The following is a 55,171-nucleotide window of genomic DNA, read 5'->3' on the forward strand; positions in this document are numbered from 1 at the left end:
TCCCCGCGTGGAATATCCCACGCGCCGTTGACCGCTTCGCGCTGGGCGCGCGCGATGGCGGCGCCCTGCTCCACCGGCACGGCCCGCTCGATGCCCACATGCGCCATCGCCGGTGCCACCAGGGCGATCACCACCCAGAGCGATGCCAGGGTCGCCGCATTGACTCCGGAATTCCAGCCGCGCCACGCAACGATCAGGCAAAGCCCGGCCCAGAACAGCAGGTAGGTGGCCGCCAGACCCAGTACCGCGAGCATCTGCGTGGCCGGTACGCCCTGCTGCATCGCCGCGATCACGAAAGGCAGCCCGGTGCAGAGCCACAGTGCCGTGATACGTACTACGGCGCGGCGTGCATAAAGCCACTGCACTCCCAACGGCAGGCTGCGCAGCATGCGCTCGCGGCCACTTTCGGTCTCGGACGATCGGATGTCGTGCAGCAATGCGATGACGAACAGCGGCAGCAGGAAGGTCAGCAGGAAGGCGAAGTCAAAGCGGCCTGCCAGCGCCAGTTCGGGGTTGAAGGTATCGCCATCATGGATCTGCGCCTCCAGGCCGAGGGCGCGTACGCGCAGGATGTAGGGCGCCACATCGCGCATGCCAACGGCCGCGAATGCCAGTGACGATGGCGGATTCCATGTGGGATGGAAGCTGTAGTACGCCGCGCGCCCTGCATCGGTGGAATCCCCGTGGGCGGCCTTCACGGCGGCCAGGTCCTCGGCGTGCAGGGAGCCGACCCGGGCAATGGCCTGGCGCTGGCTGTCCATGCGCTGCACGCCCGATACCAGGCTGGCAAGCGCAAGCAGGCTGAGCAATACCAACGCCGCAATTGCCATGCGAGGACGCACCATCATCCGGATTTCATACATCCAGAGCGTCATCGCGCACCTCCAAGCCGACGCACAGACAGACTGATCAGCGCCGCCCCCACCGCCACCCACCCAAGCAGGCCCAGCAGCGGCCATGACAGGGACTGCAGGACATGCCAGGGAGGCAGGGGCACGTAACCAAACGCCGGGATCGCCTGCCACTGGGAGCGGTCAACGCGCTTGCGCTGGTCCGCGCCCGGGTCGCTGGCGGTGTCGTCGGCATAGGACACCGCGTCGGCCTGCATCTGGTTGAGCTGCTGGACCAGACGATAGCGGTGCTGCTCGGCCTGGTCCATGAAGCGCAGATGCGCGCGCAGGTCGGTGGCTGCAGCGGCCATCGACATCTGGCGGATGGAGATGACCGGGCTGATCAGGGCGAACCTGCTGACCAAGGCATTCTGCTCGTGTTGGATATGCGCGCTGTGCTCGGCATACCGGTTGAACAGAACCGAGGTCAGTCGCTCGCCTTCCACTGCCAGCAGGCCCTTGTAGTTGACCGGCAGATCGTCGATCCGGCTCACGCCGTACTGGTCCAGCACCCGCTGCCGGAAGCTGGCGAAGTAAGGATCAGCCGGGTCATGGCTGTCGCCCATGGCGCGCAGGTCACGCGCGATGCCGACCTCGGTCTGCAGCCGGTCCGGTAGATCCAATGCGGTGTAGGCCACGTCCGGTGCGATGCGCGGCACCATCAGCGCCACCATGGCCCAGCCCCCGATCAGGCCCAGCAACGCGTCGCGCCGCCGCGGCAGCAGGGCCGAAATGGCCGTGATCAACAAGCACCACACCGTGAGATAAAGTGCGTAACCTCCCGCCACGGCCAGAGCCACCAGCGCCGAATCCGGCGTACCTGCGGCCAACCACGCCAGGCCGATCGCAGCGGGCAGCAGGAAAATCGTGGCAACCAGCAACAAGGCGCATAGCTTGCCGCCGACGATGGCACGCCGGCTCGCGCCCTGCAGCATCAGCTGCCGCAGCGTTCCGCGTTCGTGCTCCTGCGCCAGCAGGCCGTGGCCGAGGAAGATGAGCACCAGCGGTGACAGTATCTGCAGCACGAAGGCCGGGGTGAGCTGGCCGAAACGGGTAAGCAGCGAGCTCTGCATGACATCGCCGAAGTTGGCCGTGTTCTGCCGGTGGCCTTCCAGGAACATGCTGCTGCCGGTGAAGGGATCAACGCCCGGATCAAAGGCGGCCAGCGCCGAGGGCAGCCGATAGACGAAATGACCGTAATGCACCACGCGATGGGGATGTCGGTCCGGCTGCGCGTCGAAGGCGGCCTGCGCCTGCGCCTGCTGCGCGGCGCGGTGTTCGGCCGCGGCCTGCATGTGGTGCAGCGAAACTACCGTGGCAGTGACGGTCAACACCGCCATCAGCACGATGCCGGCCAGCGCCGTGCCCTGCCTGGACATGGCGCGCAGTTCGTTGCGCATCACTGCGCCAAGCGCACTCATGCGTCGTGTCCCCTGCCGGCGAAGTGGGCATGCAGCGTGCGCAGGTCGAAGTCCGGGCGTTCGGCCTCATGGACGATGCGGCCATGGTCCAGCACGCTGATGCGGTCAGCGATTTCCACTGCGCCCAGCAGATCGTGGGTCACCATCAGGATCGCAGTGCCGCGGGCCCGTACGGGTTGCAACAGGGCATGGAAATCCGCGCTGGCACCTGGATCCAGCCCGGACGTCGGCTCGTCCAACAGCAGCAGCGGCACCTCCCGCATCAGTGCCAAGGCGATGGCCACTTTCTGCCGCATGCCCTTGGAGAATCCGGCCAGGCGTTGCTGCCAGGCAGCCTCCTGCAGGCCGGTGGCGCGCAGGGCATCGGTGATGGCAGCCGCAGGCTTCCGCCCGCCGCTGAGCGAAAGCAGGTAGTCGATGTTTTCCAGCGCCGTGAGGTGGTCATACAGCGCCACGTTTTCAGGCAGGTAGGCAAGGTGGGCACGTGCACGCTCCGGATCGGACCACGGTGTCACGCCGGCCACCCTGACCTCACCCCGGGTGGGCTGCACGAAACCCAGCAGCGCGGACAGCGTGGTGGATTTTCCCGCGCCGTTGCCGCCGAGCAGTGCATGGATATGCCCGCGCTCCACGATCAGGTTGAAGTCGGAGAGCACCGGCTTGCCGGAGAACGAAATGCAGAGGTTGCGGATCTCAACAACGGGCGTACTAGCAGGCACGGAAACTACCCTTCAAAGCAGGCCGTCGAGGCTACCACGCAATGTTATGACATAACAATACGACGTGCAGTCGTTCTTCACGGCGCTTTGCGCGGGCCTAACGCGGGAGCTCCTAGCGTCCGGATTCACACTGTGACGAGAGGTGATGGCTGCCATGACGACTGCGGGTATCGCTGCGCGATGGGAGTGCTGATGGAGCGTAACAGCGCAATGGAAGGTAAAACGGCCCGCTGGCCGAACCGCATCTGGGTGGTCCGCCATGGGCAAAGCGCCGGCAACGTGGCGCGTGACCACGCCGAAGCCCACGGAATCAGCCTGATCGAGCTGGAGCACCGCGACGCGGACGTGCCGCTGTCGACACTGGGCGAGCGCCAATCGCGGGCCCTTGCAGAATGGACGCGTGCACAGCCAGAGGCCGCCCGTCCCCAGATCGTGCTGGTGTCCCCTTACGTGCGGGCACGGCAGACCGCGGAGGCGGTAATGTCCAGGCTCGGGCATGCCAGCAGCGCGCTGATCGTGGACGAGCGTCTGCGCGAGAAAGAATTCGGGGTGCTGGACCGTTACACCAGCTCGGGAATCCTGGCCACCTTCCCCGAGCTGGCCGAGCAGCGGAAGCTGGTCGGCAAGTTCTATTTCAGACCGCCCGGTGGTGAGAGCTGGTGTGACGTCATCCTGCGCCTGCGCGGCGTGGTGGCGGACCTGCAGAACAGCCATGCAGGGGCCAACGTCATGGTCGTTGGCCATCAGGTCATCGTCAATTGCATGCGGTATCTGCTTGAGGGGCTGGACGAGCGCACCATCCTGGACATCGACCGCCAAGCCGATGTTCCCAATTGTGGTGTCACCGAATATCAGAGCTCGATCGAGGCGGGAAACCTGGAGTTGGTGCGGACGAACTTCGTCCCGCCTGAGCTGCCCGCCGACGCCCGCACCGGATCGCCGGACAAGCCGGCGGGGGCGCGCTGACATGAACACCGGTGACCTCCGCTGCCTGGACGCTGACGCGCTTCGCACGATGCCGTTGCCAGCCCCCGGGGGCGACAAGGATGCGCGTGGGCGGGTGTGCGTGGTGGGCGGGTCGGTGCAGGTGCCTGGGGCCGCGCTGCTCTCTGCCGAGGCCGCCCTCCGCGCTGGTGCGGGCAAGCTGCAGGTCCTCACGGTCCGCAGCGCCGCCATGGCGCTCGGACTTGCCGTTCCGGAGGCTCTGGTTGTTGGCGTGCGTGAGGATTCAAAGGGCGAGCTCGCAGGCGGGCCTGTGCTGCAGAGCGCCCTTGAGGCGTGTGATGCGCTGCTGATCGGGCCGGGAATGCGGTCCACACCCTGTCTCGAGCGGCTGAAAGCCAAGGCATCGCAGACGGCAGCGACGGTCATCCTGGATGCCGGCGCGCTGCATGGGGCGCTGCGTGCCCCGGAGGGCCGCCCCTTCATCCTCACCCCGCATGCCGGTGAAATGGCAAGCATGTGTGGCAGATCGAAGGAAGACGTACAGCATGCGCACCTTGAACATGCGCGTGAGATGGCCCGAGCCACCAACAGTGTGATGGTTGCGAAGGCCCCGCGAACGTACATCGTCGGGCCTGACGGGGCGGCGTGGCAGCACGAGGGGGGTGGTCCGGGCCTGGGCACATCCGGCTCCGGCGATGCCCTCGCCGGCCTGATTGCAGGATTCGCGGCGCGCGGAGCCACCGCGCTGGAAGCCGCGCTGTGGGGTGTATGGGTCCACGGTGAGGCGGGCCGACTACTGGCTCAATCCGTTGGGCCGTTGGGTTATCTCGCCCGGCAGATAAGTGCGCAAGTGCCGTCCATCCTGCAGCGCTTCCCCTGGCGCTGAGCTGCGCGCTGGGCGCGAGGGCGCCCGTCATCAGGACTGCGGCTGCCTCGGTATCCTACTGCGGACGCCCGGCGGACTCGGTGCGCGGCGCGGTGGCCCCGCCCGCCAGCTGTTCGGCCAGCCCACGGTAGATCGGCACATGGCAGACCAGCGCCGACACGCCGCGCGCCAGCAGCACCGTCGCCAGGATCGGCAGCAGCATGCCACTGGTGTCGGTGAGCTCAAGGGAGATGACCGCCGAGGTAAGCGGCGCCTGGGTAACCCCGGTCAGATAAGCGCACATGCCCAGCACCACGAAGGCGCTGGGATCAACCGATGGCATCAGCACCGACAGGTTGTGCCCGAGTCCTGCACCCACTGCCAGCGCCGGGGAAAACAGCCCGCCCGGAATGCCGGCCACATAAGACGCCAGATTGGCGAGCAGCTTCATCAGGCCGAACTCGTGGCCGACGCCCGCGTGGCCCTGCACCAGCCCGCGCGCCTGCTCGTAACCGGTGCCGAAGGCACCGTTGCCGAAGCTTGCGGCAAGCCCGACCACCACCAGCCCACAGGCCGCGGCGAGCAGTACCGGGTGCTCGCGGCGCAGCCGGCCCAGCCAGCGTGGCCTGCCGGAGACGCTGAGCAGCACCATCTTCGCGAAGAGCCCGCCAAGCAGCCCGGCGACGGCACCGCACAGCAGGATGGCCATCCACGCCTGCCCCAATGGCAGGGCTGTCGACACGCGCCCGAAGTAAACATAGTTGCCGAGCAGGCCAAGTGAGATTACCCCGCCCACGATCACCGCCGTCAGCAAGGTGCCCGAAAAGCGATGTTCGAAACGCCCGCTCAACTCCTCTATGGCGAACACGATGCCGGCCAATGGGGTATTGAAAGCGGCTGCGATGCCAGCCGCGCCGCCGGCGAGCAGGAAGTGGGAGAGTTCGCGCGGATCGCGGAACCCGAACCAGCGCCCAAAGCTGTACATCAGGCTCGCGCCCACATGCACGGTCGGTCCCTCGCGCCCCACCGAGGCGCCGCCCAACAAGGACAAACTGGTCAGCAGCAGTTTCCCGGCCGATACCCGCAACGACAGGTTTTCGCTGCGGAACGTGGCGTCATCCGGTTTTTCCAGCGCAGCGATGACCTGCGGAATGCCACTGCCGCGGGTGGGACGCAGCACGCCACCGGTCAGCCAGGCCAGCAGCGCGAAGATACCGGGAGTAAGCAGCAGCGCCCACCACAGAGAGTGCGCAATGATGCGCTGGAACAGCGCGAAGGCGGCATCGCTGGCCTTGGCGAACACGATGGCGACCAGGGCCACCGCGACTGCACCGCCCCACAGGGCAATGCGCCGTTTCCAGCCTTGGCTGGACAGGGCGGACCGCAGTGGGCCGCGCAGGGGATCGGGAGAGGACATGGGGGTATTGTCCTCCTGGCTCGGGCCAGGCGGAAGGCCGGTGGGCCTCGATACACGCAGCGCAGGAATGCAGGCCAGATCGGGCAAAGCCTAAGCAAGCGCTTTGCACAGTGCGGCATGACGGCCAGCGGCCGTCACTACCCACAACCCTGCCAGCTGGGCTATTTGATCTTCAGTTCCGGCAACAACGGATCGACATCCACCAGTTCGAGGGAGGTCACCATGTGCAGGGTTCCCTCCTTGTACTTGATGAAATGCCGGCTCTTGATGTGTTGCTCATAGGCTTTGCGGCTCGCGTAGATTTCCAGGATCGTCAAGCGGGTCGGATCCTCTTTCTCGAACACCGCGTACAACGCGCGTACGCCGGGTTCGCGCTCCATCGAGTCACGCACCTCTTCAGCCAGTGCGGCGCGATACGCAGGCAGGTGCGCGGGATCCACGCTGATCTTCGACAGCCGGGTCATCTGCCCGTTCTCTGCCTGCGCGCTGAAGCACAGCGCACTCAGGCCAACCAGCAGGGCGATCATCTTCGTGGTCATACGTGCCGCCTTTGCGCGTCCATCCTGCCACCTCATTTCGTTCCCCGGGCTTCAAGGATACGTTGAAGCGCTGCATCTGCGCGCTGCGCGGCCTCCGGTCCAACCTGCTGCTCAAGCACGGTGACCAGCGTGCCCAACGCATCGGCATCCAGCCCGATGTTCATGCTGATGCCCATGTGCGACTGCAGCTGCGACTCGACGCCGGTCAATGCCGACAGCATGCTTACCGTCGCCACTTCACGGGTTTTCCAGTCCAGGTTGTCGCGCTCGAAAATGTCACCAAACAGATGCGTGCGCAGGTATGCATTGGCCTGCGGGGCGAAATCGAACAGGGGTCCGGCAACCGGGCCACCGGCGAGCGTGGTCTGGTTGGCGGTGCCGGCCGCCAGCAGTGCCTCGCCCGTGGGAACCGGTTTGATGGGCTCACGGCCCGGATCATCGGTGATGCCCCGCTGCCGGCGCGCCTCCACCCGCTTCATCAACTCGCCCAAGGCATTGAGGCTGCGCGGAAAGCCGGCATACGCGTAGACCTGCACCAGGATTTCGCGCGCTTCGGCCACGCTGAGCCCGGCATCCAGGCCCGCCTCCAGCGCCGGGCCAAGCCGCTCGATGTCGCCAGCGGCGGCAAACGCGCTGATCGGGATGATCGCCTGCTGCTGGGGGCTCAGATCAACAACGTCTGATCGGGTGGATCCAGGGGTCATGCTGTTCTCCTCGTCTGCATACAGGTACCCGGTTGGCAGGCAGGCAAACATCACTACGGCCATGGCCCATCGTTTCATCCCGCCTCCCCTGCCGCCATGGCGGGCGTGTGAGTCGGTCGCGGCTCGGCAGAGGTCATCCAGGCCAGCAACGCACCGGACAGCAACAGCGCCGCACTGGCCGCGAACATGCTGGTGAAGCCGAAGCTGTCCAGCAGTAGGCCGCCCACGGTGGAGCCCACGGCGATGGCACACTGCACGACGGCCACCATCAGGCCACCGCCGGCTTCAGCTTCGTCGGTGAAGGTCTGCGCGATCCAACTCCACCAGCCCACTGGCGCGGCGGTGGCGAACAGGCCCCACAGCGACAACAGCGCCGCGGTCGGCCAGAGCTGGGGACCCAGGGGAACCAACGCCACGGCGATCGCCGCCATCAACACGGGAATCGTCACCAGGGTCGAATACAGGCCGCGCCTTAGCACCGCGCCGATGACGATGGTCCCGATGAGGCCGCTCACGCCGATCGCCAGCAGCACCAGCGGCACTGCCGAAGACGCCGCACCGGTGACGCGTTCAAGGAAGGGGCGCACGTAGGTGAACAACGCAAACTGGCCCATGAAGAATGCACCACACGCCGCCATGCCCAGCAGCACCACGCGCCGCCTGAGCAGCGACAGCACGTTGCCCTGTGCGCTGGCGCGCAGCGCCGGCATGCTGGGCAGGCTGATCCACTGCCACGCCAGTGCGATGGCCGCTACCGGCAGCAGGCAAAGGAAGGCGCCACGCCAGCCGATCACCCCGCCCAGGTAGCTGCCCAGCGGGGCGGCAATCACCGTGGCCAGCGCATTGCCGCCGTTGAAGGTCGCCAACGCACGGGGCACCTGCGCCGCCGGTACCAGGCGCATCGCGGTGGCCGCCGACATCGACCAGAATCCGCCGATCACCACCCCGATCATGGCCCGGCCGACCATGTAAAGCGTGTAGCTCGGCGCCAGCGCCACCACCAGTCCGGAGATTCCCATCAGGACGGTGAGGATCAGCAGCACGGTCTTGCGGTTGATGGCGCCGGCCAATCGTGAAATCGACAGACTGGTCAACACCGCGAACGCGCCGGAGATGGCGATGCCATACCCGGCCAATCCTTCGCTGACGCGCAGGTCGGCGGCCATCGGCGTAAGCAGGCTGACCGGCATGAACTCCGAAGCGATCAGCGCGAAGACGCACAGGGTCATGGCGAACACGCCGCCCCAATGGGCCTGTGTGGTGCCTGCGTGCGCGTCGGTATCTGTAATCTTGGGGGCACTCATTCCAGCGCTGCCAGATGCTGCTGGAAGAACCTGCCCAGCTTGTCGAAAGGAATCAGATCGGTGCGGTCATACAGGTCCACGTGGCCCGCGCCGGGGACCACGAACAGCTCCTTCGGCTGGCCGGCCAGGCGATACGCCGCTTCGCTGAACTCGCGCGAATGCGCCTCGCTGCCGGTGATGAACAGCAGGGGCCTGGGCGAGATCGTTTCGATATCGTTGAACGGGTAGAAGTTCATGAAGCGGACCTCGCTGGTCAGCATCCGGTTCTGGGTCTGTTGCAGCGTGTAGCCTGCCGGAACCGCGGCCCCGCGCGGGGTACGGTAGAACGCCCAGAACTCGCGGGTGACCGGGTCTGCATCGGCGGGCAGCGTGACCGGCAGGTAGTCGAGGAAGATGCCCTTGCCATGTTCAAACTCGGCGTAGCGCTGTTGGGCGGCCTGTTCCAGCATCGCCCGGCGCTGCTCGCGGCTAAGGGATTTGTTGAGACCCTGGCGGGTCACCGCGCCCATGTCGTACATGCTGACGGTGGCTACGGCTTTCAGGCGCGGGTCCAGTTTGGCCGCTGCAATGGAGAAGCTGCCGCTGCCGCAGATACCGAGCACGCCGATGCGGTCGCGCTCGATGAAGTCGCGCGTGCCCAGGTAATCCACCGAGGCGCTGAAGGCTTCGACATAGAGTTCCGGGGCGACCAGGTTGCGCGGCTCGCCATCGCTTTCACCCCAGAACGGCAGGTCGATGGCCAAGGTGACAAAGCCCTGCTCGGCCAGCTTCTGCGCGTACAACTGCGCGCTTTGTTCCTTCACCGCGCCCATCGGGTGGCCGAAGATGATGGCCGGCGCGCGGCTGCCACGGTCCAGGCCCTGCGGGCGGTACAGCGTGCCCACGACGTTCATCTGGTATTGGTTGCGGAAGCTGACGCGCTCGCCGGAAACGGTGGGACTTCCATAGAAATTGTCGGCGCCTGCGGGTGCAGCCGCTGCGGGCGCATCGGCCGCCAGCGCGGTGTGCGGAACCAGGTAACTGGCGACCAGTGCCAGCAGCAGCGTGGTGGTTTTCATGCGGGGAAGGCCTTGGCAGGAAGATGCAGGACGCCACGATAGGCCCGGTGTCCACTTGTGATAATCCAGCCAAAGGTTGATGCATTGCTGAGCTGGGCTCACAATTGCCCCATGAGCAGCGTAAAGACCAACGACCTGCAGGCGTTCCTGGTCGTCGCGCAGGAACAGAGCTTCACCAAGGCCGCCGTGCGCCTTGGGGTAACCCCGTCCGCGCTGAGCCATTCCATGCGGCTGCTGGAAGAGCGGCTGGGCATTCGGCTGCTGGCACGGACCACCCGGAATGTTTCACCGACCCAGGCCGGCGAGCGGCTGATGCACTCCATCGCCCCGCACTTCGAGGCCATCGGTGCCAGCATCGACGCGTTGGGTGACCTGCGCGACCGGCCTGCCGGTACGTTGCGGATCTCGTGCACCGATGACTCCATGGAAACCATCATCCGCCCGCGGCTGGCCGGCTTCGTGGAGCAGTATCCGGACATCACGCTGGAGCTGTACGTGGACTACGGCTTCACCAACGTAGTGGAACAGCGTTTCGACGCCGGCATCCGTTTGGGCGAGGCGCTGAGCAAGGACATGATCGCGGTGCGGGTCGGGCCTGACTGGCGACTGGTGGTGGTGGCCTCGCCTGCTTATTTCCAGGCCCATCCAAAGCCGAAGAAGCCCGCCGACATCACCCGGCACCGCTGCGTGAACATCCGTCACCGCCCGAACGGCATGATCTACGCGTGGGAGTTCGAGGAGAAAGGCAAGGAGTTCAGCGTGCGCGGTGATGGGCCCTTGGTCTTCAACAGCATGACCCACGTGATCAATGCGGCCCTCGATGGCCTGGGCCTGGCCTATGTGCCGGAGCCCCTGGTGGTCGACCACATCGCTGAAGGACGACTCATCGCGGTGCTGGACAAATGGTGCGTGCCGTTCCCCGGCTATCACCTCTATTACCCCAATCGACGGCAGCCCTCGCCGGCATTCTCGGCACTGGTCGCCTGGCTGAGGCAGGATGTCCCCCCGACCCCGCGCATCTGACGTACCGGAACGGCGATCACGGCCGACATCGGAACCCCCGAACGGAAAGCCGGTAGCGCCGAGCCATGCTCGGCGAGCGCGAAGCGCGGCCTGCATCAGGCATCGCACCCCCGAACGGAAAGCCGCCGAGCATGGCTCGGCGCTACCAGATCGTGGAGCGCGGCCGGTGTCAGCCCACCGGTGCCAGCGTGTCCTGTGCCGGCGAACGCGAGGCCACCAGGTACCGGCAGTACTTGCCGATGAAGATGCCGGTGAACCCACCGGTCAGCAGCAGGTGGGCCGTGCGGAAACCGCCGTCGGCGGCCAACGCCGGCGACATGGCCAGAGCCGATTCAAACCCGTACTTCACCACGAAGGTGAGCAGCAGCAGCGGTAGCAGGCTGTAGTCGGCACCGCGCCACAGCTTCCCGGTGGACGACTCCACCCGCAGTTTCAAGCGGCGCAGCAGGATCCAGCCGACGCCCGCGCCGGCGGCAATACCCACCACCCACAGCGCCCACGCTTCCCACGATGCGGGATACCGCGCGTTGATCGACCACACCCCCCACACCGTGAACAGCGCCGGCACGATCGCCAGTTTCGACAGCGAGGTTTCCCCCGGCTTCATCGCGTTGATGCCGCGGGTGACCAGGAAAGCCAGAAGCACCCAGACCCAGATCGGGGTATGCGAAACGAGGAGCTGCAGCATCTGCACGGGACGTCCTTGAAGTGATGGAATGCCGGCGCAGACTGCACCACGCGACGGTGTGGCAATCATGGCTGGAAACCTGCCCATATCAAGTGACACCTGTCACCCGCCGGCAGAGGTGCGCATCGGTAGCGCCGAACCATGTTCGGCGAGCGCGGCGCGCAGCCTGCATCCGGCGATGAAGGTTGCTGGATGGATCAGATCCAGCCCTGGTCCAGCAGCTCGCGTTTGATATACGCATAGAACACCGGCGCTGCAACGAGCCCAGCCAGCCCGAACGCGGCTTCCATCAGCAGCATCGCCAACAGCAGTTCCCACGCGCGGGCGCGGATTTCACCGCCCACGATGCGCGCGTTGAGGAAGTACTCCAGTTTGTGGATGACGATAAGGTACAGCAGTGCCCCCATCGCAACGTAGAACGACACGGACAGCGCCACGATGGTGATGATCGTGTTGGAGATGACATTGCCCACCACCGGCAGCAGACCGGCCACGAAGGTGATCAGCACCAGGGTCTTGGCCAACGGAAGCTGGACCCCGAACAAGGGCAGCACCACCAGCAGGTAGATGCCGGTGAACAGGGTGTTCAGCAGGGAGATCTTGACCTGAGCGAACACCACCTGGCGGAACGAGGTGGCCAGCCGGCTGGTCCGGCCGACCAGTTCCTGGGCAAGCGGGCCCATGCGCGGCAGCGGCATTTCGTCGTAAAGCGCGACCATCGCGCCCAGCACCATGCCGATCAATACCCGAACGCCGACCTGCACCACGGAGGTGCCCGCCACGCCCAGTTGGCGCTGGTGTTCGGCCGCCCATTCGTTGAGCGCGGAGCGCAGCGCGTCCATGTCTTCCGGGATGTAGGCACGCAGCAGCGCTGGCACCTGGTGGCGCGAACTGTTGAGGATGTCCATCAGGTGCGCAAGCAGCGCGTCCGGTCCCCCTGTCTGGTTGCGGAAGACGGCGGCCAGGCCGACGCCGGCCAGGCTCAATGCGCCGATGATCAGCACCGCAAGCAGGATCACCGAGAACGCCCTGGCGCGACCGGGAGGCAGCTTGCCTTCCACCAGTCCGGCCAGCAGATGGGTCAGGTGAAAGACCAGCAGACCCGACAACAGTGTCACCACCAGCCCCAGCCGCAGGGCCAGCCACATGCCAAGCAGCATCAGCGACCACGCGGCCACGCGGAATGCCGGGGGGCGCGACGCGGGCGCCGTGCGTTCGTGCATGACAACAGACATTGCGTGTCGATCCTGGAGCGAAACCTGGGGCCATCATACGGGCCAGCCGGCTGCGCCATAACGTGGCGGCTTTGCCCCTTGAGCATTCGTGGTGCATTTCTAGACTTGATCGAACAAGACGGTGTCCGGCATCCGTCACGTATGGGTCAAGCCGATTCCAAGGAGGATGTATGGGCAATGCAGTGCGGATTTCCGAACCGTTCCCTGGCGCACCACCGCACCGGCCTGGCGATGTCAGCATCCTGGCCGGCAATTCCCGGGTTTCACTCAACGGTGAGGGCGTGATCGAGGTCCAGGCCCAGTTGCGCGCCTTCGAGGCCGCGCTTGGCCTGGCGCGCCGCCATCGCGAGAGTGGACTGCCGATGCCGCGTCTGTCGGTGGCGTTCGATCATCGCGGCATCTTTCGTACGCAGTTCCTTGATGACGGACTCAGCAATTCGCAGAAGCGGCGCCCCTGTTTGAGCCACCTGCACCCGGCCATCCGCGAGGTCTTCCAGCCTGCTGCCGCGCTTCATCAGATAGCGCTCGGCGCCATCCACGCCATCCATGAGGATTCCGCCCGCCAGCATCTCTCGCATACCCTGGCCCTGGGCGGCGTACCCGAACGACTGGTCCGCAGCATGGTGGCCGGCGTCGCATCGCCGCCGAGCGGCGAAGAACCGCAGGTGCCCACGCAGCGGTTGACCTGCGCCGCCATCACCACGGAGTACTTTTCCCGGGCGGCCGGCGATGCAGCATCCGGCACGACGTTGCTGGAGGTCTTCTTCGAAGAGAGCGCATGGTCGGAAAGGCTCGCTTACGGGCGCGGGCTGCAGCTCAGCCACCTGCTGGGCAGCACCTCCACGATCAGGCTGAACCTGGTCAGTGACTGCGGCGCGGTAAGCCAGGGCGCGTGCATCGCGCCGAAGTTCGCAGTTGCTGCCGCACAAGCGTCTGCCACCCCGGTGCCGGGGATGCCCGATGCATGACGTGCAGCGTCCGATCTACCTGGACAACAACGCCACCACGGCACTGGATCCCGACGTGCTGCAGGCGATGATGCCGTACCTGACCCGCTGCCATGGCAACGCCGCCAGCCGAAGCCATGCCTTCGGCTGGGACGCGAGCCGTGCCGTGGACACCGCCAGGGCGGCAATCGCCACGGCGATCAATGCGGCCCGGCCTGCGGATATCATTTTCACGTCCGGAGCGACCGAATCGGTCAACCTGGCCCTGGCCGGTCTGCGTGCGCTGCACGGCGCGTCCGGGGGCCATGTCATCACCTCGATGATCGAACACAAGGCGGTGCTGGACAGCTGTGCCCGTCTCGGCGACAACGGCGTGTCGGTGACCTGCCTGCCGCCCGGCACTGATGGCATCGTTTCGCCGCAGCACATTGAACGTGCGATCCGTGACGACACGCGGCTGGTGTCGATCATGGCCGCCAACAACGAGACCGGCACGCTGCAGTCGTTGGAAGCAATCGGCGCCCTTTGCCGGGAACGCGCCATCCCCTTCCACACCGATGCCACCCAGGCGTTCGGCAAGGTCGCACTCGATGTCAGGCGCATGAACATCAGCATGGCCTCCTTCTCGGCGCACAAGATCCACGGGCCCAAGGGCATCGGCGCGCTGTATGTGGATTCCGCGAACCCGGGCCTGGCGCTCTCACCGCTGATCGTGGGCGGCGGGCACGAGCGCGGCCTGCGTTCGGGGACGCTCAACGTGCCCGGCATCGTCGGATTCGGCCGCGCGGCGGAACTGGCTCTGCAGACCCTGGAGTCTGAATCGTGGAGGGTGCGCGGGCTCAAGGATGCGCTTCGCCGCTATCTTGTTGCCAATGTGCCCGGGATGGAGATCAACGGCCACCTGACGGCGTGTCTGCCCGGCACACTCAACGTTTCCTTCGCCGGCGTGGATGCCTCCTCGCTGCTGCTCGAACTACCCGATATCGCGCTGTCTTCGGGCTCTGCGTGCACATCGGCGCAGCAGTCGCCATCGCACGTCCTGCTTGCCTTGGGTGCCAGCGAGGCGCGCATCCAGTCCAGCGTGCGTATCGGGATAGGTCGCTTCAACACGGAAGAGGAAGTGAGGCACGTCGGCGCACGCCTTGCCGAGGCGGTGGCAATGCTCAGGTCTATGGTGCCAGCGGCTACGCAGCCGGGGAGCTGACACATGCGCCCCCGTTCCCCGTCGCTGATCCTTTTCGGCACGCTGTTCAGCGCTGCCGGTTACGGTGCGACCTTCCTTATCGCCTCGTGGTTTCGCGCCCAGGGCGGCAGTGAGCTCGATGCAGGTACCACGCTCAGCATGGCGCTGCTGGGGACATTGCTGGGCGTGCCGTTGGTGGGCTGGTGCGCGGGTTGGGTCGATGCCGCGCGCCTGGCCGCAGTGGGCGCGCTGGCCATGGCAGCGGGCTACCTGCTGCTGGGGAGCCTGGGCGGGATCGCCCCGGCTTCCCTGCCCCGCCTGGCGGCGATGTTGATCGGCCTGGGCTGGGGGATGTTCTATCTCGGCGCGCCGCTGGCGATGTCCGAACGGCTGGACGATAGCGAGCGTGGCCCGGGCTTCACCCGCTTCAGCGCCTTCCAGATGACCGGCATCTGCGGTAGCCCGATCGTGCTTGCCGCTTTGTTGGAACAAGGCGGCCTACCGTTTGCCTCGGCGTTTCTTTGGGTCGGTATCGTCGGCCTCCTGGCAGCGTGCCTGCTGGCGTCATTCGGCATCCGCGAAGCGCGACCGCCGCAGCGCAAAGCGCTGCGTCCATGGGTGCGGAAAGTCACCGGGCTGGCCGGCTCCGTGGCGATCCGGCCCATCCTGATGGCCGGGCTGGGCGGGGCGGTGTTCTCCGGCATGATGGCCTTCCAGGGCTCGCTGACCGATGGCAGCGCGGCCAGTGCCAGCACGTTCTTTGCGCTGCACGCAGGCACCGCGGTGGCACTGCGGCTGCTGCTGGTGCGCCACCTTTCGCGCTGGCCGCGCAGGCCGGTGATCATCTGCCTGCTGGGCTGCCTTGTCGCCGGACTGGTGTGCCTGCATGGCAGCGCCGTGCATTCTGCATTCCATGCTGCCGCCGCCATCCTGACCGGCGCCGGTTACGGGCTGCTGTACCCGGTCATCCAGACCTGGGCGGTCAATGCATCGGCACTGGAAGACCGCCACGCGGCGCTGACCTGGTTCGTGGTCGCCTACTTCATCGGGATATTCGGGTTTCCTGCGCTGGGCGGATGGCTGCTGGTGGTCGCGGGCAAGTCCACTTTCATCTGGGCACTGGCCGCGCTGGCGATGCTGGAACTGGCCGTAGCGACGGTGGACCGGGCCGGCCGACTGGACTGACAGCGGCAACGCACGCTTCAGAAGAACGATAATTGCACCAAGTCGCGACAGTGAACGCCTGCAATGAGGGCTTCATGCAGAGCGCGGACGCGATCCACCCACACGATATCGGCCCGGATTTCTCGCGCGCTTAGAATGTTCCGACCCGCACCACCCGCTCCACTTCATCCAGCCACAAAAGCCGTACCTGCGCATCCCCGCAATCCAGTCGGAGCAGCCCGTTGGTGCCTTCATTGCCGTCTTCATCGAGGAACTGCTGGATGTTCGGTGGCTCCGGCACGGTGCCGGTGACGACCTCGCCCGATACGAGATGCAGCTCGGCCACCATTTCCGCATCGAACTGTGACTGCAGCTGTTTGAAGCGCTCGATCTCGCGCGCATCGGTATGAACTCGGGGGGCACGTTGGGCCATCTGGCAATCTCCTTTGTTGGATGCATTCAGTCGAGAGGGGTTACTGAGAAGGCAGGCTGCGCGTGATCTGTTCACGGCGGGAATCTGCCCTCTCACCGCCGCGGGCCCACATTCCTGCGCCGTCGCACGGCCAGCACCTGTCCAGTGATCGCGGTAATCAGGATCAGCGAATTGGTCACCACGAAGACCGTGGATCCGACCAGTGCGCTATAGGCAATGAACAGCACCGAGGCGGTAATCTGCCCCACGAACAGCCAGGTGGAGACTGCTTCCACGGAATCTGCCTGGTGCTGCTTGTGGATCTGCCGCGCCAGCGTGGCGATCAGCACGATCGTCGCCGCCCACCCCAGCAGGTCCACCGGTTCGAAGGTCATCGCTGTAGCGCCGTGGTCGGCAGCAACGCAGCGCCAGCGTCCAGCACTTCCCGCTCCAGTGCGCGCAGGAAACCACTGAAACCCTGCGGCGCACGCGCCGTGCGTCGTGCGCTGGTGGCGACAGCGGGCTGCGCCAGCCAGGCAATCCTGGCCTCTACCCGCTCAAGGGCGTGCACCATGGCAACGTCTTCGCCGGTGACTACCGCACTGAACCCTCCTGCGGCCAGATACGCCGAGGCGCTGATGCCCATATTGGCGCCATGGACATGCCGGTGCCCATCGACCACTGCCTTGGCGGTGAAGGCATCGCGTACCGCCTGCGGATAGTCCAGCCAGTCGACGACCTCGACCACGCCGCAGAAGGCGTCTGCACCGCAGTTGACCTGCCGGTACAGCCAGTCCGCCGGCACCACGGTATCGGCGTCGGTGCTGGCAATCCAGCGCGCCCCCAGTGACAATGCGTGCGCTGCGGCGGCCGCACGCGCGGCGCCTACGCAGCGCACTTTGACGGCCAGCGTGGTGACGCCCTGCATCAGGCAGACGGACTCGGTCGCATCGCGGCAGTCATCCAGTGCGACGACGACGAGCACCGCTTCCCCATGTAGACCGGGATGGGCGGCAGCCAACGACACCGCCGCCAGGCAACGCCCGATTACTGCCGCTTCGTCATGGGCCGGCACGATGACCGCAATCATCGCAATCCTTCCCACCGGGCGACGCTGGTCGGCTGTGGGCTCCAGCCCTGCAACAGCACGTCCTCGTCTTGGTAGGTGAAGGCTTCCACCAGCCCTTGGCCAAGCACGTGGTGCACGTCGCGTGTCATGCTGTTTGCTTCATCAAAGGGATGACGCCAGTGGCAGGCCAGCAGCAGGCCCTGGCCGGCAAGACTTCCCCGCAATTTCGTTCCCATCTGCAGCAGATCCGCCGCGTCCAGATAGTAGCCGACCTCGCTGACCACGATCAGGTCGAAGCGTCCGTCCGGCCATTCGGCGGGATGCTGCGCATGTTGCAGCGTTACGTGGGTACAGCCGCGAGTGGAGTCAGCGGCCTCGGCCAATGCGTGCTCGTTGATGTCCGTGGCCAGCAGCTTCTCGCAGCGCGCAGCCAGTTCGGCGGTCAACACGCCATTGGAACAGCCCAGCTCCCACGCGCTGGCATAACGCTGCTTCGGCAGGCAGGCGAGCGTCAGCGCCCGCTTGCGAGCCTCGTACCAGCGGCTGCGGTACTGGAAGGGATCCGGCTGCTGGTACAGCATGTCGAAATACGCGGCGGTACTCATCCGATCAGCACCTCGAACGGGCGGTGGAAACGCGCAGTCACATGTGCCGGCAGGATGGGCGGGCAGTCCAGGCCATCCACATCACCGGTCTGGGTGGCGAAGGCCTGCATGGCCTCGCGCTTGCGCGTCAGAAAGGGCGCGTCCATCGGGATCCGCATGGCCGTGGGCCACGGACTCAGGGGCGCCGCGGGATCAAGCCAATGCCATGCCCAGACCGGGTACTGCAGCATGCGTGCGCCTCGCGCACTGGCCGCGGTGCGTGCCGCTCGGCCGGTGGCTTCATGGTCAGGATGGGCGTCCTTGATCCACGGGGCGATCACCAGATCATTGGGCATCAGCTGAGCCGACAGGTGTGCGGCCAAGTCTGCTTCGTGGGTGGTGACACCCCCATCGGGCAGCGCGAGCGGGGTGACGTGGGTTGCGTCCAGTCCCAGCACACGCATGGCCTGCGCCAACTCGTGGCGGCGCGCATCACGTAACCGCTCCGGCGGCCACTGCGGCTGTTCGGAGTAGCAGGCTTCGCCGTCAGTTACTGATACGACGTGCACGGCAACATCCTGCGCCAGCGCCGCCTGCATCAGTCCGCCGCAGGCCAGCACTTCGTCATCCGGGTGGGGCGAGACGACCAGCAGGCGACGCGTGCCGTCGAGCAACGTATGGGCCTGCGTGCTGGGCAGCGCAGAAAGCCAGCTGCTGCCGGCCCAATCGGCTTCCAGGTTGCCCTGCCCTTCGATCCGCTGCGGCGTCAGAGTGTCCACGGTCCCTCCTGTGCCTGCACCGCGCGTCCCAGTTCGGCCCAGTCGCGATCGGCATGGCTCTGGCGGATGAATACCGTCAAGTCACTCCAACGCCGCGCGTGATCACCGTCCAGGCACATCGGCGCCGGCCCGAGCGCGCGTGCAACGGCATCCAGGACCTGCGTGCAGGTGCGCTCCATCACGCTGCGTACGCGAAGCACGTCGGTCTGGTGCGGCTTGGACGGCATGGCGTCGATCCATGCCGCCAGTTCGCGGATCAGCGCGGCTGCCGACTGCAGCTGCATGTCGACCTGCCCCAGCAAGGAGGCGGTCTGCGCATCCCCCGCGACCCGCGGCGAGCGCTGCAGCGGTGCGGCCAAGGCGACTGCGGCGCCGTACCAGCATGCCGCGATTCCGGCGCCGCCGTGCCAGAAGCCGGGACGTGCCAGATAGGCACCGGGCTTTCCGATCGGTTCGGCCGGCACCTGGGTGAACTGGACGCTGCCACTGGGGATGCCGCTCATGCCAGTGGCATGCCAGGTCTGCGGCCGCAACCGGATGCCAGGCGCATCGGCGTGGATGCGCAGTAACTGGGATCCCTGCGGACCCTGCGCGGTGACCAGTGCGATGTCGACCAGGCCGGCGCCGGAGCACCACGGCTTGTCACCGCTCACGGTACCGGTGGCAGGGTCGAACAGCAGCGTAGCCTGCGGCCCCTCTGCCGCCCATACCGCCGCCAACGACTGCCTGCCCAGCGGCGACGCATGCAGGTCGGACAGGATGACCTGAGCGTCGTAGTGAGCTTCCAGCACTTTGGCCAAGCACAGATCTCGCCCGGCGATGGCAGCCAAGGCGCGCCAGCGTTCCAGCGTGTGGCCGCGCCCGGGTGCCGGCAGGCTGGGCTGGCTTCCCAACACCTCGCGCGCGGCGGCCTCCAGCGCAGGGGCGGCGTGGTCGGTGAGTCGGTCCATGTCAGGTCGCCACGATGAAGGTGTCCGGGATGCCCCGGCGGACGGAGCTGCTGCCGGCATGGGTCGCTGAACGCATCGGGATATCCTTGGAGAAGCGGGTGACCTACTGATACCTGCCCGCCCGTGCGCCGGTGGTGACCGCCATGTGGCGGGCATGTGCAGCCCGCGGCGACGCCGCGCTCACCTGGAGGCGCGCATGTTTCCGGGCATGACCACCCGCTGCACGGAGAACGTATGACAAAGCTGCCGCTCAATCCTGGCGCCGACGTGGCCGACCAGGACAAGCCGGACACCCCCGACAAGCACCGCAATGATGATGCGCGGTGGAAGGACAAGGACATGCCGGAGTCTGAGCACACGGCCACGCCTGGCGACTACGAAAAGCCCCCGAAGCCCTGAGGACACTTTATGGCCTTGATCCATTCGATATTGATGGGCGCCGTTGCCGGCATGCGCGCCATGACGCCGCTTGCAGCGGTGACCAACGCGGCGCGCACCGGCACCCTGCCTGCTGACAACGGGGCGCCTGGCCTGCTGTCCAATCCGCTGGCTTCGGCCGGCATGTTGGCGCTGGCGGGTGGCGAGCTGCTGGGCGACAAGATGAAAACCGCACCGGATCGCATTGTTCCGGCTGGCATGGTTGCACGCGTGGCGACCGGCATGATCGCCGGCGCTGCGCTTGCCCCACATCGCCAACGTGGCATCGGCGCGCTGCTGGGCGCAGGTACCGCGGTCGGCATGGCCTACCTGACCTTCAACCTGCGGATCCGCGCGATCGCACGTTACGGTCAGACCCCGACCGGTGCGGTAGAGGATGCGATCGCTGTCGGCAGTGCAGCGCTGATCACACGGTGCGCAGAGCGTAGCAGCGGCTGAGGCGTACACACGGCGCAGACACGGCGGGGCCGTGTTATTTACCGGCCCCTCGCCAGACTGCAGGCTCACTCCCCGACGGATTGCCTGCCAATGCCTGCACCCAACTATCCCAAGCCCCCGTTCAAAGCCCAGCAGCAGTCCTTTCCCGGCAAGACCGACAAAATGGAGCCACGGCCAGACCACGGCGAGGAAAGCTATGTCGGGCACGGGCTGCTGAAAGGCAAGAAGGCGCTGATCACCGGCGGCGACAGTGGGATCGGCGCCGCAGTTGCCATCGCCTACGCCCGCGAAGGGGCGGACGTGGCCATCGCCTTCCTGCACGGCGAGGAGAAAGACGCCGATACCATTGCCGCACTGATCGAAAAGGCGGGCCAGAAGGCGGTACTCTGCCCCTGCGACATCAGTGACGACGCACAGGCCGAAGAGCTGATCCAGCATGCCACGCGCGAGCTGGGCGGGCTGGATATCCTGGTCAACAACGCCGCCTACCAGCGCTACTACGAGTCCTTCGATGACATCACGCTGGACGACTGGCGCAAGACCTTCGACACCAATGTGCATGCGGTCTTCAACCTGACCCGGCTGGCCGTGCCGCATCTGAAGGACGGAGGCTCGGTCATCAATACCGCCTCGGTCAACTCGAAGAAGCCGACGCCGAACATCCTGCCCTACTCGGCCACCAAGGGCGCACTCGCCAACCTCACGATCGGGCTGGCGGGCCTGCTGGCGGAGAAAGGGATCCGGGTCAATGCGGTACTGCCGGGCCCGATCTGGACGCCGTTCATCCCGGCCGGCATGGCCGCCGAGGAAGTGCAGCAGTTCGGCAGCCAGACCCCGTTCGGCCGTCCGGGGCAGCCAGCGGAGCTGGCTTCTGCGTACGTGATGCTGGCGGCCGACAGTGCCAGCTACACCTCCGGTGCACTGCTTACGATATCCGGCGGTGCGGTCACCCTGTGATGACGCTCCCGGAGCACGGCGCGATGCGATGCGGACCGCGCCGATGGTGATGCCCGGCACGGTTTCGCATCCAAGCACCAAACGGGATGCGGACGGCTTCGTACCGATCCATGCCTATGCGGCCATCGGCGATGGGCGCTCCAGCGCGCTCATCGCGCCCGATGGCAGCATCGATTGGTGGTGCGCACCCTGCCTGGACGCGCCACCGTTGTTTGACCGCCTGCTCGATGCGCCTGCAGGCGGCCGCTTCGTACTGCAGGCACGTGACGTGCACCGCGTGCAGCGGCGTTACCGGCCCGATAGCAATGTGCTGGAGACGGTGGTGCAGACCGCCTCCGGCCGGGCGCGGATCACCGAATCGCTGAACAGTGGGCCAGCCGGACGCCTGCCGTGGTCCGAACTGGCCCGGCGCATCGAAGGGGTGGGCGGTGCGGTGACGTTCGACCTGCGCTACCAGCCAGGTACCTTGGCCGATACGCGCACTCCCTGGATGAGCGATACACCCAATGGCTGCGTGCACCACGTGGGCCCGGTGATGACGATGCTGCGGTACACCGAAGGGGTGCAGATCAGCGAGTGCGACGACCGGGCCGTGTCCGGGCATCTGACGGTCGAGGCGGGTGACAAGGCGCTCATCGCCCTGCTCGCATCACAGGACGAGGTGCTGCCGGTGCCGCCGCTGCAGGACATCGACACACGGATCGATCGCTCCGACCGCGAATGGCAGCAATGGGTCGCTGACCTGCAGTTCGAAAGCAGTCATCGCATTGATGTCATCCGCTCGGCCCTGGCATTGAAGTTCCTGTGGTTCGCGCCGACCGGGGCGATTGCCGCGGCAGTCAGCGCATCGTTGCCCGAGCGTATCGGCGGCGACAAGAACTGGGATTACCGCTATGCGTGGGTGCGCGATGCGGCGTACGTCATCAAGGCCTTCCTGCGCGTGGGCGCGATGCCCGACGCCAAGGCCGGTTTCAGCTGGCTGATGACCACCATCGGGCGCCACCAGCCGGGTCTATCGCCCTGCTATACCCTGCGCGGCGAGCGCGTGGAGGAAGAGCGCACCATCGACGTTCCGGGGTACCGCGGCAGCCAACCGGTACGGGTGGGCAACACCGCCACCGACCAGCTGCAGACCTGCACCTACGGCGATGTCATGGAAATGGCCAGCCGCATGGTGGGTGCCGGCCACGTGCTGGATCCTGCCACCGCGCAGCTGCTGTTCGATCTGGCCGACGAATGTGCCGAAGGCTGGATGCGCAGGGACCACGGCTTCTGGGAACTGGAGGACCTTCAGCACTACACGATGTCGAAGGTGGAATGCTGGATGGCACTGCATCGGGCCTGCGAGATGGCCGGACAGGGCCACCTGAGCCAGGCTTGCCTGCCACGCTGGCAGCGCGAGGCCGAACGTATCCTGACGTGGGTGGATGAGCACTGCTGGGATGAGGGGCGGCAGGCGTATGTCATGCACCCAGGTAGTGACCGCCTGGATGCGAGCCTGATGCTGGCCTGCCGATTCGGACTGGCTGAGGTCCGCAGGGAGCGCTTCATCGCCACCCGCGAGGCCATCCGGCAGGAGCTGGCTGATCCCAGCGGTGACCTGCTGTGGCGCTATAGCGGAATGCAGGACTGCGAAGGCACCTTCATCAGTTGCGCATTCTGGATGGTGGAAGCGTATGGGCTGCTGGACGAAGCGGACGAGGCACGGCGGCTGTTCGACGTGCTGCTGCGGCGTGTGCGCAACGATGTCGGACTGATGCCGGAAATGTGGGATCCTGCGGCCGATCAGGGGCTGGGAAACACGCCACAGGGCCTCAGCCACCTGGCCCTGGTGCACGCGGCGTTCTCCCTCGACGGCCAATGACGATGCACGCGTAGCGACGACCCGCGAACAGCCGCCGAGCATGGCTCGGCGCTACCGAATCCGGGCGGATTCCCAGGTAGCGCCGACCCATGGTCGCGAAAACCCGGATGTGGGCTCACTCGGCGCAGGTCACCTTCTGGTCGTAATCCGTTCCGATGGCGACCTTTGCCAGCGACAGGCGCACGCCCTTGCCCGCCTGCAGGGCCATCGGGATATCGACCTGCTTCATGTCCACCCCGGCACTGCGCAAGCAACGCAGCGGCACGCCCACACGGGTCCACTCGCCCACCTTGGACGCCGTCAGCGCCTTGCTGATTGATACTTCACCGCGCGTGGTCTTCCCGCTCGTCGCGAGGTAGCTCACCGGGGCGCCGGCAGGCAGCATATCGACCCGCAGCGTAGAGATCACGAGCACGTCGCCATTCGTTTCGCGATCCAGGTCCAGTGGTGCATTGGCCCGCAGCTCGATCAATCCGTTCCGGGCGAAGCTGAACTGGCGTCCGCCTTCCTGCACCTCCGTGTTGATCGCGGTCATGGCGACCGAACCGTCCGGCGTGGTGGCGTTGGGGTGCACGATATCCATCGCCTCGCCATCAGCGCCGGTCAGGCGCAGCGTGAGCCCGGTCGCGGCCACGCCGCGGTCGAACCAGGTGCTGGTGCGCGATTGGGTCGGGTCGATTCCCGGCTCTTCCGAGAGTGGCTGCAGCTCGCCGTTATCTGCATAGGTGAGCCCATAGCCGAACGCGAACTGCGGGTCATAACCCGGCTGGCCCACGTTGTTGGCGTACTGGTCGGCACGGCGCGGCCACGAGAAACTGAGCTTGCCGCTGAAGTCATGCTGCATCTTGCCATCGGGCCCACGCAGCAGCACGTCGGCCACGCCTGCGCCTTCGGATCCCGGCAGCCATGCGGCAACGAAGGCGTCGGCGGCATTGATCTCGCGGTTCAACCACAGCGGACGCCCGCTGATGAAGACCGCCACGACCGGGATGCCGTCGGCTTTCAGCTTGCGGATCAGCTCCAGGTCACCCGAGCGGCCGCCCTTGAACATCAGGTCCGGCAGGTCGCCCTGGAACTCGGCATACGGGTCCTCGCCAAACACCACGATGGCGACGTCCGGCTTGGTTCTGTACGCACCGTCCAAGGCCAGCTCGGCGTTGCCGCCGGCTGCCTGCACCTGGGCTTTCAGCCCATCCCACAGGGTGTCGGCGTTGGGGAAGTCGTCTCGTTTGGTGCCATCACCCTGCCAGGTCAGTGTCCAGCCGCCGGTCTGCTTGGTCATGCTGTCGGCACCATCACCCGCAACCAGCACGCGCTGCTTCGGCGACAGCGGCAGCAGTCCGCCGTGGTTCTTCAGCAGCACCAGCGATTCACGCACGGCCTGCCGCGCCACCGCGCGATGTTGCGGCGAACCGAGCAGTTCGAACTTGCCACCCAGTGCGCGCGCGGACGGCCTGGGCTTTTCGAACAGCCCCATGCGCATCTTGGCCCGCAGGATCCGGCGCACTGCATCGTCCAGCCGCGCCATCGGCAAGGCTCCCTCCTTGACGTGCTTTACGGTGCTCTCGTAAAGCCCCTTCCAGGTATCCGGCGCCATCGCCATGTCCATGCCGGCGATATAGGTCTGCGCGCAGTCGGTATTGGTGCAGCCCTTCACCTGCCCGTGGCCGTTCCAGTCGCCGACCACGAAGCCGCCGAAGTTCATCTGGCCTTTCAGCACATCGGTCATCAGCGGCTTGTGGCCGTGCATCTTTTCGCCGTGGAAGCTGTTGAACGAGGCCATCACCGACTGTGCGCCGGCCGCAATGGCGGGCACGTAGCCAGCGGCGTGGATGTCACGCAGCTGCGCTTCGGTGACGGTGGTATCGCCCTGGTCCTTGCCGTTGGTGGTGCCGCCGTCGCCCAGGAAATGCTTGACCGTGGTCATCACGTGGTGGTCGTCGAGGAAGTCGGCCGCGCCGGCCTTGCCCTGCAGCCCCTCGACGAACACGCCGGCATAGCTGGCGACCAGCGCCGGATCCTCGGAATAGCCCTCGTAGGCGCGGCCCCAGCGGTCATCCTGGGGCACGGCAACGGTCGGTGCGAAGGTCCACTCCATGCCGGTGGTGCGGGTTTCGGCGGCGGTGATGCGGGCGATCTCGCGCAGCAGGTCCGGGTTGCGCGTCGCGCCCAGGCCGATGTTGTGCGGGAACAACGTGGCACCGACCACGTTGCTCTGTCCGTGCATTGCATCGATCCCCCAGATGATCGGGATCGCATGGCCGCCGCCGCTGATGTCCATCGACGCTTCCCAGTAGGCATCGGCCAGCGCCAACCATTCGGCCGGCCTGGCGTTGTAGCGCCCACCCGGATCGGACCCGCCGCCGGCCAGGACCGAGCCGAGGCGATACTTCCTGACCTCCGCCGGGGTGATGCTGCCGATGTCGGCCTGCACGATCTGGCCCACCTTTTCTTCCACGCTCATCTTCGCCATCAGGTCGTCGATGCGGCGCTCGATGGCCGGGTCGGTGGGCAGCGGCCAGCTCGGCTGCGGCCACTGCGACGGATGGATCTGGCCGGCGGGCGTGGCAGCATGGGCAGTGCTGCTGCACGCCAGTGCCAAGGCGGCGCACAGCAACAGGGGCTTGAGGGACTTCATGATCGGCGAATTCCTTTCGAATCAGGACAGTGCGCGCGGGCGCTACGCAGGAACGTTTCTATGTCCGGATTGACAACGCTGTCAACGGCGAAGCTCCGATGCGTAGCACACCCCTTGTGCGGCGTAGACCGTGGGCCGTTGATCAGGGCCGGTACGCTGCGTCGCAGCATGGCCTTGGCGGGAGGTCGGCGCCCGCGGGAAAAACAAAGTTGCACGCGACTGCATCCAGCGCGCCGTCTGCCGCGTATCTGAAGTACCCCCTCATCCGAGGGACGAACAGGAGACGCACCGTGCAAGCCACTATCAGGAAGCTCGCCCTCGCCACCGGCCTTGTCGTTCTCGGGTCCATCGCAGCGCCCGCCTTTGCCGCCGATCCGCCGATGGTCGGCGGCGCACCGATGGAGCCCACCAGGACCAGTGTCGAGAACGCCAGCGCGTCGAAGGACCACACCACGCTGGTTGCGGCGGTGAAGGCTGCCGGCCTGGTGGAAACCCTCAGCGGCCCGGGCCCGTTTACCGTGTTCGCTCCCACCAACGCCGCCTTCAACAAGCTCCCGGCCGGTACCGTGGATACGCTGGTCAAACCCGAAAACAAGGCCGCCCTGTCGAAAATCCTGACGTACCACGTCGTCCCCGGCAAACACACCGCCGCCGAATTGACCGCGGCGGCTACCCGGCAAGGCGGGGCCGCCACGCTTGCCACCGTCCAAGGGGAGCCGCTGACCTTCAAGCTGCACCAGGGCAAGCTCTGGATCGTGGACAGCAAGGGAGGCAAGGCGTCGGTCAGTACCGCTGACGTGATGCAGTCAAACGGCGTGGTCCACGTCGTCGATACCGTACTGATGCCGAAGTAAGGTTGCATGGCCGGGCGGGCGCCATCCGGCGTCCGCGCCGGGCATGCCGCGAACACATCAAACTGACGCTGCCCTGCCTATTCTCAGGGCACAGTCTGGACGCAGGTAGTGGCATGAAAAAGAGTACCAAGCTCCTGTTGATCGTGGTGATCGGCATCCTGGCGATGGTGGGGCCATCGTGCATCTGGCTGTCGCGCAACGGCAATCCCGATACGCCGCAGGAACCTGGCAAACACGTGGACAAGAAAGGGGCGGCGCAGCAGCCCGGGCGTTGAACGCGGCGCCTCAGTCCACCAGCGCCACCGCGTCGCGCCCGAGCAGGCCGGCGAGCAGTCGAAATGCGGTGAGTACCCACCCGTCCGCGATGGCCAGCGACACCGTCAGTTCCAGCAGCACGATCACGGCCAGTGCCCACCGCCCCGGCATACGCCAGGCCAACCAGAAGCCCAGCAGGACCCACCCGGTATCGGCAAGCGAGTTGACGACGCTGTCACCGCTGTAATCCGGCGCCATGTTGGTCGTGTTGTCCAGCAGCGAGATGACAAAGGGCGTGTTTTCCACGACCTCCCACACCGTGCTGCAGGCCAACGCGACCAGCCCGGCGTCCCGCCGTTGCCAAAGCGGCCGCAGCGTGCGCAGCGCCCAGGCGAAGCCGATGCCGAAGCCGGCATGCAGCAAGGCATACCAGTCCGCCAGATGCTGCGAATTGTGCGCAATGCCGGATCCTGGCTGCCAGGCGAAGGTGTCTCCGCCGATACATCCCCAGGGGCGCCCGGCGCTGAGCAGCCACAGCAGGTGGACCGCCAGCAGTGCGCCCGTAGCGGTGGTGCGTTGTGCGAAACAGGCGCGCAGCCAGGCATCAGCGCGTCCCGGATAGTCGTGGCCGGTGGTGGAATCGGGCCTGTTCATCAAGGCGCTGCACTTCCCTCACTGGCCTCGCATGGGCGTTTGCTAGAGTGGCCTCCCTGTCCCGTTGCCGCCCGCATACCGTGAGTCCTCTGGTCAATACGCTGGTGTTTCTTTCCACTCTCGCGGGAATGGAGGTGTTTTCCACGCTGGTGCACCGGCATGTCATGCATGGCTGGGGCTGGGGCTGGCACAGGTCGCACCATGAGCCGCGCACGGGACGCTTCGAGCGAAATGATCTTTACGCGGTCGTGTTCGCCGCGATCGCCATCGTACTGATCTACCTCGGCACGCGCGGCTGGCATCCGCTGGAATGGGTCGGCGCGGGCATGACCGGGTACGGGATGCTTTATTTCGTGGCCCATGATGGCCTGGTGCATCGGCGCTGGCTGTTCCGCAATGCGCCGCGCCGCGGCTACCTCAAACGGCTCTACCAAGCCCACCGGATGCACCATGCGGTGCAGGGCCGCGAGGGGTGCGTGTCGTTCGGATTCCTGTGGGCGCCGCCGGTGGACCGCTTGAAGCGCGAGCTGCAGCGCCTGCACGGCGGCCGCGTGGGCAGGAAACGCGAACCGCGGCCGTGATCCCAGGCAGGCACGCCGGTGCGATGCTGCGGCCATCAGGCGCGCCCGGGCCGCTGCCACAGGGCCGCCGGCCTGCCCTGCGCCGCAGCGACCCCTTCACCGCGCGACGCACGCGCCTGGTATGCACCTCGCAGCAGCAGCCGAAGCTTGTCGCTGGTCGAGGTGGATACCCGGCGGTCCCATGCCGCGGGGCCGCGGGCGCGCACGTGAAGGCCGATTTCGCGGTAGATGCCGTGCGCGGTGGCCACGGCCCAGGCAGAGCGCGCAGGCAGGGCGGGCAGCCCCTTCAGCGCGGAGGCGTAGTAGGTCTCGGCCGATTCCAGCAAACGCGCCACGACGCCCGCCAGCGCCTGCCGGTGCGCCTGATCGGCGTGGTTGCGCGGGGTCAACCCCGCCTGTTCCAGCCAGTCGACGGGCAGGTAGCAACGCCCTGCCTGGGCATCCTCCACCACGTCGCGCGCGATGTTGCTCAGCTGGAACGCCAGTCCCAGGTCGGCGGCACGGTCAAGCACGGCGGGGTCGGTCGGACCCATGATGTGGCACATCATGATGCCCACCACGCCGGCAACGTGATAGCAGTACTCCAGGGTGTCGTCGAAGGTGCGGTACTCGCGTCCCGCCACATCCATTGCAAAGCCGTCCAGATGCGCCTGCGCATGCCGGGCCGGAATCGCAAACGTACGAACCACTTCCTGCAGGGCGGCAAAGGGTGGGTCCTGCAGGAGGGGCTGCTGGTAGGCCAGCGCAGTGCAACGGCGTAGTTCGGCCAGCGCCGCGCCGGGATCCGAAGCCGACGCCGGGACACCGCGATGGCCCAGGACCTGCCCGTCCACGACGTCGTCGCAGTGGCGGCACCAGGTGTACAGCAGGGTCGCCCCGCGCCGGGTGCGTGCATCGAACACCCGTGATGCAACGGCGAAACTCTTCGAACCCCGGCTGATGGTCACGCGCGCCTGGCGTTCGAGCGCATCGGTCACCGCCCTGCCTCCTGCAGCATCAGGCCCGCGGTCGCCTTGGCCGATGCCACCACGCCGGGCACCCCGGCGCCGGGATGCGTGCCCGCCCCGACCAGATAGAGATTGGCCAGGGTGCTGTCGCGGTTGTGCGGACGGAACCAGGCGCTCTGGGTCAGCACCGGTTCCAGCGAGAACGCCGAGCCGTGGTGCGCGTTGAGCGTGTCGCGGAAATCAAAGGGTGTCATGAAGCGGCTGGTCACCAGGTCCTCGCGCAGCCCGGGTATGTAGTATTTCTCCAGATAGTCGAAGATCCGTTCGCGGTAGCGCGGCCCCTCCACGTCCCAATCGATGTCAGCGTTACCCAGATGCGGCACCGGTGCCAGCACGTACAGGCTGCTGCACCCGGGTGGCGCCAGCGACGCATCGGTGACGCAGGGATTGTGCAGGTACAGCGAGAAATCCTCGGCCAGCTTGTCGCCGTTGAAGATCTCATCGATCAGGCCGCGATATCGCTGGCCGAAGCAGACAGTATGATGGCGCAGGTCTTCGTGACGCGTCTTGAGCCCGAAATACAGTACGAACAGGGACATGCTGGAACGCTTTCCGGCGAGCTTCCTGCCGTGGGCGGCGCCACGCGGGTGGTGGCCAAGCAACTGCCGGTAGGTATGCACGACATCGGCATTGGATGCCAGCATGTCCAGCTCGATCCGCTCCCCGTCCTGCAGCGTCACCGCGCAGGCACGGTTGGCCTCCACCTCGATGCGGGCCACATCGGCGTTCAACTTCAGCTCACCGCCGAGATCCTGGAACAGGCGCACCATCGCGCGTATCAGTGCGCCGGTTCCGCCGCGGGGAAACCACACTCCCCACTCGCGCTCCAGCGCGTGGATCAGGGTGTAGATCGATGAGGTCGCAAACGGGTTTCCGCCCACCAGTAGTGAGTGGAACGAGAACGCCTGCCGCAGGTGGTCGTCCTTGATGAAGCGGGACACCATGCCGTAGACGCTGCGCCACGCCTGCAGACGCGCCAGCTGCGGTGCGGCTGCCAGCATGTCACGGAAGGACAGGAACGGGACGGCTCCAAGCTTGAGATACCCCTCTTTGAACACGGCACGCGAGTACGCCAGGAAGCGCCGATAGCCTTCGACGTCGTCGGGCTGCAGGGCGTGTATCTGACGTTCTAGCGACTGCTGGTCGTTGACATAGTCGAATCGCGTCCCGTCCTCCCAGCCGAGCCGGTAGAACGGATCCACCGGAAGCAGCTCGACGTAGTCGGACATCCTGCGGCCAGCCAGGGTGAACAGCTCCTCCAGCGCGGAGGGGTCGGTGATGACGGTGGGCCCTGCATCGAAAGTGAAGCCGTCGTCCTCATACACATAGGCGCGACCGCCGGGTTTGTCTCGTTTTTCCAGCAGCGTGGTCTGGCAGCCACCGGCCTGCAGGCGGATGGCAAGCGCAAGTCCACCAAATCCGGCACCGATGACGGCGGCGCGTTTGGGCGTGGGCATTCAGGAATTCCTTTGCAGAGAAGCATGCGAGGCAAGCACCGCTCGAGCCGCTTCCGCCAGCGGCACCGGCGGCTTGCCGGAAAGCAGTCTCAGCTTGTCGGCCCAGCGGAGCCTGCCGGCGTAGAAGCGTTCGATGAGCGGCTCAGGCAGGGAGTAAAAGCGCTGCATGACCGTCCAGCGCCGGTTGGCGGGGCCGGCCAGGAACAGCATGCGGTTGAGCATCCGGAAGAAGCCCTGCTGCTGCCAGCGTTGGCGGCCGTAGCGCTGCAGCGAGGCAGACAGCGACGGCGCGTCCAGCCGTGGTAGCTGCGCCACGTGTTCGGCCAGCCGCACGGCTTCGGGCAGCGAATAGCCCGTGGTCGGGTGGAACAGGCCGGCACGCAGGCCCACACTGGGTTGGCCATCAAGCGCGCCATGGAAGGCGTTGAGGTCCCCTGCGAGGGTGATTGGCAACACGCCCTGCTCTTCGCGCAGGACCTGCTGTATGTCCCAGCCCTGCGCCCGCGCGTAGTCGGCGATGTTGTCGCGGAACTGCGCCGCCGACGGGCCCACACCGTCCACGTAATGGGTGTCTTCGATCAGCAGCAGATCCTCGGCGAACGGCAGGGTGTACACGAACCGGTACCCCTCGCCCTGCGCTACGTCCGCATCCATGATGATCGGCAAGCGCAGCCCATGCGGCACCGCGGTGCGCACGACCTGACCGAGGAAAGCCTGTCTGCCCAGGGTCATGTGCGGGGTCGCCGAAGGGCCGCGGCCGTCGATGACCGCGCCGGCGTGCAACGTGCGTCCATCGGCCAAGCGGACCTGCCCAGGCCCGATGTCCACCACACGGCTGCCACAGCACGCCGCCGTGCCCAGGCGCTCACGCAGGCAAGCGTCGAACGTTTCCGTCAGGATGCTGGCATAGCCGGCGCGCAGCTGCCGGCGGTGCCCGGGAAACCGGACCTGCTGCCCCTGCCAGCGATGCGACACCAGCGGGGCGACCCACGCCCACTGGGATGGCTCCAGGTCGTGCTGGTGGAAGGACCATGTGTGATTGCCGCCCAGGCGGTCGCCAGCTTCCAGCAGCAGCACCCGCAACTGCGGCCGTAGCGACTGCAGGCGCAGGGCGATAAGCCCGTTGGCCAGGCCTCCGCCCACCAGGATGAGGTCGTAATCGTGGTGCATCAGGCGACGTGCGCGATGCCGGGGGGGGCGCTGCGCAGCACCCCTTCGATGAGCGCCACGGCACGGTCGGTGCCTCCGGCCTGGCGGATCGCCTGCCCCAGCTCGGCCGAACGGGCGGCGAACGCCGGCTCGTCGAGCAGGCGCCGCAGCGCACGTCCCATCCCACGCGAGGAGGTCCACCGGGGGGATGCCTTCAGGCCGGCGCCGGCGTGCACCAGCCGCGCGGCCACGCCGGGCTGATCGAAGGCGATGGGCAGCGCCAGCACCGGCACGGCGGCGGTGAACGCATCCATCACGGTATTCAGCCCGGCGTGCGAAATCACCGCATCTGCCCGCTCCAGGACCGCCTGCTGCGGGGCGAAGTCGGTCACCCAGACCTGTCCTGGACGACGCAGGGCCTGCGCTTGCCGGGTGCTCAAGCCGCCGCAGTGTGCGATGAGCACCTGTACGTCCTGGCTTGCACACGCCTGCGCTATCCGCTGGAACGTGCGCTCGCGCTGGCCCTGCAGAGTGCCCAGCGACGCAAATACGAAGGGTCGCCCGGCAGACAGTCCGCTGCCGTCGAACACCTGCTGCATCGGCTCGCGCAGCGGTCCCACATGCTGCAGCTGGTCGCCGCCGGAGGAGCGCGGGAAATCGAAATCCCGCACCGTCTGGCTGATCTGCAGCCACGGCGACAGGCACTCATGCAGGGCGCCGCGCCGGGACAGGCCGAACGCCGCCGCATGGTGCTCGATCACCCGCCGCTGCGGCGTCATCAGATGATCGTAAACGCGTGTGCTGGCGGCCTGTATCTCAAGATTGCGTGGACGATGGGAGCAGGACCAGGGCATCACCGGCAACGGAATGCCTGGCTCGCGGTTGACCGGCAGTGCACATGCAACCGACACCCAGGGCATCTGCCGTGCCTCGGCGACCAGGCCACCGGCGGCCTCCATCTGATCGCAGACGAGCGCGTCAACGCCAGCCAGCGACAACGCCTGCGGCAGCTCGCGGCACAACATGTCCGTGGTCCGCGCAAGATCGGCAATGACCCGCTTCAGGCCCCAGGGAGAGCCCGGGTTGGCCGCGCGGCGCAGGACCGCGTCCAGCGATCCAGGCGGATGCGTCTGTTGCCCAAGCGCGACAAACCCGAGGGCGGTGTCCGACAACAGCCGCGCCGCATCCTGCTGATGGAAGAAAGTCACCCGATGCCCTTGCCGCTGCAGGCCACGGCCGAGCGCCTGCATGGCGCGCCAGTGGCTGGGAAACGGCGGTACGATGATTCCGATGTGGCTCACGGCGGGGCATCCAGGAGTTCGCCGTCAAGGAACATCGGCGCGCGCGCCAGCGCGGCCAGGTCGGCACTGCCGGTGCAGAAACAGACGATCTGCAGCTGGCGGATCACCGCCCGGAAGTGATCGACCACCGCGTCGGTCGACTCCAATGCACTGGTCAGTACGGAAGCGGCCTGGCCGACCATGTCGGCACCAAGACGGATGGCCTTGGCGGCATCGATCCCGTCGCGGATGCCACCGGAGGCGATGATCGGCAATGATGGCAGCGCCGCGCGGGTGGCACGCAGCGCAAGCGCGGTCGGGATGCCCCAGTCGCTGAAAGCCATGGCGATTTCCCGGCCGAGCGGATCCGGAGACCGTTCGCCCTCCACCGCTGCCCAGCTGGTGCCACCGGCTCCGGCCACGTCGATGACCTGCACCCCGGCCTGTACCAGCTGCCTGGCCACCGAAGCGGAAATTCCAGCGCCGACCTCCTTTACCACCACCGGCACCGACAGCGCGGCGGTCACCGCCGCAATCGCATCCAGTATCCCGCACCAGTCACGGTCGCCTCCGGATTGCACGGCCTCCTGGAGGGGGTTGAGGTGCACGATCAGCGCATCGGCGTCGATCATCTCCACGGCGCGCTGCGCCAACGCGATGCCCTTCCCGCGCAGCTGCGCAGCGCCCAGGTTGGCGAGCAGGGGTACGTCGGGCCCGCGGCGGCGCAACTCATGGGTCAGGCCATGGTCCAGTCCGGTTTCCAGCGCAACCCGCTGGGAGCCTACGGCAAGCGCGATGCCCAGCTCCTGTGCCGCTTCCACCAGGTGCAGGTTGATCCGGCTTGCACGCAGCGCGCCACCGGTCATCGAGCTCACCAGCAGCGGCGCACGCAACGGCCGGCCCAGCAGCGTGGTACGCAGGTCGATGGCATCAAGATGAAGCTCGGGAAGCGCACAGTGCTCGAAACGGTAGGCGGCAAAGCCTGTTTCGGCGCGCTGCCACGCGCGCGCTTTATCAAGCACGATATCCAGATGGTCATTCTTGCGCTTGACCAGCTCGCTCTGCGGCACGCCCTTGGCGACGGGGACACTCATGCGATGCGGAAGTGCTGGCGGGTGAAGGCGACCAGGTCGTCATGCTGGCCATCAAGCTCTGCCAGCAGGGCGAACGCCCGCTGCAGGTGGGCCTGCAGGCGGCGCTGCACTTCCTCGCGCCCGAGCAGCGTTATCAGCGTGCACTTGCCCGCATCCTTTCCGCCGTCCTTGCCGGACAGCGCACTGTCGTCGCCATCGCGCAGGTCGTCCTGCAGCTGGAAGGCCTGCCCAAGTTCCACGGCGCAGTCCCGTGCGATCGCGCGCGCACGCGCACTGGCGCCGGCGGTCATCGCGGCCATTTCCAGCGCTGCGCTGAACAGCGCGCCGGTCTTGAGTTCGTTGGTGCGCTGGACGGCCTGCACATCGCGTGCTCCCTCGCTGCCATGCAGGTCGTTGAACTGGCCACAGACCAGGCCCTGGCTGCCGACCGCCGCCGCCAGCGTCGCCAGCAGTTCGCTCCGCAACGGCGCAGGAATGCCTTCCAGCTCCGCCAGCACCTGGAACGCTCGGCTCAACAGTGCGACCGAAGCCAGGATGGCCACGTCCTCGCCATGCTGGCGATGCACGGTCGGCTGGCCCCGTCGCAGTTCCGCATTGTCCATGCTGGGCAGGTCATCGAGGATCAGCGAAGCGCCATGCACCATCTCCACCGCACAGCCCACATCGATGATTGCGTCGTCGGCGTGGCCCATCCCGCGCGCCGCCATCACCATCAACACCGGCCTCATCCGTTTCCCGGCCGTGAGCATGAACTCGCGCATCGCAGTGCAGACCCGGTCGCCCTCCGGACCCGCCGGCAACAGCTCGGCCAGCCGCTGCTGCACCTGCTCGCGCACCATGCGCGGGTCCACCCCCGGTCCAGTGCCGTGCGAGGCGTCGCCGAGGGTGACCTCACTGAGGATGGAGCGGCACCTGATTGCCGTCTGAGTCATGCCGTTGCCGCTGGTTGGGTCGGGCTTCAGCTTCACCGATCCCGCGTGAAGGCGCCGCCATTGGCGGCTGGGTCATGGAAGTGGCGCCCGCCCCTGCCAATCGGGGACAATGGCCCCCGTCCGGGCCCTGCCCGACCCGCAACAGCATGGACCCGCATCGAGCCGGTCACCGCTCTGCTGTCCATTCCTGGCCTCGTGCCTTTCCTTCCGGATTCGATGTGACTACCACCGCCCCACCCGCCGCGCCCGTGGCCGACGACCTGCCCCTGACCGACCGCCTACGCGCCGCGCTGGACCTGCTGGAGGCGATCGAAGCCGACCGCAGCGTGCTGGACGCCCTGCCCGAGGCCGACCGCGTGCGCCTGCACCAGGTGGTGGCCAAGGTGTATCACCCCGAACCCAAGGCGCGCCGGGCAATGCTCAAACAGCAGGCAAAGGTCCGCCACCAGGAGAAGGTGCGCAAGGCTGAGGCGCTGTTGGAACAGACCGGCATCCGCACGCTGCGCCGCAAGCCCGTCTTCAGCACGCCGAACTACTTCCCGCCGCACGCGGCCGGCCTGCATGACGCACGCAATGGGGAATGCGCCGAAGCTGCGGCCGAACCCGTGCACTCGCCAGAGCTGCGCCACTGCTACGTGTGCAAGCAGAAGTTCACCCAGCTGCACCACTTCTATGACCAGATGTGCCCGGCCTGTGCCGAGCTGAATTTCCACAAGCGGACCGAGACCGCCGACCTGCGCGGCCGTGTCGCGCTGCTCACCGGTGGGCGCGTCAAGATCGGCTACCAGGCGGGCCTGAAGCTGCTGCGCGCCGGAGCCGAACTGATCGTCACCACCCGCTTCCCGCGTGATTCCGCTGCCCGCTACGCCGAAGAACCGGATTTCGCGGTGTGGGGCCATCGCCTGCAGGTGTACGGCCTGGACCTGCGCCACACCCCCAGCGTGGAAGCCTTCTGCAGTGAGCTGCTGGCCACCCGCAAGCGACTGGACTTCATCATCAACAATGCCTGCCAGACGGTGCGCCGGCCGCCGCAGTTCTATGCGCACATGATGGCCGGCGAAACGGCCGCGCTGCACGAACTGCCCGAAACCGTGCGCAAGCTGGTAGGCCACTACGAGGGTCTTCGCGGCGCCGAGCTGCTGAGCGACGCCTCGGCGATCGCGCTTCCGGCCGTGCAGGAACGGGGACTCAACGGTGCCGATGGCCTGACCCGCGCCGCCGAGCTGTCCCAGGTGGCCCTGCTGGAAGACGAGCTGGTCGGCCAGCAGCATCTGTTCCCGGAAGGCCGGCTCGACCAGGACCTGCAGCAGGTCGACCTGCGGGGTCGTAATTCGTGGCGCCTGCTGATGGCCGAAGTGCCGTCGGTCGAGCTGCTGGAAACCCAGCTGGTCAACGCCATCGCGCCGTTCATCATCAACGCACGGCTGAAGCCACTGATGCTGGCCACGCCCGAGCGTGACAAGCACATCGTCAACGTATCGGCGATGGAAGGCCAGTTCTATCGCAACTTCAAGACCACCCGTCATCCGCATACCAACATGGCCAAGGCCGCGTTGAACATGATGACCCGCACCTCGGCGGCGGATTACCAGAACGACGGCATCCACATGAACAGCGTGGATACCGGCTGGGTGACCGACGAAGATCCGGCGGACATCGCGGCCAAGAAGGTGCAGGAAGAGCGCTTCCATCCACCGCTGGACATCGTCGATGGCGCTGCGCGTATCGTCGACCCGATCATCCATGGCTTCAACACGGGCGAGCATGTGTGGGGCCAGTTCCTGAAGGACTACGCACCTACCGATTGGTAAGTCGTGCCCCGGTAGTGACGGCCGCTGGCCGTCAGCTTCTGCCATGGGTGGGTGACGACCGCTGGTCGTTACGCTGTTGCTCCGCGCCTCGCTCGCCGAGCATGGCTCGGCGCTACCGGTGCCCTGTCATCGCGCGAGCGCCATCAGCACCGCTTTGTCCTGCAGTACTGGCATGCCCCGCATGTGGTTGCGCAGCAATCGCAGGTCCTGCTGCCGGCCCAGCGCGTCGCTCAATCTGTGCAGCCCCTTGGCCTGCTTCCCGCCGTCACTGCCGGAATGATCCTTGACCAGGCCGCTGTCCAGCCGGGCCATCGCCTCCAGCTGCATGCGCAGCCGACGCACCCTTCGGCGCCAGTCATGCAGTGCCTCCGGGTCATCGCTGTCGCGGGCACGCGCGGCGGCTTTTCTCACTCTGCGCCGGCTACGGGCCAAGGCACGCCGAAGATCCCCCTTGCTCACCCGCTCCCAGCCCTGCGCATCCAGCTCCAGACCGACACGCTGGACCGCACGCCGCTTCTTCTGGAATCCGGGATCCTCCGCATAGGCGCGCTGGAGCAGGCGGTCACGGCGGGCACCCAGATGCGTGATGACAGTGACCCAGCCGGAGGCGGGAGCGCCGTCCTGCAGGGATTGCGCGGTATCCACCAGCACATGCGCATCGCGCAGCGCCGAAAGACCACGACCCAGCCGCTGCAGCGCACGGTCGCTGCGTTGCAGTGGCGGTTCGTCGGTTGCAAACAGCGCCAGCACCGCGCGTAAACGCCGGATCGCCTTGCGGGCGCTGTGCACGCCCACATGGATATCCGAGCGCATCGCCAACGCATTGGCAATCGCCAGGCATTCTTCCTGCACCAGTTGGCGGGCGGCAGCCCCGATCACCGTGGAAGGCATTGCGTACTCCGCAGCACGACTGCCCGGCAGTCTAGCCGAGATCCCCGTAGGCGCCTGCAGTCCACGGGACCTTAACCCCGCCGCCCTATCCTGCTGGCCGGGCACCGATCGCCCGCCCCACTACAAGGAGCGTCCATGAAGAAGCTGCACCTGTCCCTGATCGCCGCCGGCCTGCTCGGCGCCTCCCCGGCCGCCTTCGCCGAGGTCGCCAACCTCACCAACAGCGCCGACGGGGCCAACCGCGAAGCCGGCATCGCCGTCGTCAAACAGAAGCTGCAGGCCGCCTGCACCGATCGCAAGGGGACGCCGGACCTGGGCTCGTTCGAGGTGGTGTTCGAAAAGACCAGCGACAACCCGAACGTGCCCAAGCCCTACTACGTGGACGGCAAGATGCAGTGCAACCTGCCCTGAAGCCGGCGCGTGTCGCCCGGCTGCACCGGCTGATATAGTCGGACGAGCACGACGGGCGTGGTGCCTGTCCACGAACAACAGGGAATTGTCATGGGTCTTCGACAGGCGGTGGCAGGTGCGGTGGGCGGTGTCCTCGCCGACCAGTGGAAGGACTTCTACACGGTGCCGAACGGCCTGCCCTCCACCGCAGCGCTGTTTGCCGCGGCGCCGCGTGGCACCAATGCCGGGCGCGGTTCCAACACCAGCGCGTCCAACCACATCATCAGCAACGGCTCGAAGATCGTCGTGCCCGAAGGCTATGGCCTGCTGCTGCTGCAGGATGGCGCGGTCACCGCATTCGTCGCCGAGCCGGGCGGCTACATCTGGGAATCGGATGACATCAACTCGCAGTCGATCTTCGCCGGCGACGGCCTGGTCAGTTCGCTGATCCGGCAGAGCTGGGAACGCTTCAAGTTCGGCGGCCAGCCGGGATCGCAGCAGGCAGCCTTTTTCGTGTCGTTGAAGGAACTGCCGGACAACCGCTTCGGCACCCAGTCGGAAATCTACTGGGATGACGGCTTCCTCGGCACCCAGGTCGGCGCGGTGACCCGCGGTTCGTACACGCTGAAGATCGTGGATCCGATCCTGTTCGTGAAGAATTTCGTTCCGGCACGCTATCTCCAGCCCGGCCAGGTTTTCGATTTCACCGACCTGGACAATGCGGCCGCCAGCCAGTTGTTCAACGAGGTGGTCGGCTCGCTGGCGCCGGCCTTCAGCCTGTATACCAACGATCCAGGCAAAGGCAACCGCATCAGCAAGCTGCAGCAGGATTCACTCGGCTTCGCGCAGAGCCTGTCCAGCGCAGTTGAGCAGGGTTACCAGTGGGAGTCCGATCGTGGCTTGGCCATCGTCAAGACCGCGATCGTTTCCATCGAGTACGACACCAACACCCGTGAGCTGCTCAAGACCGTGCAGCGCGCCGATGCGTTGGCCGGTGCACGCGGTAATTCCAACCTGCAGGCCAGCGTGGCGCAGGGTATCCAGTCGGCCGGCGAAAGCGGCGGTGCCGCCGGGCTGGTGGGCGTCGGCATGGCCTCGGGGATGTTCGGTGCCGGCAGCCTGCAGCAGCCTGTCGCGCCCGCCGCAGCGGCTGCCGATGACACGGTGACCCAGCTGAAGAAGGCGAAGGAACTGCTCGATCTCGGCCTGATCACCCAGGATGACTACGACAAGCTGAAAGCCAAGGCACTGGGACTGTAAGACGCCAGGCGACGCCACGATGACCGACTCCAGAAAGCCACCGCCCCTGCCCGGGGCGGTTTCCCCGGCCGGCCCGGGATCGCCGCAGGACATGCCGCCGCTGCCTGGCAGTTTCGGGGTGGACCCCTCCACCCTGCCCCCGCCGATCCGTGACGAACTGCTGGCGCCGGATCCGGTCGCCCTGGATACGTCTGCTGCGGAGCTCAAGGATGGACTCAATCGCTGCCCGAAATGTGGATCCAGCGATATCCGCCACGCGCTCGGCACCGATGTGCTGGTCTGCCAGTACTGCCGCAACGCATGGCACGGCGACCGGATCGAGGAGGCCTTCGGGCTGGGCACGGGCATCGAGGACCTGCGTGGCGATGTGATCGCCTCCGGCGCGCGGAATATCGACGCCGGGGCCGCCAGCCTGATGAGCTTCAAATGCAGCGGCTGCGGCGCCGAAGTCACGATCAATACCGAAAGCACGATGACGGCGCGCTGCCATTGGTGCCGTCACGTATTCGGCGTGAACGAACAGGTGGCCAACGGGGCCGTGCCCGATGCAGTGCTGCCGTTCAAGGTCAGCAAGACCGATGCGGTAGCGCGCATCCGTCAGTTCGTGGACAAGCGGCGCTTCTTCGCGCTGAAGGCCTTCAAGACCGAATTCACGCCGGAGAACGTCATCGGCGTGTACCTGCCCTACATGGTGGTGGACAGCAGTGCCAGCGCCAGCGTGGTGGGCAACGGCGAGATTGAGACGCGGCGTTATACCCGCGGTACCGAGAAGAACAAGAAGACCTACTACGACGCCGATGTGTACCAGGTGGAGCGCCAGCTCGATTTCACCGTCGACGACCTCCCGCTGGAGTCTTCGGCCCGGCGTGGCCGGCTGGACATACAGACCAATACCAACAACATCATCAACACCATCCTGCCCTTCGACACCAAGAATGCGCTGAAGTGGAACGCGTCCTATCTGGTGGGGTATTCATCGGAAAAGCGCGACGTGGATATCGAACAGCTGCGACCGCGGCTGGAGGACCAGTTGCTGTCGATCGCCCGCTCCAGGCTGGAACCGTCGGTGCGGCGATACGACCGCGGCGTGCGTTGGGACATGGAAAAAATCGAGGTGCATGGGTCGCGCTGGGTGGCGATGTATGTGCCGGTCTGGCTGTATTCGTACCGCCAGCGCGGCAAGGGCATGCTGCACTACATCGCGGTCAACGGACGCACGGGTGAAACCATGGGCAGTGTGCCGGTGCAGCACTGGAAGCTGCTGCTGGCGGCGCTGGGCGTGGGCACGATCGTCGAAGGCGCGGTCCTCTGGTTCCTGGGAATGACGCTATGAGCAGTGATGGGGGTGGATTGGTGGCGCTGCTTGCGCTGGGTCCGGCCAGCGCGACGGCGCTGTACTGGACGCTTTTCCGTTACTACCGCAACACGGACAAGTCCCATGCATTCGAGCGCGAGACAGCCGTGGCGGCCAAGCCGGTGACCGGCAACGACCGCAAGCTGCATACGGTGACCGGCACCGAGCAGAAGCGCATCACCGGGGACAACGTGCAGGACCATCGGAAACGGGTGAAGAAAATGCCGCCGGACGCCGGACCGGCGTGACGCGTCACGCCGTCGAGTCGTCTGCCGCGTGCCCGGGCCCGATGTCCACGCCGTAGGTCTTGAGGTAATGATCGCGGTGGCCCAGCACGTACGGGTGCAGTTCGTGGAAGCACTCACTGCCGCCATCGTCAGGCACGCCGTAGGCCGCCAGCAGCGGGGCGCGCAGGGCCGGCGCGATGAACCGCGACACGTAGGCACCGGGGGCATCGGGGGCAAAGGCGTCCGTCCACGCCTGCTGCACCTGTTCGGCGGGGGCATGGAACATCGCAATGACACTGCCATCGACCTCCGAGCGCCGCGCCAGCAGGTAGCCATCGGCCGGCACGCGGGCTGGCTTGAAGGTGCCGAGCGTGTAGATGTAACGCGTCAGTTCGATCTCACCCTTCAGCTGCGGAAACAGCCGGTACAGATCAAACAGCATGTGTCGCGTCAGGGTCCGGGGCTCGGGACCCTTGATCTTCAGCAGCTTCTCCACGCGATCCCAGATCGGGAAAGTGCGCGGGGCGGCGACCAGCGTGATCTCGCGGCGCTCCAGCCGGCCGACCTTGAACAGTTCCTGCAGTACCAGATGCATGTCAGACATTGAAATACGTTCCGTTGGCCAAGGCCGCGTGCGGGAATGATAGTGGCATGCAGGGGCGGTTTTGCAGAAGCGCCCGCTTTGCGGTTAGGTTCAAGGCTGGTTCCTGCACCCGGAGCACCCGATGCCGCCACCGTTGTCGATTCTCCTGCTGGCCACCAGCCTGACGCTGCTGGCCGCCGCGCACGCCGCCTCCGCCCAGCGCGCAGAACCGCGCGACCCCGCCACGGACGCATTCGAGCTGATCAAGGAGGCCCCCTCTTCGGTGTTCGTCGATGCCACCGCAACCCATGTGCCGGCAGCGCCCAGCCTGCATTCCACCGATTCGGTGTTCGTGGACGTCAACGGCGATGGGCACCGCGACGTGGTGGTCTCGGTGGAACACGGCGTCAACCGGCTTTACCTCAACGATGGAACCGGAAAGCTTCGCTACGTTCCGGATGCGTTCGGCCGCACGATGCGTGACAACGAACATGTGCGCACTGCGGATTTCAACGGCGATGGCCACGCCGACATGGTGTTCATCAGCGAGTCCGAGGAGGTGCACCAGTTGTTCCTGGGCGATGGCAAAGGCGGATTCACCGATGCCAGTGAGCGCCTGCCTGCCGGCAGCCAGGGCAACGGGCTGGCGGTGGGCGATGTGGATGGCGATGGGCTGCCAGACATCTTCATCGGCAGCACCGGCGAGACCGGCCACGGCGCCCGGGTGCCTGCGCGGGCGTCCCGCAGTCTTCTTTTCCTCAACGACCCCGAACGACCCGGCCATTTCATCGATGCCAGCGCGACCCATCTGCCGCAGGCCGATGCGCAGACCGAAGGTGTAGCGCTTGCCGATATCGATGGCGACGGCGACCTGGACGCCGTGCTGGCCAGCCCGGCGCACCCCAACCGCCTGCTGATCAACGATGGCAGCGGACACTTCGCCGACCAGTCGCATCGGCTGGAACTGAAGGTGCCGATGGAAACCCGCGAAGTGCACGTGGCCGACCTCACCGGTGATGGCCGCCCGGACATCGTGTTCTTCAACATCACCAGCAACAACGCCGCCTGGGACAAGGATCCGCAGACGCGCCTGCTGGTCAACGATGGCAACGGCCGGTTCCGCGATGAGACTGCCGAGCGCCTTCCCGCGCACACGTTTTCCAGCTGGGCCGGGACGGTGGTCGACTTCAACCGCGATGGCCACCCCGACCTGCTGGTCGGCGCGATCCAGGTGCCCGGCTTCGTGCCGCTGCAACTGCGTGCGTGGCAGAACGATGGCAAGGGCCATTTCCGGGATGTCACGCTTGCCGTGGTGCCCGGCATCACCGTGGGGCGCAGCTGGAGCATGGGCCAAGGCGACCTGGACGGCGACGGCAGGGCCGATGTGCTGATCGGGGGCTGGGGCACCCAGGCCCGGCTGCTGCTGACGGGCGGGCGCTAGTTGGCCGCCGGGTGATCGAGCACCCGGCGTATCGCCGCGACGACGGCAAGAAAGCGATGGCGCTGGACCAGATAGCTGGCGATCAGCACCAGCGCGACCACCAGCACCCCAGCGGGTGCGACCTTCAGGGCAGGAATGGCGGTCACCACGGCGACCATCAGCAGCCAGCTGCCGCGACCGATGACATGGATCTGCCGGCGCCGCATGTCGATCACGATCTGGCCACGCATCAGCGGCGGGTAGCGCCATCCAAAATGCAGGCCGAAGCTTTCGCGGAACCCATGGCTTCGTTTGTCGAGCGGCCGGAACACCATATCCGGCCATTTTTCCGCGGCCACTTCGCGCTCCAGCCGGTGGAAGGGAAACGCCTTCAAGGCCGGGTAAGGCGCGGGGATGCGACGACTGAACACCGGCACGCCCCATACCCAGTAGGGGCGCCACCATGACAGCAGCAGGATCCCTTCGATGACCACGATCGCAAGCAGCAGGACGGCCATCGAACTTCCTTGAGGATGAAGGCCGAGTATAGCCGCAGGGCCGTCCGACCTACCGGCAGATCGCCACCGCCTTCGTGCGCTGGTCGATCAGCACCACGGCCTGCTGCAGAGCGTGTGCGCCTATCAGCAGCTCGGGATACTTCGCCGACACGCGCACCTCCACATCGGCGAGGCGCAGCTGGCCGATCTCGATCGGCCCCTGCACAGTGGCCCGCTGCGCCTCGATCTGGCTGTTGGTCAACCGCGAGCGGCCGGCTGCTTCCAGGGGGCCGGCGGAAACCGTGTCATACAGCGCCCGTGGCAGCACGAAGCTGACGTTTGCCCCGGTGTCCAGTTGGCCCAGCACCTGCTGCCCACCGATCCGCACCGGTACGCGGAAAGCCCGCTCATAAGGCAGTGCGTTCGGGCCCCGGGTGGGAAGCTGCTGCGTGCGGCTGAAGGACAGCGTGCGACGCGGGTAATCGAGGACCAGCAGTCCGTCGTCGAAGAAGCCACGGCCGAGGATTCCCATGAACGCAGCCTCCGGCGCGTTATGAGCGTTGTAGTCGCGCGTGATGATCTCCACGTCGCGCCGGACCACCGCGCCCAAGGCAAGCGAGTCGATCCGGACCGTCTGCACGCTGGCACTGGCCACGCCATCGGAGGTGGTGGCCTGGCCGTGCAACGGCAAATCGAGCGCGGTGGCCAGGCGGGAGTCGGCGCGGCCGATGCCGCTTGCCCCGGTATCGACGGCGAAGCGGAATGGTCCGCGGCCGTTGACCTGGACCTGGAGATAGATGCGGCCGTCGACGATGTCGAAGGGAACCCGCAGTTCCGGCGCGCGCAGGGGCCGGGCAGCCAGCGCGCACGCGTCATCCGGGGGTGCACTGGCGTCGGCCGCCATCGCGCCGCTGGACAGCAGGGAACCGGCAAGCACAAAGCAAAGCAGTGGGGCTCGGGATGGCATCGAACATTCCTTGTCGCGTCGGGTAGGTCGTACACCGGCAGACTGCACCTGCGCCCCGGCCACTCCAGTGCACGCCGACGAAACCGCCCTGCACGCGATGGACCGCGCTGGAGCGCCGACCAAGCGCGGCAGCAGGTCCACCGTGGGCGGGACAACCGCGCTCAGCGCGCGTCCAGCCGCTCGGCCGGCACGCCCTCCATCGTCATCCGGACCGGCAGGATCAGTCCCTTTTCATCGAAGTACATCCGGTCGATCGCGGTGGCGCGGTGGTGCCGGCTGGTCTCTCCCAGCGGGCGACGGTGGTAGACGATGTACCAGTTGTCCGAGCCCGGCGCGCGGATCACCGAATGGTGGCCGGCGCTGGTGGCGATGGTGGGATCCTGCTGCAGGATCTTGCCGATACGCTTGAACGGGCCTGTGGGCTTGTCGGCGATGGCATAGGCCACTGAATACTCCGGTTCACCCCAGCCCCCTTCGGACCACATGTAGTAGTAGCGCCCGCCGCGCTTGAACATCAGCGAGCCTTCGACATACTCCGGCGCGGGCGTGATCTCCTTGTACAGCGTGCCATCTTCGTGCGGCTGCACGCCGGTGAAATCATCCTTCAGCCGCACGATGTTGGCGTGCTTCCAGCCACCGTAGATCATGTACCAGGCGCCGTCATCGTCCTCGAACACGAACTGGTCGATCGGCTGGGCGCCATTATGGAAGGTGCCGATCAGCGGCTTGCCGAGCAGGTCGCGGTAAGGGCCTTCGGGGCGGTCGGCCACGGCCACGCCGATGCCGCCGGTTTCCTGGTCGGTCTTGATGTCGTTGGCGGAAAAGAAGAAGTAGTAACGACCGTCTTTTTCCACCACCGAAGGCGCCCACAGGGCTTCTTTGGCCCACGGGATGGCGTCGGTGGTGAGTACGCTGCGATGCCGGGTCCACTGCACCAGGTCGGGCGAGGAAAATGCATCGAATCCGGTCTGCTCGGCATACGGCGCCGAGCTGGTCGGGAATATCCAGTAAGTGCTCCCGAACACCGCCGCTTCCGGGTCGGCATACCAGCCCGGCAGGATGGGGTTGCCGGATGTTGCCGCCGCAGGGCCAGCCAGCCCCGCCGAGGCCGCCGGAGCGGCCACGGCAGCGAACATTGCCGCAGCAACCAGCGCGGCGCCCACTACTGCCCTCATCTTTGCCATGCCCTGCCCTCCCAAGGTGGTTTCGACCGAGTTTAGATCGATTCAGGGCGTACTGGCCAATCAGTTGTAGAGCTCGTTGACCTCGGTCACCCTGCCATCGCGGAAAATGATCTGGACGGTCTTCTGCGCCTTGTAATACTCCCAGCGCTCACCCACGTTGCCGCTGTAGTCGGTTTCCAACTGGATCACCCGGTCCGGCTTGCCTGCCACCTGGGTCACCTTGCCTGCCCCGTCGCCGGTACTCACCAGCTTGTTGCCGAACCGCGCACTGCCGCCTGCCATCGCCGACCCTGCCGCGGCCAGGTACAGCACCAGCATCATCGTTCTCGCGTTCATTCCGATCTCCTTGACGTAGTGGATGCTTCCGCGCCGCCACTGTGCCACACGACAAAGGGAAGCCGCAGGCCACAGTCCGCGCTGGCGTGAAGACGCTGCGCCGGTGACATCCTGATCAGCTTCAGCAAGCCACGTTCCCAGCGCTGGGCGGCGGCGATAATCTATGCGGCCAACCACGTCATCCCCGCGCCTCGCCGTGAGAACACCTTGAACCTTGAAGACGGAAATTCCACCCGGGTGGCGCGTGATGCCGAGCGGGTCAAACTGGCGCTCGCCGCCGGGGCGATCGTGGGCACCTGGTTCTGGGATGTGGCGCACGACAGACTCGCCGTGGATGATGCCCTCGCCCGGGCTTTCGGCCTGGATCCGGCGCTGGCACGCAGCGAGCTGCGCCTGGACCAGGTGGTGGCCGCAGTGCACGCCGACGACAGGGACGGCCTGCAGAAGGCGATCGCCGAGGCAGTAGGCCGCGGCGGGCGCTATGTGCACCAGTTCCGGACGCGCGGCGCGGACGGACAGTACCGTTGGCTGGAGGCGGCCGGCCGTGTCGACCTGGATGCGCACGGCCGCGCGATCGACTTCCCCGGCGTGCTGATCGATATCGACGAGCGGCGCCGGCTTGAAGCCGAACGTGACCAGGCACAGACCCTGCTGCGTTCCTTCGTGGAGGCCGCGCCCGGCGTGGTCTACGCCAAGGACCGCCAGGGCCGCATCCTGATCGGCAACCGCGGCACCACCGAACTGATCGGCATGCCGCCGGAGCACTATGTCGGGCGCACCGATGCCGAGCTGCTGGGCGATCCCGCGCAGGCGGCAGCGGTGATGGCCACCGATGAGCGCGTGATGGCCAGCGGCCGCAGTGAACAGGTCGAAGAAGAAATCAGTTTCCCCGATGGCCGCCGTGCGTTCTGGCTGTCGACCAAGGCGCCGTTGCGCGATGGTGAAGGCGCCGTGGTCGGCCTGGTCGGTACCTCGCTGGACATCACTGACCGCAAGGCCGCCGAAGCCCAGCACCGGGAAATCGAGGAACGCTACCGGCTCGCGGCCCGGGCGACCAATGATGCGATCTGGGACTGGCGCATGGCCGATGGCCACGTCATCTGGAACGAGGCGTTGAGCACGCTGTTCGGGCATGCGGTCACCGCCACCAGCGCGCAATGGTGGCTGGACCATATCCATCCCGACGACCGTGGCCGGGTGGATGCGGCCATCCACGCGGTGATCGACAGCAGCTGCTCGGCCTGGTCGGGCGAGTACCGCTTCCGCCGTGCCGACGGCAGTTATGCCGCCGTGCTGGATCGAGGCACGGTGCTGCGCGGCCCCTCCGGCGAGCCGCAGCGGATGATCGGTGCGATGCTCGACCTGACCACGCGCAAGGCCGCCGAGGCGGCGCTGGCCGAGAGCGAAGAGCGCCTGCGCTCGGCGACCGAAGCCGGGGACATGGGATTCTGGGACGTGGACCTGGTCAACAATGTGCTGATCTGGCCGCCACGCACCAAGGCCATGTTCGGCATCTCCGCGCAGGTCGAGGTATCCCTGCAGGACTTCTACGACGGCCTGCATCCGGATGACCGGCAGGCGACCACCGCCGCCTTCGCCGCCGCCGCCGATCCGGCCGTGCGCGCGCTCTACGACGTGGAATACCGCACGGTGGGCCGGGAAGACGGCGTGCTGCGCTGGGTTGCCGCCAAAGGCCGCGGGCTGTTCGAAGGGGACCGCTGCCTGCGCGTACTGGGGGTGGCCATCGATGTTACCGAACGCAGGCTGGCCGAGGCCCGCCTGAAAGAGCTGAACGAGCATCTGGAAGCGCGCGTGCTGGAGGAGGTACAGGAGCGCACACGCGCCGAAGACGCGCTGCGGCAGAGCCAGAAGATGGAGGCGGTGGGCCAACTGACCGGCGGCATCGCACATGATTTCAACAACATGCTGGCCACGGTCATCGGGCCGCTTGACCTGCTGGCGGCACGCCTGGGCGACCAGGATGCGCGTGCCAAGCGCTACATCGACATGGCGATCGATGGCGCGCGCCGGGCCGCGCAGCTGACCCAGCGGCTGCTGTCGTTCTCACGCCAACAGCCGCTGCAGCCGGTGCCGGTGGATGCCAACCGGCTGGTGGCGGGCATGTCGGACCTGCTGGTGCATTCGCTGGGCAGCAGCGTGCGCCTGCAGACGGTACTGGCCGCCGACCTGTGGTCGACCTTCGCCGATGCCAACCAGCTGGAAAACGTGATCCTCAACCTTGCGGTCAATGCACGCGATGCCATGCCCGCCGGTGGCCGGCTCACGGTGGAGACGGCCAACTGTGCGCAGGAGTGCGCCGAAGCCGGCGGCGTCCCCGTCGGCGAATACGTGCTGATCTCCGTCGCCGACGACGGCAGCGGCATGCCGCCGGAGGTGATGGCCAAGGCCTTCGAGCCGTTCTTCACGACCAAGAAAGTCGGCCAGGGGACCGGACTGGGACTTTCCCAGGTGTACGGCTTCGTCAAGCAGTCCTGCGGCCACGTGCGCATCGATTCGCGGGTCGGCCGGGGCACCACCGTGATGCTCTACCTGCCGCGCCTGATGGCGGTGCTCGATGCGCCGCCCTCCACTGCAGAGGATGCCCCGGTGGCGTCGTCCGGCGGGCAGGAGCTGGTGCTGGTGGTGGAAGATGAGCCGGGCGTGCGCCAGTTCTCCATCGACGCGCTGACCGAACTGGGCTATCCGGTGCTGGCCGCGGACGGCGCTGCCGCCGCGCTCAAGCTGCTCGACGCGCATCCGGCGATCGCACTGCTGTTCACCGATGTGGTGATGCCGGAAGTCAACGGCCGCGAACTGGCCGACGAGGCACTCAGACGCCGGCCGGACCTGAAAGTGCTCTTCGCGACCGGCTACAGCCGCAACGCGCTGGTGCAGGACGGCGTGCTGGATCCCAGCGTGCAGCTGATCGGCAAACCGTTCAGCGTGGACGAACTGGCCACGCGCGTACGCGCGGTGCTGGGTTGAGCGCCGCCCGCGCCGGGGATCACCCGGCACGGACGCAGCCGGCTTACGGGGTGACCGGTGCAGGCGGGGACGCCGCCGGTGCAGCCGGGGCGGCGACCGTATCCGGCGTTACCCGCCAGATCGTGTTGGCGAGGTCATCGGCAACGATCAACGCACCGCGGGGATCCACGGTCACGCCCACCGGGCGGCCACGGGTCAGCCCGTCTTCGCCATGGAAACCGGAGACGAAGTCGATCGGCTCACCGGCCGGGCGGCCGTCACGGAACGGCACGAAGACCACCTTGTAGCCCACGGGTGGATTGCGGTTCCAGCTGCCGTGCTCGCCGACGAACACACCATCGGCGAACTTCGCGCCCATGGTAGGGCCGGAGAACGAGACACCCAGCGCGGCCACGTGCGAGCCCAGCGCATAATCCGGCGCGATGGCACTGGCCACTTTCGCCGGATCCTGCGGCATCACGCGATCATCGACGTTCTTGCCCCAATAGCTGTACGGCCAGCCGTAGAACGCGCCCTCTTTCACGGAGGTCAGGTAGTCCGGCACCAGGTTCGGCCCGATCTCATCGCGTTCGTTGACGACCGCCCACAGCGCGCCGGTACCCGGCTGGATGGCCAGCGCGGTGGGGTTGCGCAGGCCGGTGGCGAAGGTCTTGTGGGCGCCGGTCGCGGCATCGATCTGCCAGACCACGGCGCGGTCCACTTCGGCGGCCATGCCACGTTCGGTGATGTTGCTGTTGGAGCCGATGCCCACGTACAGGTGGCGGCCATCGGCGCTCGCGGTCAGTGATTTGGTCCAGTGGTGGTTGATGGCCGACGGAAGCTCGGTGACCGTCACCGGCGCCGCACTGGCCCGGGTCTGCCCTTGGACATAGTCGAACCGCACCAGCGCATCCTGGTTGGCGACGTACAGCACATTGCCGATCATCGCCAGCCCATAGGGTGCATTGAGCTTGTCGGCGAAGACGGTCTTCAGCTCATACACGCCGTCGCCGTCCGCATCGCGCAGCAGCGTCAGACGGTTACCACTCTTCACCGCCGTGTTGCCCTTGGCCTTGATCTTGCCGGCGATGACATCCTTCGGCTTCAGCTTCGGCGCGTTGCCGCCCCGCCCTTCCGCCACCAGAATGTCACCATTGGGCAGCACCAGGGTCTGGCGCGGAATGCCCAGGTCGGTGGCGATGGCTGAAATACGGTAACCGGCCGGCACGGTCGGGACGCTGTCGCCCCACGCGGTCGGCTTGGCGATGGTCATGTCCGGCATCAGGTCGCGCTTGGGCGCTGGCATCTCCGGGGTGGCGCCGTATTGATCCACCTGCGGGGCTTTGTTGCTGCAGGCGGCGAGCGCCGCGGCCAGCACCGAAACCGAGAGAATCGTGATCATCTGGCGGCTCATCGGACACCTCCCACGCGCAGGGTGGACAGGCCGGTCCAGGTCGCCACCAGGGCCAGCAGCGTACCGACCACCGACATCACCAGGCCGGCCGGCATCACCGCCCAGGCGTCACGCGCATGGTGCAGCGAATTGAAGAAACCCAGTACCCAGGTCACTGCGAGGACCACCACGTAGGCCAGTCCATGACGATGCCGGGCCAGGCCGACGACGCCACACAGCAGGGCGAGCGTGGTCATCACCATGGCGCCGATCAACAGCCACGCAGCGAAATTGCTCCACTGGATCTCATGACTGCTCCAGTAGGCATAGTCCGCCAGCAGCGTGCCGAGGAAAAGCGGAAGCACGCCACCGAGCACGGCGGCATGCACGGGATGTATCGCCCGCGCGGGATGAAGGAAGGGGCTGGACGCCATGGCTGTGTGCTCCTGGGAGACAGTGAAAGACGGCCGACAGGTTGCCATCGCCGTCTGCTAGAGCGTGTGACGCCACACGGCTGCCTGCGCCTCTCCTACTGACTTGGGACTCATGAAGCGCTTCGCAGACTCTCAGCCAGGTAATCCTTCAGTTCGTCCAGTTCATAAGGCTTGCTCAGGAACGGCACGTCATGGTGCGCCACTGGCACAACCCCGCGGTAAACCGCAGACAGGAAAAAGAACGGAATTCCGCGCGCCTTCAAACGATCGGCGACGGAGAAGACCAGCCCGTCGCGAAGCTCGACATCGAGTACAGCCGCATCAAACGCCTCTTCGTCGATCGAATGCAGCGCATCTGACAAGGAATAGGCCTGCTCGACCTGGTATCCCTCCCCCACCAGGATGGTCTGCAGCAGCGTGGACAGCTCAAGCTCGTCTTCGACCACCAGGATCCTGGGTGCTGCGCCGTTCTCGGTACGGGTACGGGTGCGGGTGTCGGGGCGGTTCATGGCATCGGCAACACATCTCATGCGCACAGTGTCCATCAGCCCTCTGTGCGGCGGCGTGATGGACGCGCAAGGAATTCTTCACGGTGGTGCGCACTCAAGCAACTTCGGCAACCGGCCCCGAAGCGGCCATCGCGGCGCCCGGGTGGGAGGCGGAGAAGCGCGCCAGCTCGCGGTTGGATACCGCCTGGGTGGCCGAACATCCCGGGCAGGTCAGCACGCGCGCACCGGTGACCGTCGCCATGCCCTGGCCGTCGCGTGCCGAGAAAGCGCGGTCGCAGCGCTGGCAGCAGGCATCTATGCGGTACAGGTGGACGATCCGCAGCGAGGTCGGCTCCTGCAGGCAGGACACATCACGGATATCGAACGACCCGGTATTGGGCTGCACGAAGCTGCCCCAGCTCTTGCGCCAATAGGAAGTGGGGACCATGCGGGTGTCTGCCAGGACGAAAGGAATGGACAGAGCATAGGCAGCCCAGCGTGCAGTGCGGGTGCAGGCCCGGGTTGAGGGGGCGTGAAGCGCGCGATCACGGTGCTCGCACGGAACGCGCGCCAACATGTCCACACCAATGAGTCAACCAGGGGCAATGCAGTGCGAGCGTTCAACATCGCGACGATGATCATGGTGCTGTTCGGTGCCATCTGCCTAGGCCTGCAGGGCCAGTTCCAGATCGACCTGATCGGGCTCGCCTGCGGCATCGACAGTCCGTGGCCGCGTGCGGTCTACGCGTTGATCGGGCTTTCCGGGCTGTGGCAGGCGATCTGGCTGGCCACGCACAAGCCCACCGCGCAACTGGTGTGACCGCCCCCTGCGGCCAGGGGGCATTGCACGCCCCCCGGCCCGTCCTGCCGTCAACTACGGCATTCGAACACGGTGACGCTGCGCGGCGGGGCAAGGAATTCGGTTGAGCCCTTGGGCACCGACTCGCGATCCAGCGCTTCATCGGTGGACACCATCAGCTTCCAGTGCAGCGGTGTCTGCTCGTCATCGGGCAGCTTGAAAGACACCCCTTCGTGCCATGCGTTGATGAGGATCAACAGAGTGGCATCGTTGGCATGCTCGCGCACCCCCGAATGCTGCGCCTTGCCTTCCAGCACCAGGCCGACTGATCGCGCGCCGGCATCGGTCCAGTCAGCCTCCTGCATCTCCGCCCCGCTCGGATTGAGCCAGGTGAGGTCCTTGACCCCGGCCTCTTCGCTGTAGCGCCCGTTGAGGTAGCGGCCACGGGTCAGGATCGGGTAGCGGCGCCGCAGTGCCGTCAGTTCGCGCACGAATTCCGCCAGCCGTCCTTCGCTCGGGTCCCGCTGCCAATCGATCCACGCGGTTTCGTTGTCCTGGCAATACGTATTGTTGTTGCCACCCTGGGTCTGCGCACGTTCATCGCCGGCCAGCAGCATCGGCGTGCCCTGGGCCAGCAGCAGCGTGGCCAGCAGGTTCTTCATCTGCCGCTCGCGCAGTGCGTTGATCGCCGCGTCGTCGGTTTCTCCTTCGGCGCCGTGATTGCATGAACCATCATGGTTGGACCCGTCCTGGTTGCCTTCGCCGTTGGCCTCGTTGTGCTTTTCGTTGTAGCTGACCAGGTCATGCAGGGTGAAGCCATCGTGGGCGGTGATGAAGTTGACCGATGACCACGGGCGACGACCCCGGCGATCGAACAGATCGGCCGATCCGGTGAAGCGCGTGGCGAACTCGGCCAGCATGCCCTCGTCACCTTTCCAGAAGCTTCGCGCGTTGTCGCGGAATTTGTCATTCCATTCCGCCCACCCCGGCGGGAAACGCCCGACCTGGTAACCGCCGGGCCCGCAATCCCACGGTTCAGCGATCAGCTTGACCTGCGACAGCAGCGGATCCTGCCCGCAGGCGTCCAGGAACCCGCCGCGCTGGTCGAACCCGCTCGGTTCCCGGCCCAGGATGGTCGCCAGGTCGAAGCGGAAGCCGTCAACGTGCATGTCCTGTGCCCAGTAGCGCAGCGAATCGGTGACGAACCGCATCGCCTGCATGTTGCTCAGGTTGAACGTATTGCCGGTGCCGGTGTCGTTGATGTAATAGCGCTTGTCGTCGGCAAGGCGGTAATAGGTTGCGTTGTCGATGCCCTTGAAGGACAGCGTCGGGCCCAGCTGGTTGCCTTCGGCGGTGTGGTTGTACACCACGTCCAGCACCACTTCCAGGCCCTTGCGGTGCATCGCCTTGACCATGTCACGGAACTCGTCGCGGTGTCCGCTGGCCAGGTAGCGGCTCTTCAGCGCGAAGAAGGCCAGCGTGTTGTAGCCCCAATAGTTGCGCAGGCCTTTCTCCAGCAGGTGGCTGTCATCCAGGTAGGCCTGTACCGGCAACAGCTCCACCGCGGTGACCCCCAGCCCCTTGATGTAATCCAGCACCGCGTCGTGCGCCAGGCCGGCACAGGTGCCCCGCACAGCTTCGGCGACCTCGGGATGGCGCATCGTGTAGCCACGCACATGCGTTTCGTACACCAGGGTCTGGTTCCAGGCGGTCAACAGGCGCTGGTCATCTTCCCAGTCATAGTCGTCATGGACCACCACGGCCTTGGGCATGAACGGCGCACTGTCGCGCTCGTCGAAACTCAGGTCCGCATCGGGGTGACCGATGGTGTACCCATACAGCTCATCACTCCAGGTGAGGTCGCCTTCGATTTCCCGCGCATACGGATCAAGCAGCAGCTTGTGGTGGTTGAATCGATGGCCTTCGGCGGGCGCGTACGGGCCATGCACGCGATAGCCGTAACGCTGGCCCGGCTTCACGTCCGGCAGGTAGCCGTGCCAGACCTCGTTGGTGTATTCGGGAAGCTCGATCCGTTCTTCGTTGCCGGCGTCGTCGAACAGGCACAGATCGACCCGTGTGGCGTGCGCGCTGAACAGCGCGAAGTTGGTGCCCTCGCCGTCGAACGTGGCGCCCTGCGGGAATGGTCGGCCTTCGCGGACGCGCGAGGGGGTGGCATAACGGGCGTGTACGGTATCGCGCATGGTCTGCTCGCTGGGCAGGCGGCGGAAGTGCGGCCTGGGACGCGCAAGAGTCTGCTGCAGCCCGTGCAGGCGATGTCATGGACAGGCAGGCAGTGGATCGACCTTTCATGCCCACGCTGCGTTCGCGATCGCGATCGCGCGCATTCGTTCCAGCGATGCGGTAGCGTGGGCGCCTGCCCTGACACGCCCCAAGGTCTGCCATGAACTACGTCATCACCGGTCAATCGTTCCTCGCCTTCGCCGCCTTCATGGGGATCGGCCTGCTGATCCTGCTGCTGGCCATCACGTTGGTCGCGCTGATCACCCCGCACAAGGAAATAACCCTGATCCGGCAGGGCAACAAGGCGGCGGGCATCGGCATGGCCGGTGCCCTCGTCGGCCTGGCGCTGCCGATCAATTCGGTGATCAGCCACTCGGTGTCGCTGGTCGATGCCGCGATCTGGGCGGCCATCGCGGCGGTGATGCAGATGCTGGCCTT

Annotated in this window: 57 protein-coding genes (2 of these 57 only partly in view); 22 read left to right on the forward strand and 35 right to left on the reverse strand. The window is 66.4% G+C overall.

All coding sequences use genetic code 11. The annotated features are described in order from the left end of the window. The 3 genes in view from SOM47_RS10945 to SOM47_RS10955 are tightly spaced (each overlapping or abutting the next) and all read right to left on the reverse strand, a layout consistent with a single transcriptional unit that may run on beyond the window. Positions 1–875 carry the 5' portion of a DUF3526 domain-containing protein gene (locus SOM47_RS10945; protein WP_320505557.1) on the reverse strand. 403 nt of this gene lie to the left of the window's left edge, so only the first 875 of its 1,278 coding nucleotides appear in the window; its start codon is at positions 873–875; its stop codon lies off the left edge, out of view. After that, complete coding sequence (locus SOM47_RS10950) at positions 872–2,311, reverse strand: ABC transporter permease (RefSeq protein WP_320505558.1); 1,440 nt, start codon at positions 2,309–2,311, stop codon at positions 872–874. Before SOM47_RS10950 ends, SOM47_RS10945 begins: the two co-directional genes overlap by 4 nt. Beyond that, positions 2,308–3,030 carry an ABC transporter ATP-binding protein gene (locus tag SOM47_RS10955; protein ID WP_320505559.1) on the reverse strand — a complete coding sequence of 241 codons (723 nt, stop codon included), beginning with the start codon at positions 3,028–3,030 and terminating at the stop codon, positions 2,308–2,310. The genes SOM47_RS10950 and SOM47_RS10955 overlap by 4 nt, the downstream gene beginning before the upstream one ends. 180 nt (positions 3,031–3,210) lie before the next feature. On the opposite strand from SOM47_RS10955, the gene SOM47_RS10960 reads away from it, so the two are divergent. Next, positions 3,211–3,996, forward strand: a complete 786-nt coding sequence (locus tag SOM47_RS10960) for a histidine phosphatase family protein (RefSeq protein ID WP_414715792.1) — start codon at positions 3,211–3,213, stop codon at positions 3,994–3,996. A 1-nt stretch (position 3,997) separates the two neighbouring features. Then, a complete protein-coding gene (locus SOM47_RS10965; RefSeq protein WP_320505561.1) occupies positions 3,998–4,861 on the forward strand; it encodes an NAD(P)H-hydrate dehydratase in 864 nt (287 codons plus the stop codon). 55 nt (positions 4,862–4,916) lie between these two features. Here the strand turns inward: SOM47_RS10965 and SOM47_RS10970 are convergent, their stop codons facing one another. The 5 genes from SOM47_RS10970 to SOM47_RS10990 all read right to left on the reverse strand — a co-directional run bounded on the left by SOM47_RS10970 (position 4,917) and on the right by SOM47_RS10990 (position 9,862). Continuing rightward, on the reverse strand, positions 4,917–6,257 hold the full coding sequence (locus tag SOM47_RS10970) for a chloride channel protein (RefSeq protein ID WP_320505562.1): 1,341 nt from the start codon (positions 6,255–6,257) through the stop codon (positions 4,917–4,919). A gap of 161 nt (positions 6,258–6,418) precedes the next feature. Beyond that, entirely contained in the window at positions 6,419–6,796 is a 378-nt protein-coding gene (locus SOM47_RS10975; protein WP_320505563.1) for a putative quinol monooxygenase, read from the reverse strand. Between the two features lie 32 nt (positions 6,797–6,828). Further along, positions 6,829–7,500, reverse strand: coding sequence for a carboxymuconolactone decarboxylase family protein (locus SOM47_RS10980; RefSeq protein WP_320505564.1), 672 nt, complete (start codon positions 7,498–7,500; stop codon positions 6,829–6,831). Between the two features lie 74 nt (positions 7,501–7,574). Beyond that, positions 7,575–8,804 carry an MFS transporter gene (locus SOM47_RS10985; protein ID WP_320505565.1) on the reverse strand — a complete coding sequence of 410 codons (1,230 nt, stop codon included), beginning with the start codon at positions 8,802–8,804 and terminating at the stop codon, positions 7,575–7,577. After that, positions 8,801–9,862, reverse strand: a complete 1,062-nt coding sequence (locus SOM47_RS10990) for an alpha/beta hydrolase (RefSeq protein ID WP_320505566.1) — start codon at positions 9,860–9,862, stop codon at positions 8,801–8,803. Before SOM47_RS10990 ends, SOM47_RS10985 begins: the two co-directional genes overlap by 4 nt. Before the next feature lie 111 nt (positions 9,863–9,973). Here SOM47_RS10990 and SOM47_RS10995 point away from each other — a divergent pair, with 111 nt between their 5' ends. Then, on the forward strand, positions 9,974–10,885 hold the full coding sequence (locus SOM47_RS10995; RefSeq protein ID WP_320505567.1) for a LysR family transcriptional regulator: 912 nt from the start codon (positions 9,974–9,976) through the stop codon (positions 10,883–10,885). 169 nt (positions 10,886–11,054) lie between these two features. On the opposite strand, the gene SOM47_RS11000 is transcribed toward SOM47_RS10995, so the two are convergent. Together SOM47_RS11000 and SOM47_RS11005 are read right to left on the reverse strand one after the other, a co-directional pair. Beyond that, entirely contained in the window at positions 11,055–11,579 is a 525-nt protein-coding gene (locus tag SOM47_RS11000; RefSeq protein ID WP_320505653.1) for a DUF6622 family protein, read from the reverse strand. A gap of 191 nt (positions 11,580–11,770) precedes the next feature. Further along, positions 11,771–12,796, reverse strand: a complete 1,026-nt coding sequence (locus SOM47_RS11005) for an AI-2E family transporter (protein WP_320505654.1) — start codon at positions 12,794–12,796, stop codon at positions 11,771–11,773. Between the two features lie 293 nt (positions 12,797–13,089). On the opposite strand from SOM47_RS11005, the gene SOM47_RS11010 reads away from it, so the two are divergent. Genes SOM47_RS11010 through SOM47_RS11020 form a run of 3 tightly spaced genes read left to right on the forward strand, consistent with a single transcriptional unit; the run spans position 13,090 to position 16,123 of the window. After that, positions 13,090–13,776: a hypothetical protein gene (locus SOM47_RS11010; protein WP_320505568.1), complete on the forward strand. Its 687-nt coding sequence runs from the start codon at positions 13,090–13,092 to the stop codon at positions 13,774–13,776. Continuing rightward, positions 13,769–14,959, forward strand: coding sequence for an aminotransferase class V-fold PLP-dependent enzyme (locus SOM47_RS11015; RefSeq protein ID WP_320505569.1), 1,191 nt, complete (start codon positions 13,769–13,771; stop codon positions 14,957–14,959). The genes SOM47_RS11010 and SOM47_RS11015 overlap by 8 nt, the downstream gene beginning before the upstream one ends. A gap of 3 nt (positions 14,960–14,962) precedes the next feature. Next, on the forward strand, positions 14,963–16,123 hold the full coding sequence (locus tag SOM47_RS11020; RefSeq protein WP_320505570.1) for an MFS transporter: 1,161 nt from the start codon (positions 14,963–14,965) through the stop codon (positions 16,121–16,123). A 130-nt stretch (positions 16,124–16,253) separates the two neighbouring features. Here the strand turns inward: SOM47_RS11020 and SOM47_RS11025 are convergent, their stop codons facing one another. The 6 genes from SOM47_RS11025 to SOM47_RS11050 all read right to left on the reverse strand — a co-directional run bounded on the left by SOM47_RS11025 (position 16,254) and on the right by SOM47_RS11050 (position 19,896). Then, positions 16,254–16,535 (reverse strand): DUF3247 family protein, encoded by a 282-nt coding sequence (locus tag SOM47_RS11025; RefSeq protein ID WP_042612909.1) that lies wholly within the window; start codon positions 16,533–16,535, stop codon positions 16,254–16,256. A gap of 92 nt (positions 16,536–16,627) precedes the next feature. Next, on the reverse strand, positions 16,628–16,909 hold the full coding sequence (locus SOM47_RS11030; protein ID WP_320505571.1) for a PQ-loop domain-containing transporter: 282 nt from the start codon (positions 16,907–16,909) through the stop codon (positions 16,628–16,630). Further along, a complete protein-coding gene (locus SOM47_RS11035) occupies positions 16,906–17,604 on the reverse strand; it encodes a glycosyltransferase family 2 protein (RefSeq protein ID WP_320505572.1) in 699 nt (232 codons plus the stop codon). The genes SOM47_RS11030 and SOM47_RS11035 overlap by 4 nt, the downstream gene beginning before the upstream one ends. Continuing rightward, positions 17,601–18,188, reverse strand: a complete 588-nt coding sequence (locus tag SOM47_RS11040) for a class I SAM-dependent DNA methyltransferase (protein ID WP_320505573.1) — start codon at positions 18,186–18,188, stop codon at positions 17,601–17,603. Before SOM47_RS11040 ends, SOM47_RS11035 begins: the two co-directional genes overlap by 4 nt. Next, positions 18,185–18,946, reverse strand: a complete 762-nt coding sequence (locus tag SOM47_RS11045) for a PIG-L deacetylase family protein (RefSeq protein WP_320505574.1) — start codon at positions 18,944–18,946, stop codon at positions 18,185–18,187. The genes SOM47_RS11040 and SOM47_RS11045 overlap by 4 nt, the downstream gene beginning before the upstream one ends. After that, positions 18,934–19,896, reverse strand: coding sequence for an acyl-CoA dehydrogenase family protein (locus SOM47_RS11050; protein WP_192083559.1), 963 nt, complete (start codon positions 19,894–19,896; stop codon positions 18,934–18,936). The genes SOM47_RS11045 and SOM47_RS11050 overlap by 13 nt, the downstream gene beginning before the upstream one ends. A 234-nt stretch (positions 19,897–20,130) precedes the next feature. On the opposite strand from SOM47_RS11050, the gene SOM47_RS11055 reads away from it, so the two are divergent. The 4 genes from SOM47_RS11055 (at position 20,131) to SOM47_RS11070 (ending at position 23,593) form a co-directional block, all read left to right on the forward strand. After that, entirely contained in the window at positions 20,131–20,295 is a 165-nt protein-coding gene (locus tag SOM47_RS11055) for a hypothetical protein (RefSeq protein ID WP_320505575.1), read from the forward strand. Positions 20,296–20,304: 9 nt separating this feature from the next. Next, positions 20,305–20,772: a DUF4126 family protein gene (locus SOM47_RS11060; protein ID WP_042612915.1), complete on the forward strand. Its 468-nt coding sequence runs from the start codon at positions 20,305–20,307 to the stop codon at positions 20,770–20,772. A 90-nt stretch (positions 20,773–20,862) separates the two neighbouring features. After that, entirely contained in the window at positions 20,863–21,729 is an 867-nt protein-coding gene (locus tag SOM47_RS11065) for an SDR family oxidoreductase (protein ID WP_042612916.1), read from the forward strand. A 28-nt stretch (positions 21,730–21,757) separates the two neighbouring features. Then, on the forward strand, positions 21,758–23,593 hold the full coding sequence (locus SOM47_RS11070) for a glycoside hydrolase family 15 protein (RefSeq protein ID WP_320505576.1): 1,836 nt from the start codon (positions 21,758–21,760) through the stop codon (positions 23,591–23,593). Between the two features lie 115 nt (positions 23,594–23,708). On the opposite strand, the gene SOM47_RS11075 is transcribed toward SOM47_RS11070, so the two are convergent. Next, complete coding sequence (locus tag SOM47_RS11075) at positions 23,709–26,231, reverse strand: glycoside hydrolase family 3 protein (RefSeq protein WP_320505577.1); 2,523 nt, start codon at positions 26,229–26,231, stop codon at positions 23,709–23,711. A 290-nt stretch (positions 26,232–26,521) separates the two neighbouring features. Between SOM47_RS11075 and SOM47_RS11080 the strand changes: the two genes are divergently transcribed. Together SOM47_RS11080 and SOM47_RS11085 are read left to right on the forward strand one after the other, a co-directional pair. Further along, positions 26,522–27,085, forward strand: a complete 564-nt coding sequence (locus SOM47_RS11080; protein ID WP_320505578.1) for a fasciclin domain-containing protein — start codon at positions 26,522–26,524, stop codon at positions 27,083–27,085. Between the two features lie 113 nt (positions 27,086–27,198). Next, the gene (locus SOM47_RS11085) at positions 27,199–27,360 is read left to right on the forward strand and encodes a hypothetical protein (protein WP_157825123.1); all 162 of its coding nucleotides are present in this window, start codon (positions 27,199–27,201) and stop codon (positions 27,358–27,360) included. A 10-nt stretch (positions 27,361–27,370) separates the two neighbouring features. Here SOM47_RS11085 and SOM47_RS11090 read toward each other — a convergent pair whose 3' ends face one another. Next, positions 27,371–27,994 (reverse strand): DUF2585 family protein, encoded by a 624-nt coding sequence (locus tag SOM47_RS11090; protein WP_320505579.1) that lies wholly within the window; start codon positions 27,992–27,994, stop codon positions 27,371–27,373. Positions 27,995–28,041: 47 nt separating this feature from the next. Here SOM47_RS11090 and SOM47_RS11095 point away from each other — a divergent pair, with 47 nt between their 5' ends. Continuing rightward, positions 28,042–28,575: a sterol desaturase family protein gene (locus SOM47_RS11095; protein ID WP_320505580.1), complete on the forward strand. Its 534-nt coding sequence runs from the start codon at positions 28,042–28,044 to the stop codon at positions 28,573–28,575. Between the two features lie 35 nt (positions 28,576–28,610). Here SOM47_RS11095 and SOM47_RS11100 read toward each other — a convergent pair whose 3' ends face one another. Genes SOM47_RS11100 through SOM47_RS11125 form a run of 6 tightly spaced genes read right to left on the reverse strand, consistent with a single transcriptional unit; the run spans position 28,611 to position 35,494 of the window. Beyond that, entirely contained in the window at positions 28,611–29,552 is a 942-nt protein-coding gene (locus tag SOM47_RS11100) for a phytoene/squalene synthase family protein (RefSeq protein WP_320505581.1), read from the reverse strand. Further along, positions 29,549–31,039: a phytoene desaturase gene (locus SOM47_RS11105; RefSeq protein WP_320505582.1), complete on the reverse strand. Its 1,491-nt coding sequence runs from the start codon at positions 31,037–31,039 to the stop codon at positions 29,549–29,551. Before SOM47_RS11105 ends, SOM47_RS11100 begins: the two co-directional genes overlap by 4 nt. Beyond that, on the reverse strand, positions 31,040–32,209 hold the full coding sequence (crtY, locus tag SOM47_RS11110) for a lycopene beta-cyclase CrtY (RefSeq protein ID WP_320505583.1): 1,170 nt from the start codon (positions 32,207–32,209) through the stop codon (positions 31,040–31,042). Further along, positions 32,209–33,489 (reverse strand): glycosyltransferase, encoded by a 1,281-nt coding sequence (locus SOM47_RS11115; RefSeq protein WP_320505584.1) that lies wholly within the window; start codon positions 33,487–33,489, stop codon positions 32,209–32,211. The genes crtY and SOM47_RS11115 overlap by 1 nt, the downstream gene beginning before the upstream one ends. Continuing rightward, positions 33,486–34,562 carry a type 2 isopentenyl-diphosphate Delta-isomerase gene (fni, locus tag SOM47_RS11120; RefSeq protein ID WP_042612923.1) on the reverse strand — a complete coding sequence of 359 codons (1,077 nt, stop codon included), beginning with the start codon at positions 34,560–34,562 and terminating at the stop codon, positions 33,486–33,488. The genes SOM47_RS11115 and fni overlap by 4 nt, the downstream gene beginning before the upstream one ends. Next, the gene (locus SOM47_RS11125; RefSeq protein WP_320505585.1) at positions 34,559–35,494 is read right to left on the reverse strand and encodes a polyprenyl synthetase family protein; all 936 of its coding nucleotides are present in this window, start codon (positions 35,492–35,494) and stop codon (positions 34,559–34,561) included. The genes fni and SOM47_RS11125 overlap by 4 nt, the downstream gene beginning before the upstream one ends. A gap of 218 nt (positions 35,495–35,712) precedes the next feature. Here SOM47_RS11125 and SOM47_RS11130 point away from each other — a divergent pair, with 218 nt between their 5' ends. Continuing rightward, positions 35,713–37,305 carry an SDR family NAD(P)-dependent oxidoreductase gene (locus tag SOM47_RS11130; RefSeq protein ID WP_320505586.1) on the forward strand — a complete coding sequence of 531 codons (1,593 nt, stop codon included), beginning with the start codon at positions 35,713–35,715 and terminating at the stop codon, positions 37,303–37,305. A gap of 126 nt (positions 37,306–37,431) precedes the next feature. Here SOM47_RS11130 and SOM47_RS11135 read toward each other — a convergent pair whose 3' ends face one another. Further along, positions 37,432–38,196 carry a CHAD domain-containing protein gene (locus SOM47_RS11135; RefSeq protein WP_320505587.1) on the reverse strand — a complete coding sequence of 255 codons (765 nt, stop codon included), beginning with the start codon at positions 38,194–38,196 and terminating at the stop codon, positions 37,432–37,434. A gap of 135 nt (positions 38,197–38,331) precedes the next feature. On the opposite strand from SOM47_RS11135, the gene SOM47_RS11140 reads away from it, so the two are divergent. The 4 genes from SOM47_RS11140 to SOM47_RS11155 all read left to right on the forward strand — a co-directional run bounded on the left by SOM47_RS11140 (position 38,332) and on the right by SOM47_RS11155 (position 41,448). Then, a complete protein-coding gene (locus SOM47_RS11140) occupies positions 38,332–38,607 on the forward strand; it encodes a hypothetical protein (protein ID WP_320505588.1) in 276 nt (91 codons plus the stop codon). 90 nt (positions 38,608–38,697) lie between these two features. Further along, entirely contained in the window at positions 38,698–39,846 is a 1,149-nt protein-coding gene (locus SOM47_RS11145) for an SPFH domain-containing protein (RefSeq protein ID WP_320505589.1), read from the forward strand. A 19-nt stretch (positions 39,847–39,865) separates the two neighbouring features. Then, positions 39,866–41,179 carry a hypothetical protein gene (locus SOM47_RS11150; RefSeq protein WP_042612928.1) on the forward strand — a complete coding sequence of 438 codons (1,314 nt, stop codon included), beginning with the start codon at positions 39,866–39,868 and terminating at the stop codon, positions 41,177–41,179. Beyond that, positions 41,176–41,448, forward strand: coding sequence for a hypothetical protein (locus SOM47_RS11155; protein WP_042612929.1), 273 nt, complete (start codon positions 41,176–41,178; stop codon positions 41,446–41,448). Before SOM47_RS11150 ends, SOM47_RS11155 begins: the two co-directional genes overlap by 4 nt. A 4-nt stretch (positions 41,449–41,452) precedes the next feature. Here SOM47_RS11155 and SOM47_RS11160 read toward each other — a convergent pair whose 3' ends face one another. Then, a complete protein-coding gene (locus tag SOM47_RS11160) occupies positions 41,453–42,031 on the reverse strand; it encodes a hypothetical protein (RefSeq protein ID WP_042612930.1) in 579 nt (192 codons plus the stop codon). Between the two features lie 121 nt (positions 42,032–42,152). Here SOM47_RS11160 and SOM47_RS11165 point away from each other — a divergent pair, with 121 nt between their 5' ends. Next, positions 42,153–43,451 (forward strand): FG-GAP-like repeat-containing protein, encoded by a 1,299-nt coding sequence (locus SOM47_RS11165; protein WP_080335070.1) that lies wholly within the window; start codon positions 42,153–42,155, stop codon positions 43,449–43,451. On the opposite strand, the gene SOM47_RS11170 is transcribed toward SOM47_RS11165, so the two are convergent. The 4 genes from SOM47_RS11170 to SOM47_RS11185 form a co-directional block, all read right to left on the reverse strand. Next, complete coding sequence (locus SOM47_RS11170) at positions 43,448–43,948, reverse strand: hypothetical protein (protein WP_042612931.1); 501 nt, start codon at positions 43,946–43,948, stop codon at positions 43,448–43,450. The genes SOM47_RS11165 and SOM47_RS11170 overlap by 4 nt on opposite strands. Before the next feature lie 49 nt (positions 43,949–43,997). Beyond that, positions 43,998–44,831 carry an aspartyl protease family protein gene (locus SOM47_RS11175; RefSeq protein WP_080335074.1) on the reverse strand — a complete coding sequence of 278 codons (834 nt, stop codon included), beginning with the start codon at positions 44,829–44,831 and terminating at the stop codon, positions 43,998–44,000. 224 nt (positions 44,832–45,055) lie between these two features. Continuing rightward, entirely contained in the window at positions 45,056–46,078 is a 1,023-nt protein-coding gene (locus SOM47_RS11180; protein WP_320505590.1) for a glycoside hydrolase family 43 protein, read from the reverse strand. Positions 46,079–46,138: 60 nt separating this feature from the next. Further along, the gene (locus SOM47_RS11185) at positions 46,139–46,414 is read right to left on the reverse strand and encodes a DUF2845 domain-containing protein (protein WP_152620577.1); all 276 of its coding nucleotides are present in this window, start codon (positions 46,412–46,414) and stop codon (positions 46,139–46,141) included. A 207-nt stretch (positions 46,415–46,621) separates the two neighbouring features. Between SOM47_RS11185 and SOM47_RS11190 the strand changes: the two genes are divergently transcribed. Continuing rightward, positions 46,622–49,399, forward strand: coding sequence for a PAS domain-containing protein (locus tag SOM47_RS11190; RefSeq protein ID WP_320505591.1), 2,778 nt, complete (start codon positions 46,622–46,624; stop codon positions 49,397–49,399). Positions 49,400–49,442: 43 nt separating this feature from the next. On the opposite strand, the gene SOM47_RS11195 is transcribed toward SOM47_RS11190, so the two are convergent. The 4 genes from SOM47_RS11195 to SOM47_RS11210 form a co-directional block, all read right to left on the reverse strand. Then, entirely contained in the window at positions 49,443–50,792 is a 1,350-nt protein-coding gene (locus SOM47_RS11195) for a PQQ-dependent sugar dehydrogenase (RefSeq protein WP_042612933.1), read from the reverse strand. Beyond that, positions 50,789–51,205 (reverse strand): DUF2231 domain-containing protein, encoded by a 417-nt coding sequence (locus SOM47_RS11200; RefSeq protein WP_042612934.1) that lies wholly within the window; start codon positions 51,203–51,205, stop codon positions 50,789–50,791. Before SOM47_RS11200 ends, SOM47_RS11195 begins: the two co-directional genes overlap by 4 nt. Before the next feature lie 110 nt (positions 51,206–51,315). Further along, positions 51,316–51,750: a response regulator transcription factor gene (locus SOM47_RS11205; protein WP_235306014.1), complete on the reverse strand. Its 435-nt coding sequence runs from the start codon at positions 51,748–51,750 to the stop codon at positions 51,316–51,318. 58 nt (positions 51,751–51,808) lie between these two features. After that, the gene (locus tag SOM47_RS11210) at positions 51,809–52,141 is read right to left on the reverse strand and encodes a hypothetical protein (protein ID WP_042612936.1); all 333 of its coding nucleotides are present in this window, start codon (positions 52,139–52,141) and stop codon (positions 51,809–51,811) included. A 162-nt stretch (positions 52,142–52,303) separates the two neighbouring features. Here SOM47_RS11210 and SOM47_RS11215 point away from each other — a divergent pair, with 162 nt between their 5' ends. Next, on the forward strand, positions 52,304–52,513 hold the full coding sequence (locus SOM47_RS11215) for a DUF378 domain-containing protein (protein ID WP_042612965.1): 210 nt from the start codon (positions 52,304–52,306) through the stop codon (positions 52,511–52,513). Positions 52,514–52,563: 50 nt separating this feature from the next. Here the strand turns inward: SOM47_RS11215 and glgX are convergent, their stop codons facing one another. After that, positions 52,564–54,693: a glycogen debranching protein GlgX gene (gene glgX, locus SOM47_RS11220; RefSeq protein WP_192083579.1), complete on the reverse strand. Its 2,130-nt coding sequence runs from the start codon at positions 54,691–54,693 to the stop codon at positions 52,564–52,566. A gap of 200 nt (positions 54,694–54,893) precedes the next feature. Between glgX and SOM47_RS11225 the strand changes: the two genes are divergently transcribed. Further along, positions 54,894–55,171: the 5' portion of a DUF350 domain-containing protein gene (locus SOM47_RS11225; protein ID WP_042612938.1), read on the forward strand. 133 nt of this gene lie beyond the right edge of the window; the window shows 278 of its 411 coding nt (coding positions 1–278); its start codon is at positions 54,894–54,896; its stop codon lies beyond the right edge, outside the window.

Source organism: Stenotrophomonas sp. CFBP8980 (assembly GCF_034046095.1).
GTDB lineage: Bacteria > Pseudomonadota > Gammaproteobacteria > Xanthomonadales > Xanthomonadaceae > Stenotrophomonas > Stenotrophomonas lacuserhaii.

What these genes read in the sequence shown, in the direction of transcription:
- SOM47_RS10950 (WP_320505558.1), bottom strand. Translation starts at nt 2,311, where the DNA reads ATGAGTGCGCTTGGCGCAGTGATGCGCAACGAACTGCGCGCCATGTCC.
- SOM47_RS10960 (WP_414715792.1), top strand. Translation starts at nt 3,211, where the DNA reads ATGGGAGTGCTGATGGAGCGTAACAGCGCAATGGAAGGTAAAACGGCC.
- SOM47_RS10965 (WP_320505561.1), top strand. Translation starts at nt 3,998, where the DNA reads ATGAACACCGGTGACCTCCGCTGCCTGGACGCTGACGCGCTTCGCACG.
- SOM47_RS10970 (WP_320505562.1), bottom strand. Translation starts at nt 6,257, where the DNA reads ATGTCCTCTCCCGATCCCCTGCGCGGCCCACTGCGGTCCGCCCTGTCC.
- SOM47_RS10975 (WP_320505563.1), bottom strand. Translation starts at nt 6,796, where the DNA reads ATGACCACGAAGATGATCGCCCTGCTGGTTGGCCTGAGTGCGCTGTGC.
- SOM47_RS10980 (WP_320505564.1), bottom strand. Translation starts at nt 7,500, where the DNA reads ATGACCCCTGGATCCACCCGATCAGACGTTGTTGATCTGAGCCCCCAG.
- SOM47_RS10985 (WP_320505565.1), bottom strand. Translation starts at nt 8,804, where the DNA reads ATGAGTGCCCCCAAGATTACAGATACCGACGCGCACGCAGGCACCACA.
- SOM47_RS10990 (WP_320505566.1), bottom strand. Translation starts at nt 9,862, where the DNA reads ATGAAAACCACCACGCTGCTGCTGGCACTGGTCGCCAGTTACCTGGTT.
- SOM47_RS10995 (WP_320505567.1), top strand. Translation starts at nt 9,974, where the DNA reads ATGAGCAGCGTAAAGACCAACGACCTGCAGGCGTTCCTGGTCGTCGCG.
- SOM47_RS11005 (WP_320505654.1), bottom strand. Translation starts at nt 12,796, where the DNA reads ATGCACGAACGCACGGCGCCCGCGTCGCGCCCCCCGGCATTCCGCGTG.
- SOM47_RS11015 (WP_320505569.1), top strand. Translation starts at nt 13,769, where the DNA reads ATGCATGACGTGCAGCGTCCGATCTACCTGGACAACAACGCCACCACG.
- SOM47_RS11020 (WP_320505570.1), top strand. Translation starts at nt 14,963, where the DNA reads ATGCGCCCCCGTTCCCCGTCGCTGATCCTTTTCGGCACGCTGTTCAGC.
- SOM47_RS11025 (WP_042612909.1), bottom strand. Translation starts at nt 16,535, where the DNA reads ATGGCCCAACGTGCCCCCCGAGTTCATACCGATGCGCGCGAGATCGAG.
- SOM47_RS11030 (WP_320505571.1), bottom strand. Translation starts at nt 16,909, where the DNA reads ATGACCTTCGAACCGGTGGACCTGCTGGGGTGGGCGGCGACGATCGTG.
- SOM47_RS11035 (WP_320505572.1), bottom strand. Translation starts at nt 17,604, where the DNA reads ATGATTGCGGTCATCGTGCCGGCCCATGACGAAGCGGCAGTAATCGGG.
- SOM47_RS11040 (WP_320505573.1), bottom strand. Translation starts at nt 18,188, where the DNA reads ATGAGTACCGCCGCGTATTTCGACATGCTGTACCAGCAGCCGGATCCC.
- SOM47_RS11050 (WP_192083559.1), bottom strand. Translation starts at nt 19,896, where the DNA reads ATGGACCGACTCACCGACCACGCCGCCCCTGCGCTGGAGGCCGCCGCG.
- SOM47_RS11055 (WP_320505575.1), top strand. Translation starts at nt 20,131, where the DNA reads ATGACAAAGCTGCCGCTCAATCCTGGCGCCGACGTGGCCGACCAGGAC.
- SOM47_RS11060 (WP_042612915.1), top strand. Translation starts at nt 20,305, where the DNA reads ATGGCCTTGATCCATTCGATATTGATGGGCGCCGTTGCCGGCATGCGC.
- SOM47_RS11065 (WP_042612916.1), top strand. Translation starts at nt 20,863, where the DNA reads ATGCCTGCACCCAACTATCCCAAGCCCCCGTTCAAAGCCCAGCAGCAG.
- SOM47_RS11070 (WP_320505576.1), top strand. Translation starts at nt 21,758, where the DNA reads ATGCGGACCGCGCCGATGGTGATGCCCGGCACGGTTTCGCATCCAAGC.
- SOM47_RS11075 (WP_320505577.1), bottom strand. Translation starts at nt 26,231, where the DNA reads ATGAAGTCCCTCAAGCCCCTGTTGCTGTGCGCCGCCTTGGCACTGGCG.
- SOM47_RS11085 (WP_157825123.1), top strand. Translation starts at nt 27,199, where the DNA reads ATGAAAAAGAGTACCAAGCTCCTGTTGATCGTGGTGATCGGCATCCTG.
- SOM47_RS11090 (WP_320505579.1), bottom strand. Translation starts at nt 27,994, where the DNA reads ATGAACAGGCCCGATTCCACCACCGGCCACGACTATCCGGGACGCGCT.
- SOM47_RS11105 (WP_320505582.1), bottom strand. Translation starts at nt 31,039, where the DNA reads ATGCCCACGCCCAAACGCGCCGCCGTCATCGGTGCCGGATTTGGTGGA.
- crtY (WP_320505583.1), bottom strand. Translation starts at nt 32,209, where the DNA reads ATGCACCACGATTACGACCTCATCCTGGTGGGCGGAGGCCTGGCCAAC.
- fni (WP_042612923.1), bottom strand. Translation starts at nt 34,562, where the DNA reads ATGAGTGTCCCCGTCGCCAAGGGCGTGCCGCAGAGCGAGCTGGTCAAG.
- SOM47_RS11125 (WP_320505585.1), bottom strand. Translation starts at nt 35,494, where the DNA reads ATGACTCAGACGGCAATCAGGTGCCGCTCCATCCTCAGTGAGGTCACC.
- SOM47_RS11135 (WP_320505587.1), bottom strand. Translation starts at nt 38,196, where the DNA reads ATGCCTTCCACGGTGATCGGGGCTGCCGCCCGCCAACTGGTGCAGGAA.
- SOM47_RS11140 (WP_320505588.1), top strand. Translation starts at nt 38,332, where the DNA reads ATGAAGAAGCTGCACCTGTCCCTGATCGCCGCCGGCCTGCTCGGCGCC.
- SOM47_RS11145 (WP_320505589.1), top strand. Translation starts at nt 38,698, where the DNA reads ATGGGTCTTCGACAGGCGGTGGCAGGTGCGGTGGGCGGTGTCCTCGCC.
- SOM47_RS11150 (WP_042612928.1), top strand. Translation starts at nt 39,866, where the DNA reads ATGACCGACTCCAGAAAGCCACCGCCCCTGCCCGGGGCGGTTTCCCCG.
- SOM47_RS11155 (WP_042612929.1), top strand. Translation starts at nt 41,176, where the DNA reads ATGAGCAGTGATGGGGGTGGATTGGTGGCGCTGCTTGCGCTGGGTCCG.
- SOM47_RS11160 (WP_042612930.1), bottom strand. Translation starts at nt 42,031, where the DNA reads ATGTCTGACATGCATCTGGTACTGCAGGAACTGTTCAAGGTCGGCCGG.
- SOM47_RS11165 (WP_080335070.1), top strand. Translation starts at nt 42,153, where the DNA reads ATGCCGCCACCGTTGTCGATTCTCCTGCTGGCCACCAGCCTGACGCTG.
- SOM47_RS11170 (WP_042612931.1), bottom strand. Translation starts at nt 43,948, where the DNA reads ATGGCCGTCCTGCTGCTTGCGATCGTGGTCATCGAAGGGATCCTGCTG.
- SOM47_RS11175 (WP_080335074.1), bottom strand. Translation starts at nt 44,831, where the DNA reads ATGGCGGCCGACGCCAGTGCACCCCCGGATGACGCGTGCGCGCTGGCT.
- SOM47_RS11180 (WP_320505590.1), bottom strand. Translation starts at nt 46,078, where the DNA reads ATGGCAAAGATGAGGGCAGTAGTGGGCGCCGCGCTGGTTGCTGCGGCA.
- SOM47_RS11185 (WP_152620577.1), bottom strand. Translation starts at nt 46,414, where the DNA reads ATGAACGCGAGAACGATGATGCTGGTGCTGTACCTGGCCGCGGCAGGG.
- SOM47_RS11195 (WP_042612933.1), bottom strand. Translation starts at nt 50,792, where the DNA reads ATGAGCCGCCAGATGATCACGATTCTCTCGGTTTCGGTGCTGGCCGCG.
- SOM47_RS11200 (WP_042612934.1), bottom strand. Translation starts at nt 51,205, where the DNA reads ATGGCGTCCAGCCCCTTCCTTCATCCCGCGCGGGCGATACATCCCGTG.
- SOM47_RS11205 (WP_235306014.1), bottom strand. Translation starts at nt 51,750, where the DNA reads ATGGACACTGTGCGCATGAGATGTGTTGCCGATGCCATGAACCGCCCC.
- SOM47_RS11210 (WP_042612936.1), bottom strand. Translation starts at nt 52,141, where the DNA reads ATGGTCCCCACTTCCTATTGGCGCAAGAGCTGGGGCAGCTTCGTGCAG.
- glgX (WP_192083579.1), bottom strand. Translation starts at nt 54,693, where the DNA reads ATGCGCGATACCGTACACGCCCGTTATGCCACCCCCTCGCGCGTCCGC.